The organism is Cytobacillus sp. ABV4_503, from assembly GCF_056158445.1.
Map to the genome: position 1 here is coordinate 3,853,988 of NZ_JBSWTH010000001.1, position 57,671 is coordinate 3,911,658.

Consider the following 57,671-nt stretch of genomic DNA (forward strand, 5'->3'; position numbering starts at 1 on the left):
ATTTGCGAGCCTGTCCATAACCATTTCGCCAATTTCATCGCTTTTTATTTCGGAGACACCGTTGCTGCGGAGCTCTTTTTCCACATCAAAAGTAATTTCCTCCAGATCCTTTAGGGCAACCGGCCTCTTTTCACATGCTTTAATAAGGCCTCTCAGTATTTTTTCCCGGCTGAATTCCTCTCTGGTGCCTTCTTTTTTCACAACGATTAAAGGAATTTCTTCCACTTTTTCAAAAGTCGTAAACCGGTATCCGCATTTCTCGCATTCCCTTCTGCGCCGAATGGACCTGCTGTCATCAACAGGACGGGAATCGAGAACACGGGTATTATTGTTTTGGCATGAAGGGCATCTCATACAATCAGCTCCGAATTCTTTTATAAAGTGAAACTTCAATCAGGGGGTCCCCCGCTGATTGTTAGTTGAGGCCAACAGGAAGTGGTTCACAAAGACGTTGCCACAGGACGTGGCGTTCTTAGGCTTTGTTCTTCTATCGGGCCTTTACGGGCAGTTTTCCCCCGCTTACCCTCCTTCGATTCCCTTGAGGCTTGAAGTGGGGGGTTACTGCCCGTTAGACAGCGATAAATAAGTAATTTTGCTGGCTTTAGACCAATTACCGTATTTTATTTGTTACTCTTATCTTATAAAAAAGGAGTTGTCAGTACAAGTACAACTATTTATCTGCGTTTCTTGCAGAACCGAGAAAATCATGCCGTTTATTCACCTTTTCATAAATGGAAAGAACTTCTCTTTTAAGTATTGGGTGTACACCTGCCGGAGAGGATTGCTCAGTTGAGATATTGATATCTACAGCCGTTTCGAAAGGCCTGACAGTTACGACTGTGACAATGGCAAAACAAGATTTATCTTTCTTAATTTCTGCTGCAATCTCTCCGTGTTCTTTGGAAATGCTGAGAATGTTTACATTTTGGTCTGCTTTGAATAATTCTTCAATCGTCTGCAGCATTTGAGCTGTATTGGTTCTATAATATCTTGTAGTGAGCTCTGGATCAGAGTGGTTTTCATTTGTTTCACACTGCTTTTTATAGCGGCTGGCAAGCTGCCTGAAAATAGACATCCTCTTTCCTCCGTTATTTTTCATGTATCCTTATTGTACTATTTTTTTTTTACGGGAGATACTAAAGGTAATGTATTTAAGCAAATTTAAGCAAAATAAAAAGAGGTGTATTCAATACACCTCTGGATTGCTTAAGATCATTCTGTTATTAAAGCACTTGAGCTTGTTTAACTTGAACTGGACCCATACCGCGAGGAATTTCGATATTCTCACGCGTTTGAGCTCCTAACGATTCTGCAATAAAGTCTGCAGCGATGTTAGGGTCAAGATCTCCACACGTATACACATCAATGCTGGCATAGCCATGCTCCGGGAAGCTGTGAATAGTTAAATGAGATTCAGAGATGATAACCACTCCGCTTACACCCTGTGGCGCAAACTTATGAAATGCAACCTCGCGAATTTCAGCACCAGACTTTAATGCAGCATTTACAAATGTCTGCTCAATAAAATCCATATCATTTAACTTTTCAAAATCGCATCCCCAAAGTTCTGAGATAACGTGACGACCCATAGTTTCCATATTCAAATTTCCCCCTTTAAACTTTTAAGCTATTAATTAATGAAATTCCAGATTTTAACTGGTCCATAACTACCACGGGGGAAAGTTAGTCCAGAGAGGTCCTAACCCTTTAAGTAGCTACCATACCAAAACCTCGGAGAAGTTCACGAGGATTAGTATACTTTGTTTAATTTCTTTTTGCAACACATTGTTTTACATTTTTTTTGGCAAAATTTCTGAAGACTTTTCCTTCTCAGGATATAATTTTGTCCAATAAAAGGAGCCTGCCGGGGAATGGCAGGCTTTAAAAGTATGGGTAGTTTTATATTAAGAGAAACTGGCCATTATCCAATTTTTACGGCAGATGCCTGAAAAAGTTCCTGTGCAACAAATTTTGTTAAGTCTACAACGCGGCAAGAATAGCCCCACTCATTATCATACCAGGCAAGTACTTTCACTTTGCTGGAGCCGATTACCATAGTAGATAATCCATCAATGATGGCAGAATGTTCATTTGTGTTGAAATCAATTGAAACCAGTGGTTCGTCAGTAATATCAAGGATACCGTGCAGCGATCCCTGTGAAGCAGTTGCAAAAGCCGCATTCACTTCTTCAATTGTGACGTCTTGCTTTAAGTCTACAACAAGGTCAACTAAAGAAACGTTTGGCGTTGGGACACGGAGTGCCATTCCATGCAATTTGCCCTTTAAGTGAGGCAATACCAGCGACAAAGCTTTGGCGGCACCAGTGGAAGTCGGGATTATAGACTGTCCGCAGGCACGTGCCCGGCGTAAATCCTTATGCGGGTTATCAATATTCTTTTGGTCGTTTGTATATGCATGAACTGTTGTCATAAGTCCGTTTTCAATTCCAAATTGTTCATCAAGGACTTTTGCAACAGGTGCAAGGCAGTTTGTTGTACATGATGCATTTGAAATAATATCATGTTCTTCAATTTTTAATGCGCTTTCATTTACACCCATAACTATAGTCACATCTTCATTTTTTCCAGGAGCAGTAAGTATTACCTTTTTTGCTCCAGCTTCAAGGTGAAGTGCCGCTTTATCACGGGAATTGAATTTTCCTGTAGCTTCAATGACAATATCGATGTTCATTTCTTTCCAGGGAAGTTCTTGAGGATTCCGGCTGCTGACAAGCTGAACCCTTTTACCGTTTACAACAATAGCATTGTCTTCTGGAACAACACTTCCTTCGAATGGTCCATGATTTGTATCATATTTAATTAAGTGTGCCAAAGTTTCAGCAGGATAGCTTGCATTTATGGCAGCCACTTCAAGATTTTCATCAAGGATGGCTTTTCTAAAAACCATACGTCCAATTCTTCCAAAACCATTAATCGCTATTCTCGCCTTCATGTTACGGCCCCTTCCACATTAGTGTTATACTTTTTATTGCTTCAAGTTGCTATTAGTATAACATATTGGTGTTCATTTGTGATGAATAAAATGCGGATTTTTTAATGTTTAACAATTCAGAAATATAAACTCTTTTCTATCACCAGATTTTATAGGGAAATGGCCTATTATTCCGAAACATTATGTTTATTTTTGTCATACTAATTGGGCATTAAATGCAACAAAAAAGAGCCTGTGACAGGCCCTTAGATAGCATTCCATTTTCTTAAAATATCCCACAATTGTGTCTCTGTTTCTTCAATTCTGCCATTATTATCGATTACAGCATCGGCCAATGCCTTCTTTTCTCTTAAAGGCATTTGGGAATGGATTCTTGCCATTGCTTCATTCTCGGAAAGCTGATTTCTTTGCATCAGTCTCTGCAGCTGTATATCTTCATCTGCATATACTAATAATGTTTTGTCGCACATGTATTGTAATTTACTTTCAAATAAAAGAGGTATATCAAGAATAATCAGTTGTTCATTATTCCTGATAGCTTGTTCCTTTTTGGCTGTCATTCTTTTGCGGACGGCAGGATGTACAATGCTATTTAAGGCTTTCCGCTCTTTTTCATCATGAAAAATAATGGAGCCCAGTTCTGCACGATCAATTGAACCGTCACTGAGGAGAACCCTTTCCCCAAAATGACGGACAATTTCCTGATAAGCTTCTTCTCCTTTTTCAACAGCTAGTCTGGCTTCTATATCCGCGTCGATTACAGTGTATCCTTTTTCGGTGAGGCGAGATGAAACGGTGCTTTTCCCGCTTGCAATCCCGCCTGTCAAACCTACAGTCAGTGACATAGTGTGTTCCTTTCATATAAAATGCTAGATTTTTAAGATCCCGATTACGATTAGAATAATTCCAGGAATGAATGAGAACTTATGGACCCAGCCGCTTTTGGAGAAGAGGGATCCTACCTGCATTCCCATAAACACAAACAGAGAACTCATAACGGCGACTGTCATTGCAAGGTAGAAAGGCGAGTACCCAAGCATGGCTGCACCGATTCCAGCTCCGAAAGCATCAAGCGATAAAGCGAGCCCGAGCATAAGTGCTTCAATTCCTGTGATGGTTCCCGATTTATCAAAATCAGCAGACATCGGCTTTTTCAGGATATTAATGACAAGCCCAAGAGATTTGATTTCCAGGTTTACAATCGTTTTTTCATGCGGCAGGACATCCTTAACCTTTTCCGGCCTGAAAAATTGATAAAGAACCCAGGCACCAAAAAAAATAAGAATGACTCCCCCTAAACTTTCAGCTAAAGCCGGAGATAAAAAGGCTTCTATAAAATGGCCAATTGTCATGGCAGCCATTAATGTTATAGCTGAACAGCAAGCGATTATACTGATCGATTTAAATGGTATTCTCATTTTCCTTAAGCCATAGGTTAAACCGACACTAAAACTGTCAAGACTGACAGCAAAAGCAAGTATCAAAAGTGAGAATGTATGCGCCATAGAATAGAGCTCCTTCCTGACAATCGCTACGATAGTATATGGAAGAAGCCCATCCAATGTTATTCGAAACGCATTTCAGCTCTATTCTTCATTGTTATTTTTTCTGGCAAACTGGACAGTAAACTGTCCCCCTGCCTCCTGTCACGATCCGCTCAAGCGTGCTTCCGCAGACTTTGCAATCTTCCCCTTTTCGCCCATAAACAAAAAGTTCGAGCTGAAACATGCCAATTTGCCCCTGGGAATTAACATAGGAGCGAATGGTGCTCCCTCCCTTATCAACTGCTTCACTCAGAGTATCCGCAATCTCTTTGTGAAGTGTCTCCAATTCTCTTCTTGTTAAGCTATTTGCCGCTCTTTCTGGATGTATTCCTGAACGAAATAATGCTTCATCGACATAAATATTTCCTAGCCCTACGATCGTTTTCTGATCGAGAAGTGCAGTTTTGATATTACGGGTGGTACGGGAAAGTCTTGCAGCAAGGTCGTCTGCCGTAAACTCTTCTGCAAATGGTTCCGGTCCAAGGTGTGCCAGCGGAAGAGTCTTAAATTCTTCGCCCTTTGCATATAGGTGCATCGTTCCAAATTTACGGACATCCTTATATCTGAGCTCTGTACCATCTGTAAAATGAAAAATCACATGAGTGTGTTTTTCAACAGGTTCTTCTTTTGAAAAAAGGCCGTACCTGCCTTCCATTCTCAGATGGGACACAAGGGCATAATCATTGGTATAGAGAATTAGAAACTTTCCTCTTCTGCCAATGTCCTGAAAAATTTGGCCTGCTAAAGCATCCTTGAATTGTGCAAGCTCTTCCGGATGCTTAACCATTTTGGGCCAGAAAACCGAAACATGTGCAATGGTTTTGCCGATCACCAATTCCTGCAATGTTCTTCTGACCGTTTCAACTTCAGGAAGTTCCGGCATGGTCCCCCTCCTTTTTAATACAGTTTAGAAAACTTTTTTTGTATTCAAAAATACAATCTGCTTTTATTTCGCATCAAACCACGTTGGCCCAAAAGAATAATCCACTTTAAGCGGAACTTTCAATTCTACTGCATTTTCCATAACGTCCGGTACGATTTTTTTGAGCGCCTCTATTTCATCCTCTGGTACTTCAAAGATCAGTTCATCGTGAACCTGCAGCAGTAGGCGTGCTTTGAGTTCTTCTTTTCTTAAGCGGTCAGCCATATCAATCATGGCTTTTTTAATTATATCTGCTGCGCTTCCCTGGATTGGTGTGTTCATGGCGGTTCTTTCTGCAAAGCTTCGCAGGTTGAAGTTTCGGCTTGTGATTTCAGGCAGATACCTTCTTCTGTGAAGAAGGGTCGAGACATATCCTTTTTGTTTTGCATCATGGATAATATCGTCCATGTACTGCTTAACGCCAGGATAGCTTTCCAGATAGCGGTTAATAAATTTACCGGCTTCTTTTCTTGTGATGCCAAGGCTTTGGGAAAGGCCATAATCACTGATTCCGTAGACAATTCCAAAGTTAACAGCCTTTGCATGGCGCCGCATATTGGACGTTACTTCATCAGCATTAACGTGGAATACTTCCATTGCCGTTTTGGTGTGAATATCCATATCTTCATTAAATGCTTCAATGAGCTTTTCATCATTCGCAATATGAGCCAGCACTCTCAGTTCAATCTGCGAGTAGTCTGCTGCAAAGATGGCCCAGCCAGGTTCTGACGGGACAAATGCCTGCCTGATTTTTCGCCCTTCCTCCAGCCGGATCGGAATATTTTGCAGGTTCGGGTCTGTTGAGCTTAATCTACCTGTCTGTGTAAGAGCCTGATTAAACCTGGTGTGGACTTTGCCGGTTTCATAGTTAACCACCTTAAGCAGGCCTTCAATATAAGTGGATTGAAGTTTGCCAAGCTGTCGGTAATGGAGGATGTCCCGGATAATTTCATGGCTGTTCTCAAGCTTTTCAAGAACATCAGCAGAAGTGGAATAGCCTGTTTTGGTTTTTTTTATGGCAGGCAGCCCTAATTTTTCAAAAAGGATCACACCGAGCTGTTTTGGAGAATTAATATTAAAGGCTTCCCCGGCAAGCTCATGTATGCGCTTTTCGATTTCATCCAGTTTGGAGAGCAGGTCTTGTCCCATTGTTTTCAGGCGTTCAAGATCCACTTTAATACCGGTTGATTCCATATCAGCTAAAATCAGTGACAGCGGCATTTCCAGGTCATAAAACAACTCGGATTGCTGGTTCTCCTTCAATTCACTATCCAGTTTTTCCTTCAGTGTCATCAAGGCCGCTGCTTTCCTTGCCAAATGCCCGGCAAGCTCCTTATTTTCCGGAATCCGCCTTTTTGCTCCTTTTCCGTAAAAAGCTTCATCAGATTGAATCGCATTATAGCCATGATTTTTTGCTATAGAGGCCATATCTTCAATGGTCTGAGACGGGTTAATAAGATAAGAAGCAATATAAAGGTCAAAATCGGCACCTTTTAGATGAATACCATGATGACGGAGTGAGACTTCCGATCTTTTTGCATCATAGACTGTCTTCTTTTTGGTTTCATCTTCAGCCCATCTTTTAAAAACATCAGACTCTAAAGCCGTATCTTTGGAGAAGAAGAAATTCCCCTTATCATTTGCAACGGAAAAACCAATGATGTCTGCATAATGATAATTATCTTCCAGAAGCTCAACATAGAATGCATTTTCATCAGTAAACATTTCTTCCTTAATTTCAGCTGCAATGGTAAATTCAATTTCTTCCAGATTCTCTTCGATTGCATCTGTGTCCCCGCCAAGTTTTTCCAGTAAAGAGTTAAAGCCTAATTCTTTAAAGATGCTTATGACTTTTTCTTTTTCAAAACCTTCATATTCAATGTCTTCAATTTTAATTTCAACAGGGGCTTCTCTGGTGATAGTGGCAAGTTCCTTGCTCATTAAAGCCTGATCCCTGAATTCTTCCAGCTTTTCTTTCAGTTTTTTTCCGCCTACCTTATCAACAGAATCCAAGAGTTTTTCAAGGGTACCAAACTCTTTCAGCAATTTAAGAGCTGTTTTTTCGCCCACTCCTGGAACACCTGGGATATTATCTGAACTATCTCCCATTAGGCCTTTCATATCAATAATCCTGTCAGCAGTGATTCCGTATTTTTCTTCTATATGTGCTGGTGTGTATTCTTCTATATCAGTAATGCCTTTGCGGGTAATGCTGACTGTTACAGAATCGGAACTTAACTGTGTCAAATCCTTATCCCCTGATATAACTTTAACTTCATAGCCATCTTTTTCGGCATGGAGGGACAGAGTTCCAATAATATCATCCGCTTCAAAGTTTTCCAGTTCATATCTGGAGATTCCGTAAGCATCGAGAAGTTCTCTGATATAAGGGAACTGCTCTGATAGCTCAGGCGGTGTTTTCTGCCTTCCTCCTTTATACTCGCTGAAGGTTTTATGGCGGAAGGTTGTTTTTCCGGCATCGAACGCCACAAGGAGATGGGTTGGTTTTTCATCCTCCAGTATCCTTTGCAGCATCATGGTAAATCCGTAGACAGCATTTGTATGTATTCCTTTATCGTTGTTTAAAAGCGGCAGAGCAAAAAATGCCCGATAAGCGATGCTGTTGCCATCTATCAGAACAAGCTTTTTTTTATCCAACTAATATCTCCTCCTATCAGAAAAGCGCAAGCGGCTTGCCCACAATAAAAAAGCCGATATTTTCCTTTATTCTATCATGAGCAGATAGAGAAAGAAAAATAACGGCTTTTGGGTTATAAATTATTAATCCGTATATCCCATCAGCAGCCGGGCATATGGTGAGTCCGAAGGGAGAACAATTACAGTCTCGCCATTAATGGTCTTTTTATAGGATTCAAGCGTGCGGTATAAGGAATAAAATTCAGGATCCTTTGAAAAGGCTTCGTTGTAGACCTTCGCAGCTCCCGCTTCTCCTTCCGCCCGGATCGTTTCAGCATCCGCCTGGGCCTTGGCAAGCATTTCCCTGACATTTCTGTCCGTTTCAGCAATGATAATATTCTTTTGGGCATCACCCTTGGACAGGTATTCCTGGGCTGTTGACTGGCGCTCGGAAATCATCCTGGTATATACGGACTGTTCGTTTTCTGCCGGTAAATCTGTTCGTTTAATTCTTACATCTGTTACTGTGATTCCATAGTTATCGTTTGATAGCAATTCATTCACTTTAGAAGTAATTTGATCATTCAATGATCCCCTTGATGACTTTTCATCATTAATTATTTCATCATAATTCAGCCGGCCCAATTCGGAGCGGGTCACGGAGTAGATGAACTCTTCCATTCTGGCCTCCGCTCCCTCCAATGTTCTGGCGTTTGAGATCATTTTTTTCGGGTCATCAATTTTCCATACAGCATAATTATCGATTATCATGACCTTTTTGTCCTTTGTATTGATTTCAGCTTCTGACACATCATAAGTCATTTGGTATTTTGGGAGCGTGGAAACACTTTGGATAAATGGTATTTTGTATGTTAATCCAGGCTTGCTCTCAATCCTGACCACCTCCCCAAATTGACGGATGACCTTGTACTCCCCTTCCTTTACAATAAAAAGGTTGCTGAATAGAATTACTAGTGCGGCAATGATAAGCACAAGGATGATTCCAAGTTTGGTATAACTTCTCCACTGGAAATTCCCGCCCCGTTCATTGATATTTACGACATTTTGATCACTCATTATCCGCACCACCTTCCTCTTTCTGTTTGGGCTGTTCTTTCTCAAGAGGCCTGATCGGGAAATATTTCATTGTATTTCCATCGTCATTCATAATGTAAATTTCAGCACCTGGAAGGACTTGCTCCAGCGTTTCAATGACAAGCCGCTCTCTAGTGATATCAGGATTATTCTTGTATTCTCCGTACAATTTATTAAATACTGCCACATCTCCACGTGCTCTTTCCAGACGTGCTGCCTTTTCACCTTCCGCTTTAGAGGCAAGAGCCTTCTTCTCACCTTCTGCTTCATTCATTCTCTGGTTCTTATATTTTTCTGCTTCATTTATTTTGGTATTGGCTGTTTCCCTTGCATCCGTTACATCCGTAAAGGCTTTTCTTACATCGTCATTCGGCAATTCCACATCCTGCAGTTTGACTGCAAGAACGGAGATGCCAATATCATATTTGCCAATTAAAGAGGTAAGGAGCTCTCTGACATCCGCTTCGATCTCTGCTTTCCCTGAGGTAAGCGCGTCATCTATCTTAGAACCTCCTATAATACTTCTTAAGGATGAGGAAGTAGCATCGTATAGAATTTCTTCTGGATCTTCAGCATTATAAAGATATTTTTCAGGATCCGTAATTTTCCACTGTACAACCAGATCTGCCAAAACGATATTTTCATCCCCGGTTATCATCTTTGTCTCATCAGGAAAATCCTTTATTTCTCCATCTTTTTCTTCATATCCAAACTGCAGAGAAAAAGTTTCTTTTGAAAGCTTCTCCACGCTCTGAACAGGCCATGGCAATTTGAAATGAAGTCCCGGCTCCGTAATGCCTTCCTCAACTTTCCCAAATGTTAAAATAACTGCCTGATCCGATTCATCGACGGTGTACCATGTTGTAAAGGCAACTATACTTAATATAACAATTGCCAGAATTAGCCCTGCGATTGTATAAATTCGCTTTAAGCTGACCATTTCTCTCTCCCCTTCCCTAGCGCTTTCTATAACTTTTCATACGATTTATTTACGTAAAGGTTTCATAAATATGACAAAAGTTAAAGAAAGATGATCAAAAATGAAAAAGGCGAAAGCGGGGTCAGCTTTCACCTTTTTCTATGGCTCCTTGGATGAAGGGGTTTAACAATTATGATTTTATCAGCGGAATGTAAAGTTGACATAAATCTGCTGTAAAATTAATGTAAAGTTAATCCTGCCACTTCAACCATTTTTTTCATTAATCAGTTTAGGAAGTTCAATTAAAAAGGAGGTGCCTTTGCCGACCTCACTTTTTACTGAGATGGATCCTTTATGCGCTTCAACCAGATGCTTTACGATGGCAAGGCCCAATCCTGTTCCTCCGGAATTTCTGCTTCTGGCTTTATCCACCCGATAAAAACGTTCAAAAATACGCGGAATTTCACTGGCTTCAATCCCAATTCCTGTATCCCTTATTTCAGTCAATACTGTGCTGCCGGTCTTTGCAGCCGAAATATAGATGACCCCCTGATTCGGCGTATAAGAAATAGCATTTGATATGATATTTATAAACACCTGCTTAAGCCGGTGAACATCACCTTCAATATATACCGGTTTTTCATCTCTCTGATATTCAAAAACAATTTCCTTTTCTGCTGCTTTCCCTTTCATTATGGCCATCACATCTTCGAGCACATCAGTCAGATCCAGCTGCTGAATGGAAAGACTGAATCCTTGCTTTTCGATTTTCGATAGATCCAGCAAATCCTGAATAAGAGATTGGAGCCGGTCACTTTCCTTCAAAATGATACTGAGGAAATCATTCAGAGCCTGTTTGTTTTCCATCGCACCATCCAAAAGAGTTTCCGAAAAACCCTTAATAGAAGTTATAGGTGTTTTCAATTCATGGGAAACGTTTGCTACAAAATCCTTCCTCATCTGCTCCAGCTTCTTCAGTTCTGTAATATCATGAAAAACAAGCAAAATCCCTTTCCATTCATCATTTGTGCCAATTATCGGGACTCCATATACTTCAAAGTAACGTCGTTCGATATTGACAGGAATAATAAGCTGCTTTTTTACTTTCTGTTCAGTCATGAAAATTTCTTCGACCATTTCCGTAATACCTTTGTGTTCAATCACTTCATAATAGAGCTTGTATAGGTATTCGGAAGGATTTACATTAAAAACCTCTTTATATGGCCGGTTCATTAAATTAATATAGCCTCTGCTGTCAATAAGAATCAGGCCGCTTCCCATATTTTCAATAAGAGCTCCAAGCCGGTCCTGCTGCATTTCCTGGGACTTCACCATTTCCTGAAGATTCCTTGCCAATACATTGATAGACTTACTCAGCATACCAGTTTCGTCTTCCTGATCTTCATATGTTCTTGCCCGGTAGTTTCCCTTTGTAAGTTCAATCGCAACCTTTGTGGCTGACTCGATAGGCTTTGTATATCGTGCTGTAATTCTTGATCCAAGCAGAATAATCACAAATAAAGAAAGTCCGAGGCTTATAGTCAAAATCCACCAAATCTGCTGATAAGCCTTTTGGAATTCAGCCATCTTTGTACTTAAGAAGATATAACCTTCCTTCTCGCCTTCTATCATGACAGGCTGCCAATAATAGTGCAGGTTAAACCCTCCGCCCACTTCCAATCCTGATTCATTTGCAGAATCCTTTTTTAAAACTTCTAATATAATTTCCTGATGCCTGATTTTTGTTGTCTCACTTTTGACGCTGCTGTCCATTAATATTCTGCCCTGGCTATCAGTAGCAGTTACACGCAAATCAAGAATCTCTCCGAACTCATTGACTTTATCAATACTAAGGGAGCCAATGCCTCCGTTGCCCTCAACATAGCTTGATACCAGTTCAGACTCTTTTTGCAGACGTGCATCAAATGTATTTAAATAATAGCTTTTAAAAAGCTGTCCTAAAAGAAGGCCTAGCGCAATTAAAACAACCAGAATTAAAGTGAGCAATGCAAATAACAGGCGGGTGCGAAACGTGTTCATTCGCCTTTAGGCTCCTCCAATTTATAGCCCAATCCGCGAATGGTTTTTATATATACAGGTTTTTTAGTGTTTGTTTCAATCTTCTCTCTTAAATGACTAATATGTACATCAACGATTCTTGTGTCTCCCGCAAAATCATAATTCCAGACTGCGCTAAGAAGCTGATCCCTTGTAAGAACACGGCTCTTATTCTTGGCAAGATATAATAGCAATTCAAATTCCTTCGGAGTTAATTCAAGAAGTTCATCTTCAAAATAAGCTTCATAATGCTGCGGAAATATCTTCAGCCCGCCAATCCGAAAAGAATCGCCATCTTCTGTTTTCTCCTCTGCAGCCTCAGGCACAAATTGAGTCCTCCTTAAGATGGCTTTAACTCTGGCTACCACTTCCCGGGGGCTGAAAGGTTTTGTCATGTAATCATCCGCACCCAATTCAAGGCCAAGAACCTTATCGAATTCATCATCCTTTGCAGTCAGCATCAAAATAGGTGTGGCAATTTTCTGCTGTCTAAGCTGTTTGCATACTTCAATTCCATCAAGCTTTGGAAGCATAAGATCAAGTACAATTAGATCCGGCTTTTCAGAAATGGCCAGATCTTTTCCCTCCTGGCCATCCATGGCTGTGATCACTTCATAGCCCGCCTGCTCCAGGTTATACTGAAGTAAAGTTACGATAGATTGTTCGTCATCTACAACTAGAATTTTCTTATCCATACGATCCTCCGAGTGAATGAATTACCCCTGTTTAAAACCTCAGCTGAAACAGCACCATTGGAGTGTCAGCGATCTTTTTAAAAGCAGGTATCCCTCCTGCCTATCAAACCCCTATTTGCCATATACCTTTATTATAATATATTTCATGATTTTTTTTCGGATCAATTGTTGGATGGTACTGGATTTCATAAAAAAAGATGTGCGTCTTCTGCACATCTTTTTACTATCAGAAATTATCCAGAGCATTCCCATCCATTGGCTGAGGCTTGTATGGCGGGCATATTAGGAGCTGTCCGTTAATAACCGTCTGCTCCTCTTCATTTGTTCCCTGTACCTTAATTTGTACGGTGTGACTTGAGGTGTTCACTTCTGTTACCTCGAATAAAAATTGAACGGTGCCATAATGATAGACAGGCTTCACATACTCGATCTCCTGCTTTAAAACATGGCTTCCTGGCCCCGGCAAATATTTTGATATGGCAGAGTTAATGATGCCGTTCAGCATAACACTTGGTACAATCGGTTTTTTATAAGGTGTTTGTGAGGCATAATCATGCTGGATATATAAAGGGTTTGCATCGTTCGTTAAGCCCAGGTATAGCAACAGGTCCTTATCTTCTATTTTTTCAGTAAGCGTCAATTTTTCGCCAACAGATATTTCATCAATGGTTCTTCCCAGTTTTCTTTTCTTTCCAAGCAGCATATCTAAGCACCTCCAAGTATTGTAACCGTTTACATAGTTGCTGTAAAAAATAGACTGTTAAATATTTTAAATTATTCAGTCTATTTTTTATATGATATCATTTTATACTATTTCCCAAAAGGGCTTCCAGTAAAAAAATTCGGAGATTGTCCCCGAATTTTTTTACTGTCTATTTTCTCAAATATTATTTTTTAGCCTCAGTACGCCAGAACTTCCATTACCTTGCGAACTGAATCTGCCGATTTATCGAGGGCAGCTTTTTCCTCGCTTGTCAGTTCTAGTTCTATTACTTTTTCAATTCCGTTTGCTCCAAGGATTGCAGGCACACCCAGATAGATTCCTTCGTAGCCATATTCTCCTTCAAGGTAAGCAATCGAAGGCAGAACACGTCGCTGATCTTTAAGGATAGCTTCACACATTTCCACAAGGGAAGCTGCTGGAGCATAGTATGCACTTCCGTTGCCTAATAAGTTGACGATTTCTCCCCCGCCTTTACGTGTGCGCTCAACAATGGCATCAAGTCGATCTTTTGAAATTAATGTTTCCAAAGGAATGCCGCCTGCATATGAATAGCGGACCATCGGAACCATGTCATCACCGTGTCCGCCAAGTACGAATCCCGTAATGTCTTTAACAGACAAATTTAGTTCCTGAGCAACAAATGTGCGGAAACGGGCTGTATCAAGAACGCCCGATTGTCCAATTACACGGTTTTTCGGGAATCCTGATTCTTTGAAAACTGTATAGGTCATCGCATCGACTGGATTAGTCAGAACCACAATATAGCTATTTGGGGAATGTGCTGCAATCTCCTGAGCTACACTTTTCATAATCTTCTGGTTTGTTTGTACAAGGTCGTCCCGGCTCATTCCCGGCTTCCGTGCAATGCCTGCTGTAATAACGACAATGTCAGAGTCCTTTGTATCTTCATAGCTTGAAGTACCCGTGATGTTCGCATCGAAACCTTGAACTGGACTTGCTTCAAGCATATCAAGAGCTTTTCCCTTTGTCGGATTTTCCATTTGCGGAATATCGACCAGTACAACGTCTCCAAGTTCCTTTTGGGCAAGCAAAAATGCGGTTGTTGCTCCAGTAAAACCTCCACCGATTACAGAAATCTTTTTGCGTTTCAATGACATGAGCAGTTCCTCCTTTAGGAAATGAAAGTATCAGGAATTTGCATTCCTTATGTAAGAGGCTGTTTTAATAAAACAGCCATCCTATTAACTTTACACATTCATCATTTACATAAATCGCCGGCTGTCCAGCTTCAGAAATTTCCCCAAGAAGCAATCTAAATAACACTGCAGAAATAGTATATTAGGCAAAAGCGCCTTTTATTAAAGGCGCTTTCGTTTTTCATAAATAAAAAAGTATAAAAATCTGAACTTCGATAACTGTCTAGCTCCAGCGCCTAGCCCCTCGGGTCATAAGCCAAATCACTCCAGAAATCAGGATTTCCTGCATGATTCGTCTTATGCCTGTCGGGGCTGATCAAGGCGCTTCCGCTTTTCTTATTCCATATTTTTAATTAATTCGTCTGCAAATTCCGAGCATTTCACTTCAGTTGCTCCATCCATTAGACGGGCAAAATCATATGTTACGACTTTTGAAGCGATAGATTTTTCCATAGATTTAACGATCATGTTTGCAGCTTCGTTCCATCCAAGGTGTTCAAGCATTAATACACCTGAAAGAATAACAGAAGAAGGGTTAACCTTATCAAGACCAGCATACTTTGGAGCTGTACCATGAGTTGCTTCAAAGATCGCATGTCCAGTTTCATAGTTAATGTTTGCTCCTGGAGCAATACCAATGCCGCCAACCTGTGCAGCAAGTGCGTCAGAAATATAATCGCCGTTCAAGTTCATTGTCGCAACAACATCAAACTCATTTGGACGTGTAAGGATCTGCTGAAGGAAGATATCAGCAATCGCATCTTTAACGATAATTTTGCCAGCTGCTTCTGCATCTGCCTGTGCTTTGTTCGCAGCATCAACACCCTGTTCATCTTTAATGCGGTCATATTGAGCCCAAGTGAATACTTTTTCTCCGTACTCTCTTTCAGCAAGCTCATAACCCCAGTTTTTAAAGGCACCCTCAGTAAATTTCATGATATTGCCTTTATGTACAAGTGTAAGAGATTTACGGCCTTCTTTGATTGCATACTCGATGGCAGCGCGTACAAGGCGGCTAGTTCCTTCTTCTGATACAGGCTTAATGCCGATGCCTGAAGTTTCCGGGAAGCGGATCTTATTAACACCCATTTCATCCTTAAGGAATGAGATTAGTTTTTTAACCTCATCAGAGCCTTTTGCATACTCAATGCCGGCATAAATATCTTCAGTATTTTCACGGAAAATAACCATGTCAGTATCCTGAGGGCGCTTAACTGGAGAAGGAACTCCTTCAAACCAGCGGACCGGACGAAGACACACGAATAGGTCAAGTTCCTGGCGAAGCGCAACGTTCAGGGAGCGGATGCCGCCGCCGATTGGTGTTGTTAACGGTCCTTTGATTGCAATAAGATATTCATTGATCACATCAAGTGTTTCAGAAGGAAGCCACTCACCAGTCTGGTTAAAAGCTTTTTCTCCTGCTAATACTTCTTTCCAGACAAGCTTGCGCTCACCTTTATATGCTTTTTCAACAGAAGCATCCAATACACGGGAAGCTGCTGCCCAAATATCAGGGCCTGTTCCGTCTCCTTCGATAAAAGGGACGATTGGATTATTTGGTACGTTTAATACACCATTAGTTACTGTGATTTTTTCACCTTGCATTGTTATACCCTCCATTTTGAAAAGTGTGCGAGCATCAGCCTTTTTATTTATATAGTCTGCGGCACGATGCTGCATCAGTATATCAGAATCAAAGGTTAGAAGGCATTTGCCCCTAACCTTTTCCCTGCTCTCTCTATTACAGCAATTTTTTGATAAAAAGTAAAATGCTGAGTAATAATTTTAGTTCTATTAATCTGCTTTTTCTGCTTTTTAAAGGCCTCTTTGCTCTACTGGCACATATTTTTGCATTCCAGGGCCAGTATAGTCAGCACGTGGGCGGATCAGACGATTATTCTCATATTGTTCAAGAATATGAGCCAGCCATCCGGATACGCGGCTTACAGCGAAAATCGGCGTGAACAGGTCGTGGTCGATTCCCAGGCTGTGGTATACAGATGCAGAATAGAAGTCGACATTTGGCGGAAGTTTTTTCTCCCCGGTAACAATCGCTTCAATTTGCGTGGACATTTCGTACCAGTGTGGTTCCCCGGTAAGTTCTGTAAGCTTTTTGGACATTTCTCTTAAATGCTTGGCACGAGGGTCGCCCTGACGGTATACACGATGCCCAAAGCCCATGATTTTCTCTTTCTTTTCAAGCTTTTCACGGATATAAGGCTCCACGTTTTCAAGAGTGCTGATTTCAGTAAGCATTTTCATTACCGCTTCATTGGCACCGCCATGCAGCGGCCCTTTTAAAGCGCCAATTGCAGCTGTAACTCCGGAATAAATATCTGACAATGTGGCTACACATACACGTGCAGTAAAAGTGGAAGCATTTAGTTCATGGTCAGCATGAAGAACCAGTGCTTTATTAAATGCTTCAATCGCGATTGGTTCAGGCTCTTTGCCTGTAAGCATGTATAGGAAGTTGGCTGCAAATCCAAGATCTGTTCTAGGAGCAATTGGCTCAAGGCCTTTTCTTACTCTAGCAAAAGCCGTTACGATAGCGGGCATTTTAGCTTGAAGGCGGATTGCTTTTTTATAATTTGCTTCTTCATCCATCTGGTCTGCTTCTTCATCATAAAGACCTAATAAAGACACTGCAGAACGAAGGGCAGCCATTGGATGCACTTTGTCAATTGGATATGTTTTAAAATGGTTCAGAACTTCCTCTGGAAGAGAGTAGTTTGCTGCAAGCTGACTCTTTAACTCATCCAGCTGGGATTGAGTAGGAAGCTTTCTGTGCCATAAAAGATAAATAACCTCTTCAAAGCTTGCATTTTCAGCCAAATCATCAATATTGTAGCCTGCATAGGTTAATGTATCGTCTATGATGGAGCTGATAGACGAAGTAGTAGCTACTACCCCTTCAAGACCGCGTGTTACTGTCATACCGAATCTCTCCTTTACATAATAAAATTTCCCCATACCCATTTTTGTCTGTACATTAAACATAAGTAAGCCGGACCTGATTTTTCATTTTTCAGAAAAGCTTCCTTGTCATGTCCACATTCTGTTTTATCTTTATTATGAACACTTTATAGGGCTGCAGGACAGCCATTGCAAAGCCGGCTGTATTAGCCGATCTACAGACCAAAACCATGAAAGGTGAAACTTCCATTTAATGAAAGGGCACTCCCCGATATACGGAAGAAATAAACTTTCTTTTGGCATGCATTCCATCGAGCGGTTGCTCGGTACTCTTTAAAAAAAAGAAAATGCTTACATTTTGTCTGAATAGAAAAAAATAAAATATATTAATAACATTTTAATAGAGCTTAACTGAATATAATAGGTACCGTGAAATAGGTTACGCTTACAAGTCCTATTATAAACAATTATCTGACTTTTGTGAATGAAAAGCACTTAAAATGTTAAAAAATATTATTTTTCAAAAAAAGTTTATTTACATTATTGCCCAAGGGCAATAAGAAAAGCGGAAGCGCCTTGCCCATCCCCGACACCTCGAGGGGAAAGGCTGCTTGCGCTAGACAGACATCAAAGTTCAAAGTTTTCTTTCTTCTTTTCAAAAAATCTATCATGGGCACTTTAATCATTCATTTAAAGAGTTCAAAGATTTTCATTGCCATATACGCAATTCCTGCCCCTATCAGAGGACCGACGGCAACACCTTTAAAAAGGGAAACAGCAAGAATGGTCCCAAGAACAAGAGCAGTTGTTATATGAGGGTCTTCAGCCAGCATAACAATGCCGCCTTTAGCCAGCAGCGCAACTGCAATCCCTGAGACAAGGGCAACCCATGCATAAGGGGACCTGAATGCTCCGCCTAAATCCCGGAAGCCGATTTCACCGCTTGCTATAGGTGCCAGGACAGCGATTGTAATAATGGTTACACCCCAGTTAATCCCTTTAGACTGCAGGAATGAAAAGGCTTTTGAATCGAGGCCGGCTGCTTTAAGGACAATCAATACAAAGACAGCAATAATCAATGATTGATTTTTTGCTATTACACCTATACCCAGCAAAAGAAACAAAAAAATGAGCGGTTGGGAAAACATTTGCTAATTCACCTGCCAGCTTTCTATATTATCGTAACATAATTTAATTCAATTTAATAATTTATGAGTTCTTTACCGGATTTTAATAAATAGAATAAGTATTACTAGACAATAGCTAATTATTTTTAGCTCCATCAAAAATAATGTATGATATGACTAATAACATTACATAAAAGCTGCAGCTGCAATGACTTAGTCTGTTTTAATTAAATAAGGAGGCTATTACTTGAACCCGGCATATATCTATCGGACCGTAAGATTTTTCTTTGTCATTGGAGTAGTGATCTTAAGTCTCTATGCTTTCGTATATTTATCCAAAGTGACTTACCCTTTCATTATTGGACTGGCAATTGCCTTTCTAATAAATCCCTTTGTCAACATGATGGAAGTTAAATGGAAAATACCCAGGGCTCTTGCAGTTCTCATCGCTCTGATTCTTATCTTTGCCATTTTTGCTGGATTAATCACCTTGCTGGTGGCAGAGATCGTATCTGGTGCGGATTATTTGGCAAAAGTAGTGCCGCAGCACCTCGATACTTTGATTGACTTTATTGAGCAGTTCTTTGCTGGGCAAATCATCCCTCTTTATAACCAGCTTGCAAGTTTATTTAATAATCTTGGCACCGGCCAGCAGGATACCATAATGACGAACATAGAAAATGTCGGGAAGCAATTTGGCTCCACACTGGGAGATTTTATCCAGGCATTTTTCGAGAAAATCCCAAACATCCTTTCCTGGTTTCCCAATGCAGCAACTGTCCTGATTTTCTCGCTGCTGGCCACTTTTTTCATCAGCAAGGATTGGCATAGGCTGTCAGGCCTCTTCAGCCGCATACTGCCCACCCGTGCAAAAAAGAGCGGCAGAACTGTATTTGCCGATCTGCAGAAGGCCTTGTTTGGCTTCGTCAAGGCACAGGCAACCTTAGTATCTATTACGACTGTTATCATACTTGCCGGACTGCTGATATTGCGTGTCGATTATGCAATTACGATTGCACTTGTGACTGGCCTTGTCGATATCATTCCCTATCTTGGCACAGGACTGATTTTTGTGCCATGGATCATCTATGAGGCAATCGGCGGAGAAATGAGCAGGGCAATCGGACTTGGCATTCTTTATATCATCGTATTGGCACAGCGCCAGATAATGGAGCCGAAAATTCTTTCATCAAGCATTGGACTTGATCCTTTGGCTACTCTGATTGCTTTATTTGTCGGTTTTAAACTGATTGGATTTTTGGGCTTAATCGCCGGTCCGGTTACTCTTGTACTCATCACCACTCTTCATAAAGCTGGAGTATTCAGGGATATCTGGATGTTTATAAAAGGCAATGAAGCAGATTAAGTTGAAGAACCTGAATATGGGCATCGCTTTCAATCAGGCTATGTAATGGATTAACTATTTGGCACTTTACATAACCATAAGGCGTGAAAATACCAGAAAATATAGATGATAATAAAATAAACAAGCCGCTCCCATTTATAGGAGCGGCTTTATATATAGCTGTTTTCACCTGATTATCGTGATCGTTCCCTTGTTCATCCATTTTTTCAGACCTATATACAGGATGTTTTTAAATACTTTTCTTGCAGAAGGAAGAAGCAATGTAAAACCTAATGCATCTGTAATAAATCCGGGTGCAAGAAGCAAGGTGCCTCCAATAAGAATGCAGGCCCCATCAAGAATGGCATCCCCAGGCATTTGCCCGCAGCGAAGCTGATCCTGTATTTTTCTTATTGTTTCAATGCCCTGTTTTTTAGCCAGATAAGCACCGAGAACGCCTGTAAACAAGATAATCGCAATAGTAGGCCATAGCCCAATTGTGTTCCCTGATAGAAGTAAAACACCAATTTCAGCAGCAGGGACGATTATCATCAGCAAGAGAATGTAGCGCATCAAGCCACCTCTATTTTGTATAAGACTTACTTTTATTATACCAAACATGGAACTGAGAATATAACAATTTGTCTGTCCCAGGAATCAAAAAAGGAAGGAGAACCCCTTCCTTTTTTAGTCTAATTACAGTACGCTTGCATGGCCGTTATAAATGACGCCGCGCTGCGAATCGACTGTTACTTCCTGTCCATCTTTGAGAAGGGTTGTTGCTTGTTCAACCCCTACAATGACAGGTATGCCAATATTAAGGCCTACAACAGCCGCATGGCTTGTAAGCCCGCCTTCTTCTGTAATAAGTGCACTGCATTTTTCAATAGCAGGCACCATTTCACGGTCAGAACCGATGGTAACCAGAATAGCCCCTTCTGTTACTTTTGCCAATGCTTCCTCTGCATTTCTAGCCACAACGACTTTTCCAAAGGCTGATTTGCGCCCGATTCCTTGCGCCTTAGCCAGGATATCCCCCACCACATGAATTTTCATTAAATTGGTGGTGCCAGCTTCACCAACAGGTACTCCAGCTGTAATAACAACTAAATCTCCTGATGCAACAATGCCGCTGTTCACACTTTCCTCAACTGCAATATCAAGCATATCGTCTGTAGTAGACGCTTTTTGGCCAATTTGAGGATAAACACCCCATGTTAAAGATAAACGGCGTGAAACATAGTCATTTGATGTAACAGCAACAATAGGAGCTTTTGGACGGTACTTTGAGATCATTCTTGCTGTATGGCCACTCTCAGTTGGTGTAATAATTGCGTTAACATCAAGGTTTAGAGCTGTATGTGCCACGGATTGTCCAATCGCATCAGTAATGTTATGTTCATTATCTTTGCTTCGGTTTGATAGGATTTCTTTATGGTCTAATGCAGATTCTGCTCTTGACGCGATGTTGTGCATCGTCTGCACAGCCTCGACAGGATAAGAGCCTGCAGCCGTTTCGCCTGATAACATGATAGCATCAGTACCATCGAAAATGGCATTTGCCACATCACTCGCTTCTGCGCGTGTTGGGCGGGGGTTGCGCTGCATGGAATCCAGCATTTGTGTTGCAGTAATAACAGGTTTACCCTGTGCATTGCACTTTTTAATTAATTTTTTTTGCACGAGCGGAACTTCTTCTGCTGGAATTTCAACACCAAGGTCTCCGCGCGCTACCATTAGACCGTCGGAAATTTCAAGAATTTCATCAATATTATCCACACCTTCCTGATTTTCAATCTTAGGAATGATGTTGATATAAGAGGCATTGTGCTCTTCAAGCAGCTGTCTGATTTCCAAAACATCAGACGCTCTGCGGACAAAAGAAGCAGCGATGAAATCGACGCCCTGTTCGATTCCGAATATGATGTCCTGAGCATCTTTCTCCGTTATGCCAGGAAGATTCACGGATACCCCCGGAACGTTGACGCCTTTTTTATTTTTAAGTGTTCCGCTATTTAAGATTTTTGTGTGAATTTCACTGTTGGCTTTATCGATTTTTGTCACTTCAAGACCAATTAAACCGTCGTCAAGCAGAATTTTGCTTCCTGTGTGCACATCTTCAATAAGCCCTGCATATGTAACGGAAAACTTATCTGCTGTTCCTTCAACCTCGTTCATGGAGATAATAATGTTTTCCCCGGCTCTCAGTTCAATCGCACCATCCTGCATATTGTTTGTGCGGATTTCCGGTCCTTTGGTATCCAAAAGAATCGCTACTGTTTTGCCGGTCTTTTCTGAAGCCACACGGATATTCTGAATTCTCTGTCCATGCTCCTGAAAATCACCATGGGAGAAATTTAAACGGGCAACATTCATCCCTGCTTCAATAAGCTGTGTTAACTTTTCAACACTTTCACTGGCAGGTCCAATAGTACAAACGATTTTCGTTTTACGCATAATAATTTACCTCCTGATTTGATGCAGCTTGAATACAAGAAAACTTAAGCGCCTTGCCCACCCCCGACAAGCACAAGACGAGCCTCTCGGAAAGGCGTTCTTTGCCTTTTTGGGAGGATCGCCCGAAGTGTGGAGGCGACTGCCCAGGGACGACAGGCATAAGACGGTTCCTGTAAGAAGGCGTTTTTCCTTCTGAAAGGATACGGCTTATGACCCCGAGTCCCTAGGAGCCGAAACAAGACAAGCTTGTGACCTCGAGGGGATAGGCTGCTTGCGCTAGACAGTTATCTTGTCAGCACAGGACCTTTTTGGGCGCATTGTGCTGGTTAATATGTGACAAATTTAAATAGACAGCTCTTTCGAAAGTTTGTATAGATCCAGGTCAAGTGTATGCTCCCTATCCAATATTTCTATTATATCATGGTCAACAAGTTTATTATTTTGAATTCCTACTGCACGCCCGCCTTTGCCTTCAAGGAGAAGTTCTACTGCATGCGCTCCAAGGCGGCTTGCCAGCACCCGGTCGAATGCAGTTGGGGATCCGCCCCTCTGCATATGGCCAAGAACGGACACCCTTGTATCAAAGTTTGTTGTGTCTTTGATCTGCTTGGCAAATTCCACTCCGCTGCAGACTCCTTCTGCAACCACAATGATACTGTGTTTTTTGCCGCGTTCATGCCCCTTTTTAAGTCTCTCTGCTATTTCATCCATACTATAGCCTGCTTCAGGGATAAGGATTGTTTCCGCACCGCCTGCTAATCCTGCACATAAAGCGATGTCTCCTGCATCTCTTCCCATCACTTCAATGATAAATGTTCTTTCATGGGAAGTAGCTGTATCACGGATTTTATCAATTGCATCAATAACCGTATTTAAAGCCGTGTCAAAGCCAATAGTATACTGCGTTCCCGGAATATCGTTATCAATGGTGCCAGGTACGCCCACACAAGGAAATCCCTGCTCTGTCAAAGCCTTTGCTCCACGATATGATCCGTCCCCGCCAATTACTACAAGACCTTCAATGCCGTGCTTATTCATCTGTTCAATGCCTTTTTGCTGGCCTTCTTTTGTTTTGAACTCTTCGCTTCTTGCAGAATGCAGGACTGTGCCGCCGCGATGGATGATGTCACCAACCGAACCAAGGTCAAGCTTCTTAATATTCCCTGACATTAAACCGGAATATCCTCCATAAACACCATATATTTCAATATTATGATAGATCGCTTTACGGACAACTGCACGTACAGCTGCATTCATGCCAGGAGAATCGCCGCCGCTTGTTAATACTCCTATTTTCTTCACAATAATCACCCCGAATGTAATTTATATAAAAATAAGAAAGCGTGTTGTCTGATGCGCTGTTTATTAACAGCCTATAAACCATGGACACGCCTGCCCAGGAATTTTGTATGTAATATAGGCTCTTTATGTAAAGCAGAGCATAGTCTGCTTATCTTATTATTGAACAAAACGCTATTGAATATTTCTAAAATACCATGAAGAAGGGAGCATCTCAACTTAATCACGCAAATTCAAGGAAATACAGAATTGTCGGGATACTGAAAGCGTTTTATATTGAAAACCTGTATTTTTTCACTTTGAAAGCGGGATTATCATGTAAGCCTCCCGCTGGCGAAGATAGGCTTCCATTCGGCACCAGGGTGCAATACGGATGTGCAAAAAATAAAAGCGTGCCCGAAAGCACGCTTTTATTTTACCCCAATAAATTCCTTTAAAAACGAATATTCACCAATGGATTTAAACTTGTTGTACCGGTGGTCAATCAGCTGTTCTTCAGAAAGATCCATCAATTCCTTCAATGATTGATAAAGGACCTCTCCAATTTCAGCGGCCTGAACCTTTACATCTTTATGGGCCCCGCCCTTTACCTCTTCGATAATCTCATCAACAACACCTAATTCTTTTAAATCCGGAGCGGTAATTCTCATGGATTCTGCAGCCTTTTTGGCCTGCGTGGCATCCTTCCAGAGAATGGCAGCAGCTCCCTCTGGAGAGATAACCGAATAAGTGGAGTTCTCAAGCATGTGAATATGGTTTCCCACACCGAGAGCCAGCGCCCCGCCGCTTCCTCCTTCACCGATGACGATACAGATAACAGGCACCCTAAGGCTTGCCATTTCAAACAGATTTTTGGCAATTGCCTCACTCTGCCCGCGTTCCTCTGCGGCTTTCCCGGGATAGGCACCCTTTGTATCAATGAAACAAATAATCGGCCTTCTGAATTTATCTGCTTGCTTCATAAGCCTTAATGCTTTGCGGTAACCTTCAGGATGCGGCATTCCAAAATTTCGGCGGATATTCTCTTTTGTGTCTTTTCCGCGCTGGTGCCCGATGACAGTAACCGGAAGGCCCCTAAACTTTGCAATGCCTCCAACAATGGCTTCGTCATCCCCAAAAGCACGATCTCCATGACACTCGAAAAAATCCTCAAAAAGATAGGAGATATAGTCCTGGGTGGTTGGCCTTGCGGGATGTCTTGCAATCTGCACACGATCCCACGGTTTCATATTTTCATATATATCGGTTTCTAATTTTTCCAAGCGCGCTTCCAGCTTTTCTATCTCAGAGGATAGGTCTACATCGGCTGTTTTTGTGAACTCTTTTAATTCAGCAATCTTTTTTTTCAGTTCCATAACCGGGCGTTCAAATTCTAATTCTCCTGCCATTGGAAGTCACCTCCTGGTTGATGTATCGATAGAATGGCTGATATCTTGTCCTTTAACTCTGTTCTGGGAATCACCGCATCCAATTGACCGTGTTTTAATAAGAATTCTGCTGTCTGGAAGTCTTCCGGCAGTTCTTCACGGATTGTTTGTTCTATGATTCTGCGTCCCGCAAAGCCAATCAAAGCACCAGGCTCCGCCAAATTATAATCTCCCAGTGAAGCAAAGCTTGCAGACACACCGCCCGTTGTCGGATGAGTCATAATGGAGATAATCAGGCCGCCATTATCACTGAACCTTTTTAAGGCTACACTTGTCTTAGCCATTTGCATCAGGCTCAATACGCCTTCCTGCATTCTTGCTCCGCCTGAAGCGGTAAATATAATAAAAGGAACTCCCAATTCATCAGCTTTTTCAATGGCACGGGTAATTTTTTCTCCGACTACTGAGCCCATGCTTCCCATTCTGAAAGTGGAATCCATAACGGCCACTGCAAGTTTTTGGCCATTTACAGTGCCTGTCCCAGTCACTACCGCTTCATTAATCTTTGTTTTTTCCCGATCCTTTTCTAGCTTTTCAATATAATCCGGGAAATTTAGAGGATTTTCAGATATCATGTTTGCGTTAATTTCCTCAAAGCTATTGGCATCCAAAAAGCTTTCCAAACGCTCTTTTGAATTCATGGTGTGGTGGTATTGACAGTGGAAACACACTTTAAGGTTCTTAACCAATTCTTTTGTATACATGATCTTCTTGCAGTTCGGACACTTTGTCATGATTCCTTCCGGCACATCCTGCTTTGCCGTTTCCGATGGAATGGTTGCATATTTCTTCTTCTTCGTCTTAGTGAAAATATCTTTAAGCAAGATGAAACCTCCCTGATAATCGCTGAATCATTTCCATTAATTTCAATAGTGGTCAGACCACCGATTTAAAAATGAATGCCTAACTCTCCTAGGCTCTTTTTATGCTTGTCTGATTATTTAAATATAGAGGATATCAGCTTTAAAATCTGCAAAAAATTGTCGTTAGCCTTTCGACAATTTTCTCAGATTCCTATATACACGAATAACTTCAGATTCATTTCTGGAAATCAATGTCTCAATCAGCTTTGCATATTGTTCCCTGGTTACCATCATTGTCTCCAGATCCAAAGAATTATAATAATCTTTAAGGATAATCCAGATGCGGAGGAAAAGATGATTATCTGCAAGTGTGACGATTTCCAGGAAAAAGTCATCATCTGAGTAGTCTGCTTCAAGAGACCACTTTTTGAACCTAAGAAGCTGCTCTTCTCCAGCCTTTTGAATGATTAGCCATAAACAATCAAGCTCGATCAAAAACTTGGTTTCTTTAACATCTCTTATGGATTTCTTATCCTGAAGAATAAACGTGCTAAGCAGCTGTACGAGCTGATGTCCTCTAAAATCCCTCATAAAAGTCCCCTCGCCCCTCCTTGTCTCTATTAAGCCAAGAAGTTCAAGGGCTCTTAACGCTTCCCGAACGGAAGAGCGCCCGACACCCAGGCGCTCTGACAGCTCTCTTTCAGAAGGCAATCGATCTCCAGGCTTAAGTCCGTCATTTTCAATCATGGACCTAAGCTGTTTAACAATGCCGATATAAACCTTCGTGTTATTTTGAGGTGGATTCACGTATGGAGTCACTCACCTTTTCCAATGACAGCAAGTTGCTTCGTTTTTTCCTTTACTTCTTCAGGATCCACTTTAATGCGGGCAACACCGGTTTCCATAGCTGCCTTTGCCACAGCGGCCGCAACTGCAGGAGCAACACGGGGATCGAATGGCCCAGGGATGACATAATCCGCATTCAGCTCATCCTGATGAACCAAATTGGCAATGGCTTCAACAGCAGCTACTTTCATTTTCTCATTGATATGAGTTGCTCGGACATCCAGAGCTCCTCTGAAAATTCCAGGGAAAGCCAGCACATTATTGACCTGATTTGGAAAGTCGGATCTTCCTGTTCCGACTACCATCGCTCCAGCCGCTTTCGCTTCTTCAGGCATAATTTCAGGAGTTGGATTGGCCATAGCGAAAATAATCGGGTCCTGATTCATGGCACCAATCATCTCTGCCGTTAACGCTCCAGCCGCAGAAACCCCGATGAATACGTCCGCGCCTTTAATAACATCAGCTAGGCTTCCCTTCGCATTCTCACGATTCGTATACTTCGCTACTTCATTTTTTATCTCATTCATTCCCTGCGGGCGGCCTTCATAGATGGCACCCTTTGTGTCACACATAATAATATCGCGAACACCATAGCTGTAAAGAAGTTTAATAATGGCAATTCCGGCCGCACCCGCACCGTTTGCCACAACCTTAATTTCATTCATTTTCTTCCCCGAAAGCTTCAAGGCATTCACAAGACCTGCAACAGTCACAATGGCAGTGCCATGCTGGTCATCATGGAAAACAGGAATATTTGTTTCCTTCTTTAACCGCTCCTCTACATAAAAGCAATTTGGAGCAGCAATATCTTCAAGGTTTACGCCTCCAAATGTAGGCTCAAGAAGTTTTACAGTCTCAACGATTTTATCAACATCGGTCGTATTAAGGCAAATTGGAAATGCATCCACTCCTGCAAAACTTTTGAATAGGACAGCTTTGCCTTCCATTACAGGCAGGGCGGCTTCCGGCCCGATATTTCCTAATCCCAGCACAGCTGTTCCATCGGAAACTACCGCGACCATATTACCTTTCATCGTATATTCATAGACAGTTTCCGGCTTATCATAAATCTCCTTGCAGGGCTCAGCAACCCCAGGGGAGTAAGCAAGGCTTAAGTCTTTGGCATTTCGCACCTGTACTTTTGATTTAGATTCCAATTTCCCTTTATTAACTCTATGCATATGCAGTGCTTCTTCGCGTAGGGTCAAAATTTTCACTCCTCATATTCCGGATAGGATTTATATATATAAAGATAGATCAACGTAGAAATATCTGCTGCCGTTCTGCTTGATTATCAGATGGCGCATGGCTTATCTTCCGCGTCAGTGGTCAGACCAGTTTATTTTTCTTCTTACAAATATACCATAATTGTTATTGTTGTAAAGCGTAATTACTTTAAAATGACGTTATTCTGCCCAAGCACTTTCATAAGCAAATGAAGGAAATCATCTGATGGTGTAATCAGGTCCTCTTCACCCAGGCGAATGGTTTTTCGGGAACTTTCATAATATAACACCACCTGAACCCGGCCTTCATTTTTCTTAAATAATTCTTTAAGCAAACGAAGATTTTCAGATGTTTCCCGATCCTCAGTAATCCTTAAATATAAAACCGGATCTTTGTTTTGCATTTTTTCAATTGCATCCTTCACATCATCAAGATGCTGGACAATCAGCTGTTTCTTTCCGTCCCGTTCCTCTAACCTTCCTTCCGCATAGACGATGCTTCCCTGTGAGCATTGCATTGAAAATCGGTTATACACCTTTGGAAAAACAACTGCCTCCATATCACCCGTCTGATCGCTCAAGGATAGAAATGCCATTGGCTCGCCTTTTTTCGTACGGATCTTTTTCACTTCGGATAAATATGCAACTGTTTTTGCCTTATTTGCATTTCTTTCGAGTTCAAGCAGCGGACTGGCATCCAGCAGGTGAAAAGATGATTCGTAAATTGAAACCGGATGATCTGATAAATACAGGCCCAGCACATCTTTTTCAAATCTCAGCTTGTCCTCGGAACGGATCGGATCTACTTCGGTATATTTAGGCTTAGGAAAAAATTCATCATCCTCAAAGAAATCAGTTTGATCGTCTTCCGGCATAACAAGCTGGGCATGTTCTGCAGCCACATCCAGGCTGGCAAGCAGAACAGCTCTATCTTCCCCAAATTCATCAAAGCTGCCTGAATAAACCAGAGATTCGAGGACCTTACGATTAACAGCTTTTGTTGAAACCCTGATGCAAAAATCAAACAGATCTTCAAAGCGCTTATTTTTCCTTGCCTGAAAAATATCCTTTAAAGCTGCAGCACCTAAGCCTTTTATGGCAGCAAGACTATATCTGATTGAATCTTTCTCTACCAGAAATGAGTAGCCGCTTTTATTAATGGATGGAGGGCTGAGCGCCAGACCAATCTGTCTAAGTTCTCCGATATATTGGGCAATCCTGCCCTCATTTCCTACGGCTGAAGTCAGCAGGGAAGCCATAAAGTAAAGCGGATAATGAGTTTTTAAATATGCCAGCTGATAAGCTATGAAACTGTATGCAACCGCATGGCTCCGATTAAATCCATAGTTTGCAAACCGGACAATTAGATCATATATATCATGAGCAGCTTGTTCATTATAGCCTTTCTTCACTGCTCCCCCTACAAAATGGACACGTTCACGGTCCAGCACTTCTTTTTGCTTTTTGCTGACCGCTCTCCGAAGCAAATCGGCTTCCCCCAGTGAAAATCCTGCCAATTTTGCAGCGATTTGCATAATTTGTTCCTGATACACGATGACACCATAAGTATTTTCAAGAATAGGCTTCAAATCAGGATGAGGATAATTTATCGGCTTCCTCCCATGCTTCCTGTCAATAAACAGCGGGATATTTTCCATTGGACCGGGGCGGTAAAGGGCATTGACAGCCACAATATCTTCAAAGCGTGTTGGCTGAAGCCTTGTCAGCACACTTCGCATTCCCTCAGATTCAAGCTGGAAAATGCCTGTAGTATCTCCTTTTCCCAATAGACTGTATACTGCCTCATCATTTAGGGGAATGTTTTTTATATCAATCTTTGTGCCTGTTTTTCTTTGGATAGAGATTAGGATATTCTCGATTAATGTCAGATTCCTAAGACCGAGAAAATCCATTTTTAATAGGCCGACATCTTCAAGATGCTCCATCGAGTATTGGGTCAAATAAACATTTTCATGTCCCTTTTGAATAGGAATGGCCTCAACCAGCGGGTGCTCGCTGATTACAACACCGGCAGCATGAGTGGATGTATGCCTTGGCAGACCTTCCAGTTTGATAGCCGTTTCAAAAAGCCTTCGATTTAAATCGGATTCCTGGGTGAATCTTCTTAGAGGCTCTGATTCTATGTAGGCCTCTTTGAGACTGATGCCCAATTTGGAAGGTACTTTTCTTGAAAGCATGTCCAGCTCTTTCGGATTAAGCCCAAATGCCCTGCCGACATCCCGAAGTGCAGCCTTGGCTGCAAGTGTTCCAAACGTAAGAATTTGGGCAACATGGAGCTCTCCATATTTCCTGGAGACATACCGAATCACCTCATCCCTTCTGTGATCCGGGAAATCTATATCAATATCAGGCATGGAGACTCTCTCAGGATTTAGGAATCGCTCAAATAATAACTGATGCTCAATTGGATCCACATCTGTAATGTATAAGACATAAGCAACCATTGAACCGGCAGCAGATCCCCGTCCCGGACCGGTTAAAATCCCATTTTCTCTCGAATACTTCATAAAATCCCATACGATTAGAAAATAATCGCTGAACTTCATGCTTCTAATTATATTCAGCTCATACCGCAAGCGTTCCCTATGCTCATCATCTGCGTGCGGATATCTGTCAGCAAAACCCTGCCAGCAGACTTCGGCCAATAGTTCATCGGCACTCATACCTCTTACAGCAGGATATTTAGGAAGGTTCTGTTTATCCAGCTCAAGCATGACATTGCATTGCTCTGATATCTTGATCGTATTCTCCAAAGCATCCGGATAAGCGGATAACAATTCCGCCATTTCCCCGGATGATTTTAAATAATACTCATCACTCTTCAGCCGCTCTCTCGCTTCATCCTGAAGCTTCTCTCCATTTTTAATGGCCAGCAGGCACTCGTGGGCAAAAGCATCTTCTTTCTTTAAATAACAGACACTATTTGAAGCAGCCAGGCCAATCCCAGTTTCTCCGGAAAGCTGTACCAGGAGTTCATGGTTTTTTTTCTCTTCACGCAGCCCATGATCCTGTATAGCGAGAAAGAATGAATTCGGCTCGAAAAGACTGCTGAAAAGTTCTGCTGTTCTTTTTGCCTGGCCGAATTCACCTGCCTCAAGATATTGTTCAATTTCCCCATCAAGGCCGGGAGTTAAAGCAAACAATCCTCCTGCATAGTGCTTTAGCCATTTAACAGGGATGCCTTCAGGCGATTTAGTCTGGACTGTGCTTGTGATTTTTAATAGATTCTGAAAACCCTGCCTGTCTTTAGCCAAAAGAACCAACGGATAAGCTTCGCCTTCGGTTATCTCGCTTAATACATCCACACAGAGGCCCAGGATCGGTTTTATGGACTGCTTAAGACATTCTTTATAAAAGGCAACAGCTCCGTACATGACATTCCGGTCCGTTAAAGCCAGGGCAGGAAATCTGTATTCCCTGGCGCCTGACACAAGCTGTTCTATTCTTGCCGTGCTCGACAGCAGGCTATAAGCGCTATATACATGAAGGTGAATAAATGACACGTTTTTCACACCCTTAATTTCTCTGTATTTTCATTATAGAACGCCCGTTTCCAAAAAGAAAATATGTTCTCTTTTTAACGGGAGCTAAAAAACATATTTTTCTAAGTTTGTCCATATGATGAAGTATCAAGATAATTCTGGCAGGGGCATTCCTGCAGCGAGGATGGATGATATGAATACCCAGCCCTTTTTTTCCACTTTAATTGAGAGTTATTTTATTGCTTTCGGTGTTTTGATAGGAGGTTCAATCATTGGAGGCATGGCTGCTTTTCTGACAGGAAAGCCTCCTTTAAATCAAATCTTCCAGATTTCCAATATGATACGCATTTGGGCTATCATTGCAGCAATCGGAGGAACCTTTGATACAGTTTACAGTTTTGAAAGAGGTGTCATGGACGGACAGACAAAGGATATATTTAAACAATTCATGCTGATTCTTTCTGCTCTCGGAGGGGCCCAGACAGGCGCCATGCTTATTAACTGGCTGACTCAGGAGAACATTTCAGCATGAGGATACCGCCTTACTACCGATTGCCATCCTGGCAGCGCTTTTTAGCAGGAATGGCCATAGGGGGCATCATCAGCTGGTTTATTTTTTTATTTGTTTTTGGGCAATGGCAGGAGAGATACAGCAAAGAAATCAAGCTTCAAAAGGATGCTATTTATGAATTGGAAAAAGATAAGGAAATCTGGCAGGAGGAATTTAAAAAACTAAATAAAGAAAACCAGAAAAAACTGACTGTCCAGGATATTTCCATTAAAATTGTCAACAGCGAAAAATATAAACTGGATTCCTTCAGTGTTTTTCAGCTGGAAGATGAAATAAAAGAGGATATTAGCATGATGGTTGCCAAAGACATCGATACTGTTTATAAAAGCAGCGAATTGATCGAGAAAATAATAGAAAATAAAACACATCGGGTAAATGAAAAGAGATACCGGGTGGAAATTAAAGAACTGGTCATCTATACAACCGTCTCAATTGAATTGAATATTATGCTGGATTAATGCCCGGCTTTTGCCGGGCATTATATTTTAGTCAGCTTTGGCAGACATCCTCCAAATCTCTTACAACCGATTCCATCTCTTCCCATGAATAAATGGAAGCTCCGGCAGCAAGAGGATGTCCTCCTCCTTTGTACTTCCTTGCAATTTCATTAATTATCGGACCCTTCGAGCGGAACCGCACACGGATTTGATCGCTTTCTTCAATAAAGAAAACCCATGCTTTTATTCCCTTCACATCGCCAAGAGTGCTTACAAGCAGGGAAGCTTTAGAAGGCACTGCCTGAAATTCTTCGAGCAATTCTTTTTTCAGGATCATTACAGCAGCCCCGCTGTCTCTCATTTCAAAGTTCTGCAGCACATAGCCCTTCAATTTAACAATATTTGCATCCAGCTCGTACATTTTATCAAACAGTTCCGGCCGTGAAAAATTATAGTGAATCAGTTCACCTGCATATGAAAATGTCTTTTCGGTCGTGCTTGGATAGAGGAAACGGCCGGTGTCCCCTACTATTCCGGCAAATAACAATCTAGCCGCTTCATCAGACATTTTCAGGCCCTGATCTTTGCCGAAAAGATAAAACTCATAAATCATTTCACTGGTAGAGCTTGCGTCCGTATCAACCCACATCATATCTCCATACGGATCCATATTAGGGTGATGATCAATTTTGATCAGTTTATTACCAGCTCCATATCTATGATCACATATCCGTTCCGCATTTGCTGTATCACAAACAATGACCAGCGCCCCATTATATGTATCATCAGATACTTCATCCAGCCTTCTCATATAATGAAGTGTTTCTTCTTCCTTCCCGACAGTGAAGATCGATTTTTCAGGGAATGAAGCCTTCAGGATTTCAGCAAGGCCTCCCTGTGAACCATATGCATCTGGATCAGGACGGACATGCCGATGAATAATGATTGTTTCATATTTTTTAATTTCATCAAGTATCTTCTGTTTCATGGCGCGCTCCTTTTTTCTGAATACTACTTTATTTTTACCATATCATCGTGAAAAGAAAAAGAAAACACAGCACGCTTATGGCAATTTTTTAATAATGCAGGTAGAATAATAAGAGATTGTCGAAATTTGGAGGTTATGAGATGCCTATCTTTGTTATCCTGATTATTCTCTCTTTTTCTTTCTATATTTTCTACAAAGTTAAATTCTTCAGAAGCAGACAGCCGGCTGAAAGACAATGGATATCAGCAAAGTCCAGGATTGCGCTCGGATCATTTGTCGCGATTTTTGGCCTTAATCAGCTGTTTTTATACAACACAACAACAGCTCTCATTGTGGGAATTGTGTTTATCCTTATTGGGGGATTGAGTATTTGGGGCGGTATAAAAGCATATAAATATTACATGCCTCATGCTGCAAAAGAAGCTGAGGAAGCTAGGAAGAATTAAATTTTACCGGACTTCCGAAAATGTCCTGCAAAAAAGCCGTTCAATTGCGAACGGCTTTTTCTTCATTTCTCTCTTAATGCCTGTCAATAAGCTGGCACATCATCATCGCCTTGCCTACAAGGACACCTTCGTTAAAAACTTCAACATCTACTTTTCCGAACTTCCGTCCTACTTCCAATACTTTTGGATAGATCTCAAGCATACTGTCGATCTGAACAGGTTTAATAAAGTAGACCGTCATATTTTCAACTACGAGGTCACCTTTTTTATAGTTTCTTAACACTCTGTTTGCAGCTTCAGATACAATGGTTGTAAAGACTCCATAGGAAATTGTTCCGAGGTGGTTTGTCATCTGAGGAGTAACCTCACAGCGATAAACGTCATCCCCTTTTGTTTTTCCCCGTGTCATAACAAGCTGGTTGGTGACTATATCGTCAATTGTTTCGCCCACCTGCGGCTGCCTTTGGATCATCTGCAGCGCCTTCAGCACATCCTGACGGCTAACAATCCCTTCGAGTTTATTCGCTTCATCTACCACAGGAAGCAATTCGATTCCTTCCCATACCATCATATGCGAGGAAGAAGCAACACTCGTTTTTCCGCCAACCGTCATTGGATTTTTGGTCATTATTTTTTCAATAGGCGTTTCCTTTTCATGTCCCATAATATCCTTGGAAGTGACAACTCCCTGCACCTTCAGATTACTGTCGACAACCGGGAATCGGCTATGGCCGGTTTCACGATTGTACGTTAGCCAATCCGCAATTGTATCGGTTGTTTTCAGGAAAATCGCTTCTTGCAGCGGAGTCAGGATGTCTTCAACGAGTACAATCTCCTTTTTGATCAGCTGGTCATAAATAGCCCGATTGATCATAGTTGCCACTGTGAAGGTGTCATAGCTGCTTGAGATCACAGGAAGCTGCAGGTCGTCAGCAAGCTTTTTAACATGGTCTTCTGTATCAAAGCCCCCAGTAATTAACACAGCAGCCCCAGCCTTCAATGCCAGTTCGTGTGCCTGGGTCCGGTTTCCGACAATCAGCAGATTTCCGGCATCAGTGTATCTCATCATCGCTTCAAGCTTCATCGCTCCAATAACAAACTTGTTCAGTGTTTTATGGAGGCCGGCTCTTCCTCCGAGCACCTGGCCGTCAACGATATTAACAACTTCTGCAAAAGTAAGCTTCTCAATATTTTCTTTCTTTTTCCGCTCGATTCTTATTGTCCCAACACGTTCTATTGTACTGACATATCCCTTATTTTCAGCATCCTTAATCGCTCTGTATGCAGTCCCCTCACTCACAGCGAGCGCCTTGGCGATCTGTCTGACCGAAATTTTTTCTCCAATTGGCAGTTCATCAATGTATTGTAATATTTGCTCATGCTTAGTAGCCAAGACTTTCACCCTCTACAAATTATTCCTTATTTTTCATTATAAGGGTAAAGAGGCCTTGATACAATTGACTCCGGGAATCTTAAATTATCTGCCGAAGGAACGCACCCGCTTCCTGTCTGCCATTTTTCGCACCTGCTTCCCCGAAGCAGCCGCTTTTTTCGGGGCAAACAGCAATGCAGTCAAGTTTCCTGCAATAACAAAAAGGGCAAGGGCCAGCCAGCTGATGGCAAAGATCCCTTCAGTCCCTCCATTAAACACACCCATTCTTGGAGCGGCATAATAAAGCATCAAGCCGCACAGCAGCAAACAGAGCAAATATCGGTTTTTATCCAATTTAGTTTCCTCCTTTATCCTATCCTCCCTAAAATGTATGCGGACAGGCTGGGAAAATGATTGGTTTCTAAAGAAAAGCGGAAGCGCCTTGCCCACCCCCGACAAGCACAAGACGAGCCTCCCAGAAAAGCGTTCTTTGCCTTTTTGGGAGGCTCGTCTTGTGACCTCGAGGGGGTAGGCGCTGGAGCTAGACAGTTATCTAACTTCAGGATTTATACATTCCTCATTAACAAACGCAGCCTCCATCAGAAGCTGCGTCTTCATATTACAATTCGATTGATTCTCCTGCTTCCAGCACCTGCCCGACTCCTGTCTCCAGCATGCTGATGAATTTATGCGGATCCTGCTTGATTGGCGGGAACGTGTTGAAGTGAATCGGAACCACCTTTTTGGCGCCAAGCAGTTCTGCTGCGTATGCTGCATCATCCGGCCCCATGGTAAAGTTATCTCCGATTGGCAGAAATGCCAGATCGATTGGATGACGGTCGCCGATTAACTTCATGTCAGAGAAAAGCCCTGTATCCCCAGCATGGTAAATCGTTTTTCCTTCTAGAGTAATAAGCACACCGGCAGGCATTCCCAGGTAGATAATCTCCTTATTTTCTGTCTCAAGGCCTGTTCCATGAAAGGCAGGTGTCAGCTTCACTCTGCCAAAATCAAAGTCATATCCCCCGCCGATAGACATCCCGTGAGCATTGGCACCCTGCCAGCCCAAATAGGTGGCAAGCTCAAAATTTGCAATAACAAGAGAGTCATTGCGCTTTGCCAGTTCAATCGTGTCCCCAAGATGGTCACCATGTCCATGGGTGACAATAATGACGTCCGGCTTCTGATCCTCAGCTTTTAAGTCTGTCAAATCATTCCCGGTAATAAAGGGATCTATTAAGATGGTTTTTCCCTGTGATTCGATTTTCACTACGGCATGTCCATGAAATGATACTTTCAATTTTATGCTCCTCTCTAATTTTAAGTTATGTAAGTTACTTCAACGAAAAACAAGTTATTCCTGCTTTCTTTTGATATATACCCGAATTGGCAATCTTTAAAAAGTTTACAATTTCTTATTTAGTTGCTACTCTCAGAGTATTAGTATATAAGGAGGTTCACTATGAATAATAGATTGCAGAAACTATCTCATTGGATGAAAGAAAATGATATCCAGGCCAGTTTTGTAACATCGCCGGATAATGTTTTTTATTTAAGCGGTTTTTTAAGCGACCCTCATGAACGTTTGCTTGGATTGGCTGTTTTCCAGGAAGAAGAGCCTTTCCTCGTATGTCCGGCCATGGAAAAAGAAGATGCCAAAAAAGCCGGCTGGACCCATGAAATTATTGGCTACAGCGATATTCAGAACCCGTGGGAATTTATTCAGACATCCATACATAAAAGAATTGGAAAAGTAAATAAAGCCGCCATTGAAAAAGAACATATGAATGTGGAGCGGTATGAAGCGATCTCCGGAATATTTGGCGGGGCTTCATTCGTTTCGGCAGAAGAAAAGCTCGCAGGCTTTCGTATGGTGAAAGATGAAAAAGAATTGGAAATCATCCGCGAAGCATGTGCCCTGGCCGATTTTGCGATTGAAACAGGATGCGCAGAGATCCAGGAAGGAAAAACTGAACTGGATGTTCTAGCTGCCGTAGAATATGCGTTAAAGAAAAAAGGCGTTAACGAAATGTCTTTTTCTACCATGGTCCTGACGGGGGCTAACGGAGCTTCCCCTCATGGTACACCAGGAATGACAAAGATTCAAAAAGGGGATTTAGTCCTATTTGACCTTGGAGTTGTCTGGAATGGCTACTGCTCAGATATTACCAGGACTGTGGCTTACGGTGATATCAATGATAAACAAAAAGAAATTTATGATACGGTCTTAAAAGCTCAGCTTGCAGCTGTGGAAGCGAGCAAGCCGGGGGTCACTTGTGCAGCTATTGACCTGACAGCAAGAAACCTGATAGCTGAAGCCGGCTACGGCGACTATTTTCCTCATCGATTGGGCCATGGACTTGGTGTGAGTGTTCATGAATATCCTTCATTAACAGAAACAAACTCACTTTTGCTTGAAGAAGGAATGGTCTTCACCATCGAGCCGGGAATCTATGTCCCGGGTGTTGCCGGAGTGCGGATTGAAGATGACCTTGCTGTAACAGCAGACGGAGTTGAAATTTTAACCAAGTTCCCGAAAGAACTTCAGATTATTAAATAGAAACCTGAACAAGATTCCACAGAAAATCCGGAGCTGCCCAGCACCGGATTTTCTATAAAATAAGTGTCTGGCTCCAGGTGCCATCGGCTCGAGGTCATAAGCCGATAAGCTGGCGCCTACCGCTTTTCCTATAGCTGTTCCAATTTTGTTCCCGTATCTGAATAGTCAAGGTTATGGGCCTCAGCTACCGCCTTGTATGTCACATAGCCATTTAATGTATTAACTCCCTTTAATAAAGCCTCATTATCCAGACATGCCTGCTTGTAGCCTTTATTCGCAATTTGTACTGCATAAGGCACCGTCACGTTGGTCAGTGCAAGTGTCGATGTTCTGGGAACTGCTCCCGGCATGTTAGCTACCGCATAATGAACTACGCCATGTTTTTCATATGTGGGATTGTCATGGGTAGTAATTCGATCCGTTGTTTCAAAAATCCCTCCCTGATCGATTGCGATATCCACGATAACAGAACCAGGGCTCATCGTTTTGATCATTTCCTCTGTGACAAGCTTAGGAGCTTTTGCACCCGGAATCAGTACAGCTCCAATCACGAGGTCTGAATCCTTAACAGCTTCAGCGATATTGTAAGGATTTGAGATTAATGTTGTTACTTCTTTTCCAAAGATATCATCAAGCTGCCTAAGGCGATCCGGATTCAAATCGATCATAGTCACCCTAGCCCCAAGGCCTATTGCCATTTTTGCCGCATTGGTTCCTGCAACCCCGCCGCCGATAATGGTAACATTTCCCCGTTGCACCCCTGGTACCCCCGAAAGCAGGATTCCTTTTCCTCCATGTATTTTTTCTAAAAATTGAGCTCCTACTTGAGCTGCCATTCTCCCGGCCACTTCACTCATTGGAGTCAATAGAGGCAAAGTCCGGTTGGGAAGCTGAACTGTTTCATATGCGATGCCCGCTACTTTCTTATCAATTAAAGCACTTGTCAAATCAGGTTCAGCAGCCAAATGCAGATATGTAAAGAGAATTAACCCTTCCCGAAAATATACATATTCGCCCGGTATCGGCTCTTTTACCTTCATGACCATATCCATTGACCATGCCTCTTCTGCAGTATGAACAATATGTGCACCCGCACTCATATAGTCGTTATCCGAAAAACCGGAACCAGTCCCGGCACCCGCTTCGATATAGACTTCATGTCCAAATTGGATGAGATTCATAACACCAGCAGGGGTCATAGCAACCCTGTTTTCATTGTTTTTTACTTCCTTTGGAACTCCGATACGCATGCTGCATACCTCCGTATTTTAAGTGATATACCTATTAACTTTATATGGCTATTTGAGGGAAAAGTATACAACAGCTTTGCCCATTTTTATCTCTTTACCCTTTATTGACAAATCCTCATTAAAAAAGCTCTCATGTTCCTATGAGAGCTTGCTTTCTTATTGCAGATTGCCTTCATTCCGTTCGTGAGCCTCCATGTCAAACTCGGCATTCGGCTGATCAATAACACCGCTGTTATAAGCGTTCATGATTTGTGCGCTAACTTCATTTGTACCCTGCTCATCAAAAAAATACGCAGACCCTGCTTTCGGTTCTCTCTTTTCCATTTTCATCTGCTCCTTTAATAAATTTTCTTCAGCCTTACTATTGTTCGATTTTTTGTTACAGATATTCAGATTTTACAGCTGTATAATATAGGTAAAGGAGGAGATTCAAATGGGCATGAAGTATAAAAACATATTAGTCGCGGTAGATGGTTCAACGGAAGCAGAATGGGCTTTTAAAAAAGCAATAGAAATTGCGAAGCGCAATAACGCTTCCCTGGTATTGGCACATATCATTGATACCCGCACGTTTGCCACTGTTGAAGCCTATGACCGCACGATTGCAGAAAGAGCTGACCGTTTCGCAACAGAATTAATGGAAAAATACAAAAGAACGGCAATGGATGCAGGCATAGAGAATGTAAATTATGAAGTCGATTATGGTTCCCCAAAAGTGAAGGTTCCAAAAGATATTGCAAGAAAGCACAACGTCGACCTGATCATTTGCGGTGCAACAGGCATGAACGCAGTTGAACGTTTCATCATCGGCAGTGTATCTGAACATATTACCCGCTATGCCCGCTGTGATGTCCTCGTTGTCAGAACGGATAAAGAAGATGAAGAATAGAAAAATGGCGCTGCAGAAGGCAGCGCCATTTTTCTATTCTTTATTAACATACTCTTTAATGCCAAGAGATTCCTTCGCTTTTTCAATCGCGATGCTTACTTGTTTAAATCCTGTTCCGCCTGCACTATTTCTTCTTTTGACAGCTGTATAAGGATCCAGTACTTCATAAATATCTTCTTCAAACAATGAATGGGCATTCTTGAAATCTTCAAGCGGTAAATCCCCAAGGAAGCATCCCTTTTGTACACAGACAAGGACCAGTTTCCCGACAATCTCATGCGCTTCTCTGAATGGAATGCCTTTATCAGATAGATAATCCGCCAATTCAGTAGCATTGGAAAAATCATTTTTAGTCGCTTTTACCATCTGATCTGTTTTAACCTTCATGGTCCGGATCATTCCTGCAAAGATTTTCAGTGAACCTGTGACTGTCTTTACAGTATCAAACATCCCTTCCTTATCTTCCTGCATATCTTTATTATAGGCTAGCGGCAGACCCTTCAGTACTGTCAGCAGCCCCATAAGGTTACCGTATACACGTCCCGTTTTACCGCGGATAAGTTCCGCCATATCCGGATTCTTCTTTTGGGGCATAATGCTGCTGCCTGTTGCAAAGCTGTCATCCAGTTCAATGAATTGAAACTCCTGGCTTGACCAAAGGATGAATTCTTCACTTAAACGTGACAGATGCATCATCAGGATAGAGCTTGAGGATAAAAACTCAAGAATAAAGTCTCTGTCACTTACTGCATCCAGGCTGTTTTCATAGATGCCTTCAAATCCAAGAAGTTCCGCGGTATACACACGGTCGATTGGGAAAGTGGTTCCAGCCAGTGCCCCTGCTCCAAGCGGAGATAGATTGATTCTTTTTAAGCTTTCAGAAAGTCGCTCTTTGTCTCTCTCAAGCATCCAGAAATAAGCCATTAGGTGATGACCGAAAGAGATCGGCTGTGCCCGCTGCAGATGCGTATAGCCCGGCATTATGGTTTCCACATTATTTTCAGCCTGGATGATTAACTCTTCCTGCATTTCCTGAATCAATTCAACAATCTGCTCCACCTGCTTGCGCAGATATAAGTGCATGTCTGTTGCCACCTGGTCATTTCGGCTTCTTGCGGTATGAAGTTTACCGCCGACAGGCCCGGTCAGTTCGGTCAAATGACTCTCAAGATTTAAATGAATATCTTCAAGTTTTACTGAGTAAGCCAGTTCATCCTTGGCAGCTTTCTCTTTTAGCTGCTGAAGGCCTGTTTTGATTTTTTGAGCTTCGTTCTCAGTGATGATTCCTGTTTTAGAAAGCATGGCAACGTGGGCCATGCTCCCTTCGATATCTTCCATAACCAATTCCTGGTCAAATGAAATCGACGCTCCGAATTCATCTACCCATTCTTCAGCAGATTTTGTGAATCTGCCTCCCCATAACTTTTTCACACTGTCACCTTCTTGCTGTTTTGAACAATGCTCTGCACTTTTGTCGGCAATCCCCAAAGCTTAATAAAGCCAACTGCCGCATTATGATCAAATTCATCATCGGAAGTATAGGTTGCTAACTTTTCATCGTACAGTGAATACGGAGATTTTCTTCCTTCAACAATCGCATGGCCTTTAAACAGCTTCACTCTGACTGTTCCTGTAACAAAGGTTTGAGTCTCTTTCAGGAAAGCTGTTAATGCATTGTTAAGCTGAGAGAACCACAATCCTTCGTATATAAGCTCAGCCACTTTTTTCTCAATAACCGGTTTAAAGTGGGCCAATTCTTTTACCATAGTTAAGTCCTCAAGCTCTTTATGTGCTTTAAGAAGTGTCATCGCTCCCGGACACTCGTAAACTTCACGGGATTTGATTCCGACCAGTCGATTTTCCACATGGTCGATACGTCCAACTCCATGCTTGCCAGCAATCTCATTCAGTTCGGCAATAAGCTCGGAAAGCTTTATACTTTTGCCATTCAAGCTGACAGGTACACCCTTTTCAAAACCAATTTCAACCGTATCAGGTGTATCAGGAGCTTTTTCAAGAGAAACAGTAAGATCGTATGCATCTTCCGGAGGAGCTGCCCATGGATCTTCCAGGACTCCGCACTCATTGCTTCTGCCCCATAAGTTTTGATCAATGCTGTAAGGAGAATCCAGATTAATTGGGATGGGGATATTATTTTGTTTTGCATATTCAATTTCTTCCTCACGTGACCAGCTCCACTCACGAACTGGAGCTAACACCTGAAGATCAGGGTTTAGAGCCTGGATTGCCACTTCAAAACGAACCTGGTCATTTCCTTTTCCGGTACATCCATGTGCGACGGCTACAGCACCTTCTTTTTCTGCTACTTCAACAAGCTTCTTGGCGATCAGCGGACGTGAAAGAGCAGAGATCAATGGATACTTATTTTCGTATAAAGCATGTGCCTGCAGCGCTATTAATGCATATTCATTAGCAAATTCTTCTTTTGCATCAATTACATAGGATTGGACAGCACCAACAGTTAAAGCTTTTTTCTGGATGAAGTTGAGATCTTTTCCTTCACCAACGTCAAGACAGCAGGCAACAACTGCATAACCTTGGTCCTGCAGCCATTTAACTGCAACTGATGTATCCAAACCGCCTGAGTATGCAAGAACTACTTTATTTTGAGACATATATATTTCCTCCTTAGATTATGCGTATAAATATACAACTAAATTATGTTTTTATTCATTTATTATTCTCTTACTTTAACAACCTTTTCTTTAAAAATCAATACTTATTCTTAAAAATGTATAAAAATAAATATAATTTCCCCAAAGAAAAAGGCAAAAGCCCCGTTTTGGCTTTTGCCTGCAATAGTTTAGTGATTTAATGCTTCATAAACCGCTGAAATTACACTCCCATATTGACTGATGCTGTATGTGTCACCTTGAAACTTATGCGGATCTTTTATTGGATCGATGACAGGAGAATGTTTTTTATTTGTCAGGAGAGCGATAGCTAAATGATTTTCTCTGTCTATCACCGTTACCGTTCCTGTCCAGCCGGTATGCCCAAATACTTCTTTCCCAGCATACTGGCTGAACATCCACTCCATACTTGAATCTCCGTTCAAGCGCCATCCTAACCCATATGTAGGATTCATATCATAAGGTTCTACAAATTTATCAATTGTTTGTTTATCAAATAACTTTATATTTCCATAGCCCCCATCATTAAGCATTACCTGCATCAGGACAGCAAGATCTGAAGTTGTGGAAAAGAGGCCAGCATGCCCGGATATTCCATCCATTGAATAAAAGGACTTCTCATCATGAACCTCTCCCTGAAGAGTATAGGTCCGGATATTTGGGAAGGAAATGACCCCATCCCTGGTGTTGCCGTGTAATTCAGTTGCGGCGAAATCCTTTTCTTTGAATCCTTTGCGAAGCGGATTAAATAAAGTATGCTTTAACCCCAGGGGCTTATAGATATGATGCTCAGTATAATCGTCAAGCTGCACTCCCGTTATTTTTTCAATAATAAATCCCAGCAGCATATAGTCAATGTCACTGTAAACCTGTTTAGTGCCAGGTTCATACTGAAGGGGAGTTTTTAAAATCATGGAAAGCGTTTTAGTGCGTTCCTGGGAATATAATTCTCCCGCCCTTTCAGGATTATGATAATGGATGCTTGAAGGAAATCCCGCAGTATGGTGGAGCAAGTCGATTATCCGGAGTTCACCTTTCCCTTTTATTTCATCTTCCGCTGAATCTTTAAATTCGGGAAAATAATACTGAATTTTTTCTTCAAGATTGATCTTTCCTTCACTGACAAGATGCTGCAGTGAAAAGTTAACGGCATACATTTTCGTGTTTGATGCTAAATCAAACATGGTTCTTGTCTTCATTTTCTGCGGGTGATTTAACGGATCAGATTCATCAAAGACTTTGGCTGAACCATATGCGGAGTTTTTAACAATCTTGCCATCTTTAATTACGACTAAAGCTGCTCCTGGAAAACCATTTTGTATTTCTCCCTCGATCAGCTTATCAACCTCTCTGAGCTTTTTGGAAGAAAAGCCTGCATCCTCGGGGCGCTTTGCTTTTGACAAGATTGGATATTCTAATGGTTTTTTATGTTTAAATACTTGCTCTTCTGAGCTGCTGCTTCCTGTTCTGCCCAAATCTTCTCCCAGGGCTGCAACGGGGTAAGGCAAAAGCAAACCCAGCACTAGGCCTAAAACTGTTAAATGCGTTATAAACTTTTTCATATTCTCCCCCTTTAATTGTTTTAATATTCCTAATAGTCAATATGTTATTCGATATCTATTAAATCTGTAAACCAATACCTTAGCCCTTTCTATTAAATCAGTACTTGTGGACCAAGTTCATAAATCTTTACATTAGTTCCATAGTAGTATCTGCAGAAAAACGTTGAATACTAAAACATTCATGCACCGCAAACACCTTTATAGTAAAATAAAAACAAGATTATCGTTTGGGGGATTCATAATGGAGGAGCATTTTTCACATAATGGCCGTCTTGGCATTCCCATACCCGCCTTTGACCGGGATTGGGATGAATATTCACCAAAAACACAGCAGATGATCCTGTTTCAATGGGAAAAAATAAGAGGCAGGATTCCTGACCGCATTGCCGAGCTTGAAGCGGAAATAAACAGGAAACAGGCTGAGCTATCAGATGAGGGCAATTTCGAAAGATCATGCAGACTCAACAGTGAAATTTCAGAACTGGCATCAGTCATAAATGATCTGTGGCTATGGTATCGAACGAATCAGGATATTACAGGGAAAATGCATTCATAAAAGAAAAGCGGAAGCGCCCCGACAACTCGAGGGAGCAGGCTGCTTGCGCTAGACAGTTCCCGAAGTAAAAAATTATACTTCCCTGTCATTTTAAAAAAACCTTTCCGCGGCGGAAAGGTTTTTTGCCCTTTATAAATCTTTTCTTAGTTCCCTGACGATATGCCCGAGTTCAGGCAGAATCAGCTTATTCATCGCAAGGCGAACTGCCCCGGATGATCCTGGTGTTGAGAAAACTGCTTTATTTTGCACTGTGCCTGCAGCAGCTCGTGAAAGAATGGCCGCAGACCCGATATCTTCCGTGTAGCTTAGCATCCTGAACAATTCGCCGAATCCGTCAATTTCTTTATCAAATAATTCTCTTACCGTTTCAATAGTCACGTCCCTTAATGCAATTCCTGTGCCTCCATTTGTAAGGACAGCATCAATGCTGGGGTTTTCACATCCTTTTAATACGGCCTCACGAATGAGATTTCCTTCATCTTTGACGATTTCATAGTCAGCTATGACATGTCCTGCCTCTTCCAGCAGCCGGATCATCAGCTTTCCGCTTTTATCTGTTTCTTTATTTCTCGTATCACTTACGGTGACCACTTTGCATCTAACTTCTTTTGGGGCTTCTTTTTTATGCTCGAATGTACTCATTTGGCATCACCTTTGCTTATAATTCATAGTATTCCGGAAGTTTACTGCTGAATGTTTTTTCTTTGCAAATATCTCATTTGATAATATTTATGAGCGAAATCTGTTACTTTTCTTGTTAGCTGATAATTCGTCCCGGCTCCAATGGCCATGCTGATGAAAGGAATTCCCTGTACTGACTTTCTGCGGAAAAAGTAAATAGCCATTGCTTTAAAAAGCTGCTTCATTGGCTGCTCGATCCAGGTTATATCAGTCAATTCTTCTTTTCCTTCATAAAAATAGAATTCTTCCTGATTCTTCAGCTCGTACCTCAGTTCTTCCCAAGCACTGCCCTGCATGCGCGGCGGCAGTGTGGCTGCGTGAAAAACCTTAAGAGAACTCATCATTTCGAATGGAGTATTGACCTCAAAGCCATATGTCATAGCAATCAGCTGGACAGCACGAAGATTAATAACCGCCATAGCAGGAATATCTGTACCCAGCATGAGTGAGCTGCCTGAACCGGCAATGCCGCCTTGTGCAAAAGAATAAAGACGATGCCGGGCAATCTGCTGTTGAGCTATGTATTGAAGCTGGTCGATATTCAATTGCTTAAGGTCTTCAATCGACTCAATATCAGAATGAAAAACACGGCCTGCCGTCAAAATGCGCTCCTTCGCATCCATTTGAAGCTGTGAGCCTTGAATAAGCGCATGAAGATGAAACAGCCAGCTATCCATTGCTGAAAAAAATTGCTGCTGAACTTCTTCAGGCAATAGTGAAAAAGACCTTTCCAATGATTTATCATAAACCATTTCCAAATCATTGGGCTCATAATTCAACAGCTTGTTTTCCCACTCCTGAATACCGGCCAAAACACTTTCTTCCCGTTCGTTCAATGGCATCGCAATTCCTCCCAAAACATTTTTTCTTGGACTCAGTATAGCATAAGTCAGATGATGAATTCTCCTTCCGCCTGATGGGCAATAAATCCCGATAAAAACAAAAAAGACAAGAGCGATAAGCCCTTGCCTTGTTATGAATGTTATTTAGCCAATCTCACTACATCACGTGCAATCATGACTTCCTCATTTGTTGGGATAATCATGACTTTAACTGGTGAATGAGGGTAATTAATGAACGCTTCTTCACCGCGCACTTTATTTAATGCAGGATCCCAGTATACGCCCATGAATTCCAGCCCCTGAAGAACACGATCACGGATAACATCACTGTTTTCACCGATTCCGGCAGTGAAGATAATCGCATCTACGCCATACATGCGGGATGCATAGGATCCAATATATTTGTGGATTCTGTTTGCGAATACTTCAAGAGCTAATTCTGCTCTTTCATTTCCTTCAACCGCTTGAACTTCAATGTCGCGAAGATCACTGGAGAATCCGGAAACACCAAGCATACCGCTCTTTTTATTAAGAACATCAAGAACTTCATCTGCGTTCTTTCCAGTCTTTTCCATAATAAATGGAATAAGTGCAGGGTCAATGTTCCCTGAACGGGTACCCATTGTAACACCCGCTAACGGAGTGAATCCCATGGAAGTATCGATTGACTTTCCGCCTTCAATGGCTGTAATACTTGCTCCATTCCCTAAATGGCAGGAGATGAGGCGAAGCTGTTCAAGCGGACGGCCAAGCATTTCTGCAGCACGCTCTGATACATATTTATGTGAAGTGCCATGGAACCCATACTTGCGGATGCCATATTTTTCATAATACTCATATGGCAAGCTATATAGGAATGAGCTTTCAGGCATCGTCTGATGGAAGGCTGTATCAAATACTGCCACTGCAGGCACATTCGGAAGAACCTGCTGGAATGCCTTAATACCCGTAATATTAGCCGGGTTATGAAGGGGTGCAAGTTCCGAAAGTTCATCAATTTTCGCAAGCACTTCATCCGTAATGACTACAGAATCGTTGAATGCCTCACCGCCATGTACTACACGATGGCCAATGCCTTCGATTTCATCAAGAGATTTAATAATCCCAAGATTTGTTAATTTATCAAGCAGGATTTTAACCGCTACTGAATGATCAGGTATATCAGTTACTTCCTTAATTTTTTCGCCATTTACAGAAATATTGAAGACTGCGTTATCCAGCCCAATACGCTCGATTAAGCCTTTCGTAATTACTTCTTCACTCGGCATGTCAAATAATTGAAATTTTAACGAAGAACTGCCGGCATTGATTGCTATGATTTTTGCCATAAAGCTACCGCTCCTTTAGAAGATGTTCAAAGGGACTGACTTGTCTCTCCAAACCCATACTTTTATATAACAAAGTGTGATACGACACAAAAATTAATACAACCTTATTTTGTGCATCGGCCACAATTAATATCTCTCAATTTTCCATTTAAACACTGTAAGCAATACATTTCAAGAAGCACCTTGCAATGGTATCGTTTTCATGATAAATTAAATATTTTCTGATACTTCCGCATATTAATACATTTAAAAAAGAAGCCGGCAAAATGCTCGGCTTCTTTTCGTTTATCCTTATTTGCTTTCTTTAAACCAGACATCAATTTTCTTGAGTATTTTTTCAGCTTCTGCTGTTTTGGATAAGCTGGGCAAGTTGACCAAGAGGGCCTGCTTAGGCGGAGTGACTCCATCCCCTTTTTTCTGAAGGATAAATATGCTTTTGGCTGCTTTTTCATTTTTGAACATAGTAAGCGGCAGCTGAACCAAACCTTGAATATAGGCATTTTCCTTAATGAACTCATGAAGCTTTGGTGCCTGCTCACTTTCAAACAGCCCATTTGGAATGATAAAAAATAAATAACCTCCAGATTTCACATGATTCATGCTCTGCTCAATAAATAAGTGATGAGAATAGGAATGTCCCTCATCAGCTTTTAGCTTATACTCAGCTGAACGGACATCATTCGGATAGTAGCCAACAGGAAGGTCACTCACTACAGCATCAGCAGGTTCTATAAACAGGGGCTCAAGGCTATCCTGGTTAAAAAATTGAATGGGATGCTCTTGTAAATTGGCATTTATATAAGCAAGCTTAATTAATAAGTCGTCAATCTCAATCCCAGTTGCCTCAACCGTTTTATCCTTTTGGTGATTCATAACAGTTGTCAATAAATTTCCTGTTCCTACGGCAGGATCCAGCAGGCGGAAACCTTTTTCCTGAATGAATTTTTCGACCAGATACCCCATCAGCATGCCCACTGCATCTGGAGTCATTTGATGATTAGGCTGGACGTTCTCTTTCATTCCTTTTAAAATAGCAAGCTGGAAGGATTTTCTAATCTCTTCTTTTGTGCAGTTGCTTAAGTCAATGGATTCATAACTCTTCCTAAGTCTTTTAACTGTTAATTCGCTAAGCTCATCCTGAAGAATACTTTCATGGAATAGATTCTCTCCTGTTTCTGCAAGAGCTTCAAGGTATGTACAATGCAGTTCTTCCTGCATAATCGTAGCCGTTTCGTTTAAAACGGTAAATAAATCCTCAACCGGAGTTATTTTCACAGCTTATTCCTCCCGTCCTTATTCTTTTTCCTATTTTAACGGCCTTTTGTTTCATTCACAAGTTTGGTGCTGAGGGACGCAAAAAATAAAGCCCCGGAACAAATCCGGAGCTTTTAATATTCGTATAATTATTTCGCTTGCTTAGCAGCTTCCACTGCTGCTTCATAGTTTGGATGATCTGTTGCTTCACTTACATATTCCGCATATGTAACGTTGTCATTTGAATCGACAACAAAAACGGCACGAGCCAATAAACGAAGTTCCTGGATGGCCACCCCATATGCTTCTCCGAAAGAAAGGCTACGGTGATCAGAAACGGTTTGAACATTTTCAATGCCTGCTGCTGCACACCAGCGTTTTTGGGCAAATGGAAGATCCACGCTTACAGTAAGAATCTTAACATTGTCAAGCTTGGAAGCTTCTTCGTTAAAACGGCGTGTCTGCGCATCACAAACTCCCGTGTCAATAGAAGGAACTACGCTGATTAGACGCACCTGCCCTTTTGAATCAGCAAGAGTTACTTCAGAAAGGTCATTTGCCAGTACCTTGAATTCAGGAGCTTTATCTCCAACTTTTACTTCATTGCCCAGCAATGTTACAGGATTTCCTTTGAACGTAATAGATGCCATTTAAATCGTCCTCCTTAATCACTTATGTACAGTGTAAATCATATCTTTTCAGAATCTTTTTTGCAATTATTAAGGATACATTCCAAGAAAAAAGTTAACTCTCCCTGGGAAAGTTAACTTCCTTCTCTTAGATATCAAGGTCTTGTTTCTTGCCGCTGTACTCATCATTGTTTTGATCCTGAGGCTGGCTTTGCTGATTGCCGGTTCCCCCGTCTTTCTTATTGAACATTTGCTGAATTTTATCGACTGCCTGTGGGGCAAGGTCAAGAATTTTCTCATATAAATGAGTGCTTTCATCAAGATGAACCATTTTCACCCCGTGCGAATTGACAATCAAAAAGGCAATTGGCGTGATGGAGACACCGCCGCCGCTTCCTCCGCCAAACGGGTGGCCCTTTTCCTCGCCTGATTGTCCATCAAGCATAAACTCGCTTCCTCCTGCGGCAAAGCCAAAGCCAACCTTTGAAACCGTTAATATTACACTGCCATCAGGGGTTTCTACTGGATCCCCAATTATAGTGTTAACATCAATCATCTCTTTCAGGTTTTCCATGGCAGTTGTCATAAGCCCTTGAATAGGATGGTCAGACATTCATTGCTCCTCCTCTTTTAGACAGTTTTAGTACCATCATCAGATAAGGCAGAAAGCGGCTTTGTCCTGAAATCCGGCCGTCCGCCCTTCCAATATTTGATCAGTTTAATTCCTGCTAACATAGCATGCCCGACACGAAAATGAATCATACATGAAATGGCTGTTTGAGAGACGGAAAATTGGAAATGGGGAGTGACGGTAATGCTGGGAGGCGTTTTCAGTTTCATATAATGACTTATTAATCCAATAATGCTCCCTTTTATCGCCCAGAGGGCCCCAGTAAGCATCCCCGTATGGGCTGCATCCCCTAGGCCAGCAAAAGTATGCCATTCAAGATTCCGGATGGTCACACGCTTGAGAAATTTCCGTATTATTTTGTGAAGGGACACGATATGATTTATCATTGCTTTTGTATCATGAAAGCTATTTATAAGATCATCTGCGGAATATTGCTTTGTGTCTTTTTCAGCAGCATTTTCCTGTGGTCCAGCAGCCGTCTTTTCCTTAACAACAAGAGTTGGCGAGTTATCGTCCACTTTTATTAGAGGGACTTCTATTTTGTACCTGATCAGTCCGAACCAGGCTTTGAATTGAATTTTCATATGGTCATTGTCATTTCCATGGTAGAAATGAAAATATATCTTTAGTTTTGTTGCCATGATTAGAATTAAAAGAAGTATGAGGGCAATTACGGCAATCAGAAGCCACTTCATTTTTTTCACACCCTTTCAGCTTTGTATTATGCCCAACTGAAAAAAAATAAACCTGCCACCAAGCGGTGGCAGGCGGACATTTCTCAATTATAGACTTGTTCCCTTTGCCTTTCATGAACTACAGAGGTATCCGCAAAAAGATCATGCAGTCCCTGTTTCTTTGGCAGGAATGCTACAATTACATACCCGACAAAAATGGTCGCTGATATAAAGCGGCCGATCCATTCACGGAACAAAATTGTGCTCCATGTCAGTTTCTTTCCTTTAAGATTTACTACCTTTAAACCAAATACCATTTTACCGAGTGTCTGGCCAAAAAACTTTGTCATCAGCACAAAATAGGCATAAAACGTAAGGGCAGTAGCTATGGAAATCGGTGCAAACAAATTGCTTTCATGCAGAGGAATATCCAGCGCCCTAAAAATTGGGTTAATCAATATCCGGTCAACACTGCCAACTACAACTAAATCTAAAAGATAAGCCCAAAATCTCATCCAAAACCCGGCAAACCTCATCGGTTCTGCAGCTTTTTGAATGGGGAGGGTTTCTGCTTGTATGATTGTTTCGTTTACAGCAGGATCTGCTTCATCAAAGGATGAGTTATTCCTGCCCTCATCCTGTATTGAATCTGGACGGGCAAGCTCTTTTTCATTCTGATCATTTGAGGTCATCTTCTCTCCCCCTCCCTATTCAGCATAAAGATACATTAAACGCGGTGAGTTTGGCTGAGATAACAATTTCATCACGCCCGCCATTTCCAGGTCATCACCCATGATTTTTCGCGCTCCCATACTGAACATGGAGCCGAACCCAAAATTCTCAGTGTACTTTACAACCTGGGCACCATTTAGTTTGTGGTCTTTCTTTAATTGTTCAATTACATCATCGTCATAGCCAAAACCGTCGATCAGATTCAGTTCTTTCGCCTGCCGTCCGTCATAAATACGGCCATCGGCAATTTCCTTCACCTGTGCCTCAGTTAGTCCTCGGCCTTCCGAGATCACTTTAACAAACCCTGCATATGAATTATCAATCATGGATTGAAGGATTTTTCTTTCCTCATCTGTCATATCCCTGGTTGGGCTCATGATATCTTTATACGGCCCGCTCTTAATCGTTACAAACTCGACACCATATTTTTCAGCAAGCCCAGCATAATTATAGCCCTGCATGATAACCCCCAGTGAACCGGTCAATGTCTCAGGGCTCGCAAAAATCTTGTCAGCCGGAGCGGATATATAATAGCCTCCTGATGCAGCCATTGATCCCATTGATATGTATACCGGCTTCTTTGTTTCTTTTTGAATTTCAATAATCTTATCATGTATTTCGGCGCTTTCCACTACCCCTCCGCCTGGAGAATTAACCTTTATGACAATCGCCTTTACTGTGCTGTCTTCTTTTACATATTCAAGGTTATCCATGAATCCTTTGTGATTATATCCCGGGCTTGAAAATAAAGAAGCTGCATCTCCAGTATCCTGAATCACACCATTTACATCAAGCACAGCTATCTTTTTCTGTGCATTTCCCTCTTCAATGATTTCTTCCAAAAATGCTTCATTGCTTCCTGCAAACAGTTCATTTACCGAGCTTTCAAAATCTGTAAATGCAAATGCAGTTACAAAGTTCAGCACAACGGAAAAAACAAACAGACCTGCTGCTATTCCAAGTGCAGCCCAACGTTTTCCATTCATTGTGAAATCCTCCTTTGAATTTGCTTTCTCCTTTAACATAACCAGCCCCATTATTTGACTGTTTATGATTCCCAGAAAACCTATTTGTCACATATTCTACATACGTATAAACTTTTAAAATGTTTCAAAAAAAGGTAAACTGAACTCAGGCAACCATAATCATAGCAAAATATGAATTATTTGGGAAAGAAAATTATCAAGGACATTTTCCCCCTGAAATTCCACAACCTTTATTACTGTTTGGAGGAATGAATATGCCTGAAAGACGCAATATATACTTTTATCACAAAAAAGATGAAGAAACGATGGAAAAAGTAGCACCGCTTTATAGCCTTGCTGAAGAGCATGCCTTTACAATTGTTAATGACTTCAAACAAGCCAATATCATTGTAAGCATCGGGGGAGACGGAACGTTTTTGCAGGCTGTCCGCAAAACTGGCTATAGAGATGATTGTTTGTATGCCGGTATTTCAACGACGGGAAGCCTGAGCCTGTACTGTGATTTCCATCTCGATGATACAGCCAAGATGGTAGAGGCAATGACAAATGAGCAGGTAGAAGTAAGACGCTATCCCACTATTGATGTTACGGTTGATGACCAGACATCGTTTCAGTGCTTAAATGAATTCAGTATCCGTTCCGCCATAATTAAAACCTTTGTAATCGATGTCTTTATCGATGATTTTCATTTTGAAACGTTCCGCGGGGACGGAATGATTGTTGCCACCCCAACCGGAAGCACAGCCTATAATAAGTCTGTAAATGGAGCTGTTGTTGACCCGCTGCTTCCTTGCATGCAGGTGAGCGAACTCGCTTCACTTAATAATAATCGCTATCGCACTCTCGGATCTTCCTTTATCCTGAGCGGAAACAGAAAGCTGACCCTCAAAGTGGTTCAAGATGGCAACGACCATCCTACAATGGGAATGGACAACGAAGCCCTAAGCATTCAGCATGTAGAAAAGATTGATGTTAAACTCAGCGACAAAATCATTAAAACCGTAAAACTGAAAGACAATTCCTACTGGGAAAAGGTTAAGAGAACATTCTTATAAAAAAAGAGTTTCGCATGAAGGTGCGAAACTCTTTTTTCTATATGCCAATACCTTTTCCGCGCTTTAGTTTTGTTTCCCAATGGACAAAGAGTTTTGTCCTTGAAACAGAGTAAATCGTTAAGGCCAGCCAAATAAACATAAAGGAAAGTAAGTGAAGTTTAGTAAAGTGCTCATGATAAACGAAGATCCCCAGAATCAGCGTAATGGTCGGCGCAATATACTGCAGAAAACCAAGCATGGACATCGGTATCTTTTGTGCCCCTTTGGCAAAGTACAATAGCGGTATTGCTGTGGCTGCGCCTGCCCCTATAAGGAGCAAGTCGGAGCTTAGCGAAACATGCAGGAATGCCTGTTTGCCATCCATGAAAAGCATAATCATATAAATAAATGCGATCGGAGTCACTACAAGTGTCTCAAGCGTTAAACCAACTGCTGAATCTACCTTTATAAGCTTTTTGGCTAGCCCATAAAGGCCAAAGGATAAAGCGAGCACAATGGCTATCCAGGGAAAGCGCCCATAGCTGACAGTCAAAATCATAACCCCTGCAAATGCAAATCCGAAAGAGATATATTGCGCAGGTGATAGTTTCTCTTTAAAAACCACCATGCCCAGAATCACACTTACGAGAGGATTAATATAATAGCCAAGACTAGCCTCAATCATCTGATTGGTATTGACCGCCCAAATATACAAAAACCAGTTGGTGCTGATCAAAAGGGAAGCTATTACAAGAGCGTAAAGCTGTTTTCTATTTCTTTTAAAACCTTTTAGCGTTTCAGCAAAAGCATTCCATTTCTTTGAAGCCAGCAAAATCACCAGCATAAAGAAAAACGACCAAAAAATCCTGTTTGCCAAAATCTCATCCGCTTTGACGTGATCCAAAAACTTCCAATAAACAGGGAGAATGCCCCATAAAAAGTAAGCAAACCCTGCGTATAGAGCTCCAGTTTGCACTTCATTATTTTTCATTGCCATTTCCTCAATTCTTTCTAGTATCGAAATATTTATATTATAAATCTGACATAAAAATGTTTGCAATCATTTTTTCCTGCCAAAACGAGTGCCAGGTACCTATACCAATTGGGCAAACTGGTATAGGTGCCTGGCACTTCTACTTATGCTTCGTATACTATTTTTCCGTCAATAACGGTTTTGTTTACTGAAATTGCGGCCATTTGCCCTATGGGCATATTAAAAATATCTTTATTTAATATGGTGAAATCTGCAAGATATCCTTCTTTTATTACACCTCTATCATTTTCATGGGATGCAGCATATGCACTGCCTTTTGTGAATAAGCATACTGCTTCATAAACAGTTAACGCTTCACTTGGATAATAGACTGTATTGTGCGGATCATCTATATTTGTCCTTGTAACGGCCGCATGAATACCAAGAAATGGATTGACCGGCTCAATCGGTGCATCAGAACCTCCTGCACAATGTATCCCTTCTTTCAGAAGTGTCTTCCAGGCGTAACAGTACTCCATATGTTCTTCACCAATGCGGTCAATCACCCATGGAAAATCAGATGCTGTAAATCTTGGCTGGATATCAAGGATTAATGGCAGTTTTTTAGCCCTGTCTATAAGTTCTTTGCGCAATATTTGGGCATGAATCAGCCTGTCTCGTCCCAAGCCTTCCAATGGGTGCTTTTCTATCGCATTTAATGCCATTTCAAATGCCAAATCCCCAATCGTATGGACGGCAACCGGCATTTCATGCTTGCGGGCTTTCTCCACTAATCCATCAAGCTGCTCCTGTGAAAAAATGGCAACTCCTGAAGTGGATGGGTCATCTGCATAAGGATGGCTTAATAAAGCTGTTCTTCCTCCAAGGGCTCCATCGGCGAATATCTTCATTGCCCCAAATTCTATATGGTTACTTCCCTCTAAAAATCCGCCGCCTGCTTCCTTCATTTCATCCGCAACTTCATGATGAACCAGCAGATGTGCACGGAAGGGGAGTCCTTCCTCCTCTATTACCTGCCTGAAAGCATGGTAAGTTTGGCTGAATCCTCCATAATAATTGAGATCCTCAGTATGTCCTCCTGTCAATCCAAGCTTATAGGCATCTTTAATGGCAGCTTGAAGCGCCTTCCTTAAATAGCTTTCTGAGACAGCCGGCATCACATTAAATAAAAGCTCCTGGGCCTGGTCTTTCAAAAGACCATTTAGTTTCCCATATTCATCTTTATCGATTACACCTCCTGGAGGACATTCAGTATCTTCAGTAATATTTGCTTTTTCTAATCCAAGGGAGTTCACTGCAAGGGCATGTCTGCACACACGTTTCAGCATGACAGGATGATTCGGAACAAATTGATCAAGCTCTGAAGCATAGATAGGTTCCGGCTGATCCCACAGATTTTCATTCCAGCCTTCCCCAATGACCCACTCTCCCTCTTCAATGGTCTCTGAAAATTCCTTTACAGCCATAAGAACTTCCTGCTTTGATGTGTGCGTAGATAAGTCGAGCCTTATTAGCCTTTCACCATGCCCAATTAGATGCATATGGCTATCCACAAATCCCGGCAGCATGGTGCTTCCCTGCAGGTCTATCTCTTTTTGAATCTCTTCTTTATATTTGATTCTTAAATCGCTCAAGGCGCCAATTTCAATAATACGGCAGCCTTCTGTAAAAACGGCCTCTATCTGATGACCTTCCTGCTGAAGGGTATAAATCGGGCCCCCATGCCAAAGCGTTCCCATAAATCTTTTCTCCTTTAATATCTAAAAGTTTACATTTACCATAGTATAACAAAAATACAGGCGGAATTCCCGCCTGCATTTTTTATAGCATTCAGTTTTGCGCTGAAGCAGTTTCCGCTTCTTTTTTCCGTAACTCCACACGCATAATTTTTCCTGAAGTAGTTTTAGGAAGCTCTGATAGAAATTCAATTTTCCGAGGATATTTATAAGGAGCCGTCAGCTCTTTTACATGTTCCTGCAGCTGGGAAACAAGGTTAGGGTCGCTTTGATCTACACCTTCCCTTAATACAACGAATGCTTTAACGATCAATCCTCGCACTTCATCCGGACTTCCCACAACTGCACATTCCGCTACATATGGATGCTTTACAAGCGCATCTTCCACCTCGAAAGGTCCAATGGTATAGCCTGAACTGATAATAATATCATCACCGCGGCCTTCAAACCAGAAATAGCCATCTTCATCTTTCTTAGCTTTATCTCCTGTAATATAGTAATCTCCGCGGAATTGCATAGCTGTTCTTTCCGGATCTTTATAATAATTTTTGAAGAGCGCAGGAGTTTCGACATGGACAGCGATATCTCCTACCTCACCAACAGCACATACCTCACCTTCTTCATTGATAATATCAACTCTATTGCCAGGTGTCGGTTTGCCCATTGAACCTGCTTTTAGCTCCATATCCTTCGTAATGCCGACAAGCAGGGTATTTTCTGTCTGTCCATATCCGTCACGGACATTTACGTTAAAATGCTTTTTGAATGTATCAATCACTTCGCGGTTTAGCGGTTCACCGGCTGAAACAGCACTATGAAGAGCCGGCAGCTTGTATTCATGTATATTCTCAGCCTTTGCCATCAGCCTGTATTCAGTCGGCGTACAGCAAAGAACATTTACCTGATAATCCTCTAACAGCTGCAAATATTTCTTCGGCTCGAACTTTCCATTGTAGACAATTCCCGTAGCACCAGAACCCAAAACAGAAAGGAATGGGCTCCAGATCCACTTTTGCCAGCCGGGACCTGCCGTTGCCCATACTGTATCGCCTTCATTAATGCATAGCCAGTTCGGTGCTGCTGTTTTTAGGTGAGCAAATGCCCAGCCATGTGTATGTACTACACCTTTAGGATTCCCTGTTGTTCCTGATGTATATGAAAGGAACGCCATGTCATCCCGGGAAGTATCGGCCAGCGAAAGTTCATCAGAAG

The 57,671-nt window shown here is 41.7% G+C and carries 54 protein-coding genes (2 of these 54 running past the window's edge); 8 read left to right on the forward strand and 46 right to left on the reverse strand.

What is annotated here, in order from left to right; translation table 11 throughout:
• The 17 genes from nrdR to ACXAD1_RS19480 form a co-directional block, all read right to left on the reverse strand.
• Positions 1–354, reverse strand: partial view of a transcriptional regulator NrdR gene (gene nrdR / locus ACXAD1_RS19400; RefSeq protein ID WP_206839317.1) — the 5' portion only. 108 nt of this gene lie to the left of the window's left edge; only the first 354 of its 462 coding nucleotides appear in the window; the start codon lies at positions 352–354; its stop codon lies off the left edge, out of view.
• Positions 355–670: 316 nt separating this feature from the next.
• On the reverse strand, positions 671–1,075 hold the full coding sequence (locus ACXAD1_RS19405; protein WP_206839054.1) for a hypothetical protein: 405 nt from the start codon (positions 1,073–1,075) through the stop codon (positions 671–673).
• Positions 1,076–1,223: 148 nt separating this feature from the next.
• Positions 1,224–1,598: an adenosylmethionine decarboxylase gene (gene speD, locus ACXAD1_RS19410; protein WP_009333223.1), complete on the reverse strand. Its 375-nt coding sequence runs from the start codon at positions 1,596–1,598 to the stop codon at positions 1,224–1,226.
• Positions 1,599–1,921: 323 nt separating this feature from the next.
• Positions 1,922–2,953, reverse strand: a complete 1,032-nt coding sequence (locus ACXAD1_RS19415) for a glyceraldehyde-3-phosphate dehydrogenase (RefSeq protein WP_206839055.1) — start codon at positions 2,951–2,953, stop codon at positions 1,922–1,924.
• 245 nt (positions 2,954–3,198) lie between these two features.
• Positions 3,199–3,798 (reverse strand): dephospho-CoA kinase, encoded by a 600-nt coding sequence (coaE, locus tag ACXAD1_RS19420; RefSeq protein WP_474910799.1) that lies wholly within the window; start codon positions 3,796–3,798, stop codon positions 3,199–3,201.
• A 24-nt stretch (positions 3,799–3,822) separates the two neighbouring features.
• Complete coding sequence (gene ytaF / locus ACXAD1_RS19425) at positions 3,823–4,458, reverse strand: sporulation membrane protein YtaF (protein ID WP_474910800.1); 636 nt, start codon at positions 4,456–4,458, stop codon at positions 3,823–3,825.
• 94 nt (positions 4,459–4,552) lie between these two features.
• Positions 4,553–5,380 carry a DNA-formamidopyrimidine glycosylase gene (gene mutM / locus ACXAD1_RS19430; RefSeq protein ID WP_474910801.1) on the reverse strand — a complete coding sequence of 276 codons (828 nt, stop codon included), beginning with the start codon at positions 5,378–5,380 and terminating at the stop codon, positions 4,553–4,555.
• Positions 5,381–5,443: 63 nt separating this feature from the next.
• Positions 5,444–8,077: a DNA polymerase I gene (gene polA, locus ACXAD1_RS19435; RefSeq protein WP_474910802.1), complete on the reverse strand. Its 2,634-nt coding sequence runs from the start codon at positions 8,075–8,077 to the stop codon at positions 5,444–5,446.
• A 123-nt stretch (positions 8,078–8,200) separates the two neighbouring features.
• Complete coding sequence (gene hflC / locus ACXAD1_RS19440) at positions 8,201–9,133, reverse strand: protease modulator HflC (protein WP_206839061.1); 933 nt, start codon at positions 9,131–9,133, stop codon at positions 8,201–8,203.
• Positions 9,126–10,091: an FtsH protease activity modulator HflK gene (hflK, locus tag ACXAD1_RS19445; protein ID WP_206839062.1), complete on the reverse strand. Its 966-nt coding sequence runs from the start codon at positions 10,089–10,091 to the stop codon at positions 9,126–9,128. The genes hflC and hflK overlap by 8 nt, the downstream gene beginning before the upstream one ends.
• A 243-nt stretch (positions 10,092–10,334) precedes the next feature.
• Positions 10,335–12,110, reverse strand: coding sequence for a two-component system histidine kinase PnpS (pnpS, locus tag ACXAD1_RS19450; RefSeq protein WP_206839063.1), 1,776 nt, complete (start codon positions 12,108–12,110; stop codon positions 10,335–10,337).
• A complete protein-coding gene (locus ACXAD1_RS19455) occupies positions 12,107–12,823 on the reverse strand; it encodes a response regulator transcription factor (RefSeq protein ID WP_206839064.1) in 717 nt (238 codons plus the stop codon). Before ACXAD1_RS19455 ends, pnpS begins: the two co-directional genes overlap by 4 nt.
• 226 nt (positions 12,824–13,049) lie before the next feature.
• A complete protein-coding gene (locus tag ACXAD1_RS19460; RefSeq protein WP_206839065.1) occupies positions 13,050–13,526 on the reverse strand; it encodes a MaoC/PaaZ C-terminal domain-containing protein in 477 nt (158 codons plus the stop codon).
• A 197-nt stretch (positions 13,527–13,723) separates the two neighbouring features.
• Positions 13,724–14,665, reverse strand: a complete 942-nt coding sequence (gene mdh, locus ACXAD1_RS19465) for a malate dehydrogenase (RefSeq protein ID WP_206839066.1) — start codon at positions 14,663–14,665, stop codon at positions 13,724–13,726.
• A 375-nt stretch (positions 14,666–15,040) separates the two neighbouring features.
• On the reverse strand, positions 15,041–16,309 hold the full coding sequence (gene icd, locus ACXAD1_RS19470) for an NADP-dependent isocitrate dehydrogenase (RefSeq protein WP_206839067.1): 1,269 nt from the start codon (positions 16,307–16,309) through the stop codon (positions 15,041–15,043).
• A gap of 210 nt (positions 16,310–16,519) precedes the next feature.
• Positions 16,520–17,641, reverse strand: a complete 1,122-nt coding sequence (gene citZ / locus ACXAD1_RS19475) for a citrate synthase (protein WP_206839068.1) — start codon at positions 17,639–17,641, stop codon at positions 16,520–16,522.
• 665 nt (positions 17,642–18,306) lie between these two features.
• Complete coding sequence (locus ACXAD1_RS19480; protein WP_206839070.1) at positions 18,307–18,768, reverse strand: DUF441 domain-containing protein; 462 nt, start codon at positions 18,766–18,768, stop codon at positions 18,307–18,309.
• Positions 18,769–18,994: 226 nt separating this feature from the next.
• On the opposite strand from ACXAD1_RS19480, the gene ytvI reads away from it, so the two are divergent.
• Complete coding sequence (gene ytvI / locus ACXAD1_RS19485; RefSeq protein WP_206839072.1) at positions 18,995–20,113, forward strand: sporulation integral membrane protein YtvI; 1,119 nt, start codon at positions 18,995–18,997, stop codon at positions 20,111–20,113.
• Positions 20,114–20,278: 165 nt separating this feature from the next.
• Here ytvI and ACXAD1_RS19490 read toward each other — a convergent pair whose 3' ends face one another.
• The 8 genes from ACXAD1_RS19490 to dnaE all read right to left on the reverse strand — a co-directional run bounded on the left by ACXAD1_RS19490 (position 20,279) and on the right by dnaE (position 31,674).
• Positions 20,279–20,665, reverse strand: coding sequence for an FxsA family protein (locus ACXAD1_RS19490; protein WP_206839073.1), 387 nt, complete (start codon positions 20,663–20,665; stop codon positions 20,279–20,281).
• A 123-nt stretch (positions 20,666–20,788) separates the two neighbouring features.
• The gene (gene pyk / locus ACXAD1_RS19495; RefSeq protein WP_474910803.1) at positions 20,789–22,549 is read right to left on the reverse strand and encodes a pyruvate kinase; all 1,761 of its coding nucleotides are present in this window, start codon (positions 22,547–22,549) and stop codon (positions 20,789–20,791) included.
• A gap of 342 nt (positions 22,550–22,891) precedes the next feature.
• The gene (gene pfkA, locus ACXAD1_RS19500) at positions 22,892–23,851 is read right to left on the reverse strand and encodes a 6-phosphofructokinase (protein WP_206839075.1); all 960 of its coding nucleotides are present in this window, start codon (positions 23,849–23,851) and stop codon (positions 22,892–22,894) included.
• Between the two features lie 407 nt (positions 23,852–24,258).
• A complete protein-coding gene (gene accA, locus ACXAD1_RS19505) occupies positions 24,259–25,236 on the reverse strand; it encodes an acetyl-CoA carboxylase carboxyl transferase subunit alpha (protein ID WP_370221446.1) in 978 nt (325 codons plus the stop codon).
• A complete protein-coding gene (accD, locus tag ACXAD1_RS19510; protein WP_206839077.1) occupies positions 25,221–26,099 on the reverse strand; it encodes an acetyl-CoA carboxylase, carboxyltransferase subunit beta in 879 nt (292 codons plus the stop codon). Before accD ends, accA begins: the two co-directional genes overlap by 16 nt.
• A 162-nt stretch (positions 26,100–26,261) precedes the next feature.
• Entirely contained in the window at positions 26,262–26,825 is a 564-nt protein-coding gene (locus ACXAD1_RS19515) for a FadR/GntR family transcriptional regulator (RefSeq protein WP_211202524.1), read from the reverse strand.
• Between the two features lie 68 nt (positions 26,826–26,893).
• On the reverse strand, positions 26,894–28,132 hold the full coding sequence (gene ystJ, locus ACXAD1_RS19520) for an NADP-dependent malic enzyme (RefSeq protein WP_206839080.1): 1,239 nt from the start codon (positions 28,130–28,132) through the stop codon (positions 26,894–26,896).
• 182 nt (positions 28,133–28,314) lie between these two features.
• Positions 28,315–31,674 (reverse strand): DNA polymerase III subunit alpha, encoded by a 3,360-nt coding sequence (gene dnaE, locus ACXAD1_RS19525; protein ID WP_474910804.1) that lies wholly within the window; start codon positions 31,672–31,674, stop codon positions 28,315–28,317.
• A 115-nt stretch (positions 31,675–31,789) separates the two neighbouring features.
• Here dnaE and ytrH point away from each other — a divergent pair, with 115 nt between their 5' ends.
• Together ytrH and ytrI are read left to right on the forward strand one after the other, a co-directional pair.
• Positions 31,790–32,185: a sporulation membrane protein YtrH gene (gene ytrH / locus ACXAD1_RS19530; protein WP_312886159.1), complete on the forward strand. Its 396-nt coding sequence runs from the start codon at positions 31,790–31,792 to the stop codon at positions 32,183–32,185.
• On the forward strand, positions 32,182–32,682 hold the full coding sequence (gene ytrI / locus ACXAD1_RS19535) for a sporulation membrane protein YtrI (protein WP_206839084.1): 501 nt from the start codon (positions 32,182–32,184) through the stop codon (positions 32,680–32,682). The genes ytrH and ytrI overlap by 4 nt, the downstream gene beginning before the upstream one ends.
• Before the next feature lie 31 nt (positions 32,683–32,713).
• On the opposite strand, the gene ACXAD1_RS19540 is transcribed toward ytrI, so the two are convergent.
• On the reverse strand, positions 32,714–33,649 hold the full coding sequence (locus tag ACXAD1_RS19540) for a DHH family phosphoesterase (protein ID WP_206839087.1): 936 nt from the start codon (positions 33,647–33,649) through the stop codon (positions 32,714–32,716).
• A gap of 140 nt (positions 33,650–33,789) precedes the next feature.
• On the opposite strand from ACXAD1_RS19540, the gene ACXAD1_RS19545 reads away from it, so the two are divergent.
• On the forward strand, positions 33,790–34,095 hold the full coding sequence (locus tag ACXAD1_RS19545) for a YtpI family protein (protein WP_206839088.1): 306 nt from the start codon (positions 33,790–33,792) through the stop codon (positions 34,093–34,095).
• A 73-nt stretch (positions 34,096–34,168) separates the two neighbouring features.
• Here the strand turns inward: ACXAD1_RS19545 and ACXAD1_RS19550 are convergent, their stop codons facing one another.
• From ACXAD1_RS19550 to ACXAD1_RS19560, 3 genes are all read right to left on the reverse strand, one after another.
• The gene (locus tag ACXAD1_RS19550) at positions 34,169–35,488 is read right to left on the reverse strand and encodes a CBS domain-containing protein (protein ID WP_206839090.1); all 1,320 of its coding nucleotides are present in this window, start codon (positions 35,486–35,488) and stop codon (positions 34,169–34,171) included.
• Between the two features lie 84 nt (positions 35,489–35,572).
• The gene (locus ACXAD1_RS19555; protein ID WP_206839092.1) at positions 35,573–35,821 is read right to left on the reverse strand and encodes a hypothetical protein; all 249 of its coding nucleotides are present in this window, start codon (positions 35,819–35,821) and stop codon (positions 35,573–35,575) included.
• A gap of 265 nt (positions 35,822–36,086) precedes the next feature.
• Positions 36,087–36,767: a metal-dependent hydrolase gene (locus ACXAD1_RS19560; protein ID WP_474910805.1), complete on the reverse strand. Its 681-nt coding sequence runs from the start codon at positions 36,765–36,767 to the stop codon at positions 36,087–36,089.
• 162 nt (positions 36,768–36,929) lie between these two features.
• Between ACXAD1_RS19560 and ACXAD1_RS19565 the strand changes: the two genes are divergently transcribed.
• Positions 36,930–38,027 (forward strand): M24 family metallopeptidase, encoded by a 1,098-nt coding sequence (locus ACXAD1_RS19565; protein ID WP_474910806.1) that lies wholly within the window; start codon positions 36,930–36,932, stop codon positions 38,025–38,027.
• A 128-nt stretch (positions 38,028–38,155) separates the two neighbouring features.
• On the opposite strand, the gene ald is transcribed toward ACXAD1_RS19565, so the two are convergent.
• Both ald and ACXAD1_RS19575 read right to left on the reverse strand, forming a co-directional pair.
• On the reverse strand, positions 38,156–39,277 hold the full coding sequence (gene ald / locus ACXAD1_RS19570; RefSeq protein ID WP_474910807.1) for an alanine dehydrogenase: 1,122 nt from the start codon (positions 39,275–39,277) through the stop codon (positions 38,156–38,158).
• Positions 39,278–39,433: 156 nt separating this feature from the next.
• Positions 39,434–39,601, reverse strand: coding sequence for a hypothetical protein (locus tag ACXAD1_RS19575; RefSeq protein ID WP_206839100.1), 168 nt, complete (start codon positions 39,599–39,601; stop codon positions 39,434–39,436).
• 109 nt (positions 39,602–39,710) lie between these two features.
• Between ACXAD1_RS19575 and ACXAD1_RS19580 the strand changes: the two genes are divergently transcribed.
• Positions 39,711–40,166, forward strand: a complete 456-nt coding sequence (locus tag ACXAD1_RS19580) for a universal stress protein (protein WP_206839102.1) — start codon at positions 39,711–39,713, stop codon at positions 40,164–40,166.
• Positions 40,167–40,199: 33 nt separating this feature from the next.
• Here ACXAD1_RS19580 and argH read toward each other — a convergent pair whose 3' ends face one another.
• From argH to pbp4b, 3 genes are all read right to left on the reverse strand, one after another.
• Complete coding sequence (argH, locus tag ACXAD1_RS19585; RefSeq protein WP_370221442.1) at positions 40,200–41,597, reverse strand: argininosuccinate lyase; 1,398 nt, start codon at positions 41,595–41,597, stop codon at positions 40,200–40,202.
• Positions 41,594–42,802, reverse strand: coding sequence for an argininosuccinate synthase (locus ACXAD1_RS19590; RefSeq protein WP_206839105.1), 1,209 nt, complete (start codon positions 42,800–42,802; stop codon positions 41,594–41,596). Before ACXAD1_RS19590 ends, argH begins: the two co-directional genes overlap by 4 nt.
• A gap of 188 nt (positions 42,803–42,990) precedes the next feature.
• Positions 42,991–44,382, reverse strand: coding sequence for a penicillin binding protein PBP4B (gene pbp4b / locus ACXAD1_RS19595; RefSeq protein WP_474910808.1), 1,392 nt, complete (start codon positions 44,380–44,382; stop codon positions 42,991–42,993).
• A gap of 241 nt (positions 44,383–44,623) precedes the next feature.
• On the opposite strand from pbp4b, the gene ACXAD1_RS19600 reads away from it, so the two are divergent.
• The gene (locus tag ACXAD1_RS19600; protein WP_206839108.1) at positions 44,624–44,938 is read left to right on the forward strand and encodes an ABC transporter C-terminal domain-containing protein; all 315 of its coding nucleotides are present in this window, start codon (positions 44,624–44,626) and stop codon (positions 44,936–44,938) included.
• Between the two features lie 129 nt (positions 44,939–45,067).
• Here ACXAD1_RS19600 and ACXAD1_RS19605 read toward each other — a convergent pair whose 3' ends face one another.
• From ACXAD1_RS19605 to sppA, 9 genes are all read right to left on the reverse strand, one after another.
• Positions 45,068–45,580 (reverse strand): MogA/MoaB family molybdenum cofactor biosynthesis protein, encoded by a 513-nt coding sequence (locus tag ACXAD1_RS19605; RefSeq protein WP_206839110.1) that lies wholly within the window; start codon positions 45,578–45,580, stop codon positions 45,068–45,070.
• A gap of 41 nt (positions 45,581–45,621) precedes the next feature.
• Positions 45,622–46,461 carry an EcsC family protein gene (locus tag ACXAD1_RS19610; protein WP_206839113.1) on the reverse strand — a complete coding sequence of 280 codons (840 nt, stop codon included), beginning with the start codon at positions 46,459–46,461 and terminating at the stop codon, positions 45,622–45,624.
• A gap of 140 nt (positions 46,462–46,601) precedes the next feature.
• Positions 46,602–47,789 (reverse strand): acetate kinase, encoded by a 1,188-nt coding sequence (locus ACXAD1_RS19615; protein ID WP_206839114.1) that lies wholly within the window; start codon positions 47,787–47,789, stop codon positions 46,602–46,604.
• Positions 47,790–48,080: 291 nt separating this feature from the next.
• Positions 48,081–49,064 carry a class I SAM-dependent methyltransferase gene (locus ACXAD1_RS19620; protein ID WP_206839115.1) on the reverse strand — a complete coding sequence of 328 codons (984 nt, stop codon included), beginning with the start codon at positions 49,062–49,064 and terminating at the stop codon, positions 48,081–48,083.
• A gap of 128 nt (positions 49,065–49,192) precedes the next feature.
• On the reverse strand, positions 49,193–49,693 hold the full coding sequence (gene tpx, locus ACXAD1_RS19625; protein WP_206839116.1) for a thiol peroxidase: 501 nt from the start codon (positions 49,691–49,693) through the stop codon (positions 49,193–49,195).
• 127 nt (positions 49,694–49,820) lie between these two features.
• Positions 49,821–50,285, reverse strand: a complete 465-nt coding sequence (ytfJ, locus tag ACXAD1_RS19630) for a GerW family sporulation protein (RefSeq protein WP_197208020.1) — start codon at positions 50,283–50,285, stop codon at positions 49,821–49,823.
• Between the two features lie 17 nt (positions 50,286–50,302).
• Positions 50,303–50,998, reverse strand: coding sequence for a DUF2953 domain-containing protein (locus ACXAD1_RS19635; protein WP_206839117.1), 696 nt, complete (start codon positions 50,996–50,998; stop codon positions 50,303–50,305).
• Between the two features lie 83 nt (positions 50,999–51,081).
• Positions 51,082–51,669, reverse strand: a complete 588-nt coding sequence (locus tag ACXAD1_RS19640) for an RDD family protein (RefSeq protein ID WP_206839118.1) — start codon at positions 51,667–51,669, stop codon at positions 51,082–51,084.
• A gap of 15 nt (positions 51,670–51,684) precedes the next feature.
• Positions 51,685–52,695, reverse strand: a complete 1,011-nt coding sequence (gene sppA / locus ACXAD1_RS19645) for a signal peptide peptidase SppA (protein ID WP_206839119.1) — start codon at positions 52,693–52,695, stop codon at positions 51,685–51,687.
• 254 nt (positions 52,696–52,949) lie between these two features.
• On the opposite strand from sppA, the gene ACXAD1_RS19650 reads away from it, so the two are divergent.
• Positions 52,950–53,750: an NAD kinase gene (locus tag ACXAD1_RS19650; RefSeq protein ID WP_206839121.1), complete on the forward strand. Its 801-nt coding sequence runs from the start codon at positions 52,950–52,952 to the stop codon at positions 53,748–53,750.
• Positions 53,751–53,787: 37 nt separating this feature from the next.
• Here ACXAD1_RS19650 and rarD read toward each other — a convergent pair whose 3' ends face one another.
• From rarD to mbcS, 3 genes are all read right to left on the reverse strand, one after another.
• Positions 53,788–54,720, reverse strand: a complete 933-nt coding sequence (gene rarD / locus ACXAD1_RS19655) for an EamA family transporter RarD (RefSeq protein ID WP_206839123.1) — start codon at positions 54,718–54,720, stop codon at positions 53,788–53,790.
• Between the two features lie 146 nt (positions 54,721–54,866).
• Positions 54,867–56,462 (reverse strand): amidohydrolase, encoded by a 1,596-nt coding sequence (locus tag ACXAD1_RS19660; RefSeq protein WP_206839125.1) that lies wholly within the window; start codon positions 56,460–56,462, stop codon positions 54,867–54,869.
• A 91-nt stretch (positions 56,463–56,553) separates the two neighbouring features.
• Positions 56,554–57,671: the 3' portion of an acyl-CoA synthetase MbcS gene (mbcS, locus tag ACXAD1_RS19665; RefSeq protein ID WP_206839127.1), read on the reverse strand. It continues 472 nt past the right edge of the window; 1,118 of the gene's 1,590 nt are visible here — the last part of the coding sequence; its start codon lies beyond the right edge, outside the window; it ends in the stop codon at positions 56,554–56,556.

Coding starts and splice junctions, on each gene's coding strand:
- ACXAD1_RS19405 (WP_206839054.1), bottom strand. CDS start 1,075: ATGTCTATTTTCAGGCAGCTTGCCAGCCGCTATAAAAAGCAGTGTGAA.
- speD (WP_009333223.1), bottom strand. CDS start 1,598: ATGGAAACTATGGGTCGTCACGTTATCTCAGAACTTTGGGGATGCGAT.
- ACXAD1_RS19415 (WP_206839055.1), bottom strand. CDS start 2,953: ATGAAGGCGAGAATAGCGATTAATGGTTTTGGAAGAATTGGACGTATG.
- coaE (WP_474910799.1), bottom strand. CDS start 3,798: ATGTCACTGACTGTAGGTTTGACAGGCGGGATTGCAAGCGGGAAAAGC.
- ytaF (WP_474910800.1), bottom strand. CDS start 4,458: ATGGCGCATACATTCTCACTTTTGATACTTGCTTTTGCTGTCAGTCTT.
- mutM (WP_474910801.1), bottom strand. CDS start 5,380: ATGCCGGAACTTCCTGAAGTTGAAACGGTCAGAAGAACATTGCAGGAA.
- hflC (WP_206839061.1), bottom strand. CDS start 9,133: ATGAGTGATCAAAATGTCGTAAATATCAATGAACGGGGCGGGAATTTC.
- hflK (WP_206839062.1), bottom strand. CDS start 10,091: ATGGTCAGCTTAAAGCGAATTTATACAATCGCAGGGCTAATTCTGGCA.
- pnpS (WP_206839063.1), bottom strand. CDS start 12,110: ATGAACACGTTTCGCACCCGCCTGTTATTTGCATTGCTCACTTTAATT.
- ACXAD1_RS19455 (WP_206839064.1), bottom strand. CDS start 12,823: ATGGATAAGAAAATTCTAGTTGTAGATGACGAACAATCTATCGTAACT.
- ACXAD1_RS19460 (WP_206839065.1), bottom strand. CDS start 13,526: ATGCTGCTTGGAAAGAAAAGAAAACTGGGAAGAACCATTGATGAAATA.
- mdh (WP_206839066.1), bottom strand. CDS start 14,665: ATGTCATTGAAACGCAAAAAGATTTCTGTAATCGGTGGAGGTTTTACT.
- icd (WP_206839067.1), bottom strand. CDS start 16,309: ATGCAAGGTGAAAAAATCACAGTAACTAATGGTGTATTAAACGTACCA.
- citZ (WP_206839068.1), bottom strand. CDS start 17,641: ATGACAGTAACACGCGGTCTTGAAGGGGTAGTAGCTACTACTTCGTCT.
- ACXAD1_RS19480 (WP_206839070.1), bottom strand. CDS start 18,768: ATGTTTTCCCAACCGCTCATTTTTTTGTTTCTTTTGCTGGGTATAGGT.
- ACXAD1_RS19490 (WP_206839073.1), bottom strand. CDS start 20,665: ATGCGCTACATTCTCTTGCTGATGATAATCGTCCCTGCTGCTGAAATT.
- pyk (WP_474910803.1), bottom strand. CDS start 22,549: ATGCGTAAAACGAAAATCGTTTGTACTATTGGACCTGCCAGTGAAAGT.
- accA (WP_370221446.1), bottom strand. CDS start 25,236: ATGGCAGGAGAATTAGAATTTGAACGCCCGGTTATGGAACTGAAAAAA.
- ACXAD1_RS19515 (WP_211202524.1), bottom strand. CDS start 26,825: ATGATTGAAAATGACGGACTTAAGCCTGGAGATCGATTGCCTTCTGAA.
- ytrH (WP_312886159.1), top strand. CDS start 31,790: ATGATGAAGTATCAAGATAATTCTGGCAGGGGCATTCCTGCAGCGAGG.
- ytrI (WP_206839084.1), top strand. CDS start 32,182: ATGAGGATACCGCCTTACTACCGATTGCCATCCTGGCAGCGCTTTTTA.
- ACXAD1_RS19540 (WP_206839087.1), bottom strand. CDS start 33,649: ATGAAACAGAAGATACTTGATGAAATTAAAAAATATGAAACAATCATT.
- ACXAD1_RS19545 (WP_206839088.1), top strand. CDS start 33,790: ATGCCTATCTTTGTTATCCTGATTATTCTCTCTTTTTCTTTCTATATT.
- ACXAD1_RS19565 (WP_474910806.1), top strand. CDS start 36,930: ATGAATAATAGATTGCAGAAACTATCTCATTGGATGAAAGAAAATGAT.
- ald (WP_474910807.1), bottom strand. CDS start 39,277: ATGCGTATCGGAGTTCCAAAGGAAGTAAAAAACAATGAAAACAGGGTT.
- ACXAD1_RS19575 (WP_206839100.1), bottom strand. CDS start 39,601: ATGGAAAAGAGAGAACCGAAAGCAGGGTCTGCGTATTTTTTTGATGAG.
- ACXAD1_RS19580 (WP_206839102.1), top strand. CDS start 39,711: ATGGGCATGAAGTATAAAAACATATTAGTCGCGGTAGATGGTTCAACG.
- ACXAD1_RS19590 (WP_206839105.1), bottom strand. CDS start 42,802: ATGTCTCAAAATAAAGTAGTTCTTGCATACTCAGGCGGTTTGGATACA.
- pbp4b (WP_474910808.1), bottom strand. CDS start 44,382: ATGAAAAAGTTTATAACGCATTTAACAGTTTTAGGCCTAGTGCTGGGT.
- ACXAD1_RS19600 (WP_206839108.1), top strand. CDS start 44,624: ATGGAGGAGCATTTTTCACATAATGGCCGTCTTGGCATTCCCATACCC.
- ACXAD1_RS19605 (WP_206839110.1), bottom strand. CDS start 45,580: ATGAGTACATTCGAGCATAAAAAAGAAGCCCCAAAAGAAGTTAGATGC.
- ACXAD1_RS19610 (WP_206839113.1), bottom strand. CDS start 46,461: ATGCCATTGAACGAACGGGAAGAAAGTGTTTTGGCCGGTATTCAGGAG.
- ACXAD1_RS19615 (WP_206839114.1), bottom strand. CDS start 47,789: ATGGCAAAAATCATAGCAATCAATGCCGGCAGTTCTTCGTTAAAATTT.
- tpx (WP_206839116.1), bottom strand. CDS start 49,693: ATGGCATCTATTACGTTCAAAGGAAATCCTGTAACATTGCTGGGCAAT.
- ytfJ (WP_197208020.1), bottom strand. CDS start 50,285: ATGTCTGACCATCCTATTCAAGGGCTTATGACAACTGCCATGGAAAAC.
- ACXAD1_RS19635 (WP_206839117.1), bottom strand. CDS start 50,998: ATGAAGTGGCTTCTGATTGCCGTAATTGCCCTCATACTTCTTTTAATT.
- ACXAD1_RS19640 (WP_206839118.1), bottom strand. CDS start 51,669: ATGACCTCAAATGATCAGAATGAAAAAGAGCTTGCCCGTCCAGATTCA.
- sppA (WP_206839119.1), bottom strand. CDS start 52,695: ATGAATGGAAAACGTTGGGCTGCACTTGGAATAGCAGCAGGTCTGTTT.
- ACXAD1_RS19650 (WP_206839121.1), top strand. CDS start 52,950: ATGCCTGAAAGACGCAATATATACTTTTATCACAAAAAAGATGAAGAA.
- rarD (WP_206839123.1), bottom strand. CDS start 54,720: ATGAAAAATAATGAAGTGCAAACTGGAGCTCTATACGCAGGGTTTGCT.
- ACXAD1_RS19660 (WP_206839125.1), bottom strand. CDS start 56,462: ATGGGAACGCTTTGGCATGGGGGCCCGATTTATACCCTTCAGCAGGAA.